The sequence below is a fragment of the Microbacterium sp. SCN 71-21 genome (genome assembly GCF_001725695.1).
Taxonomy (GTDB): domain Bacteria; phylum Actinomycetota; class Actinomycetes; order Actinomycetales; family Microbacteriaceae; genus Microbacterium; species Microbacterium ginsengisoli.
The window spans coordinates 1-57,671 of sequence record NZ_MEGA01000020.1 but is presented as its reverse complement, the minus strand read 5'-3'; the positions used below and the strand labels follow the sequence as shown (position 1 = coordinate 57,671).

Here is a 57,671-nt window from a genome sequence, read left to right as displayed (position 1 = left end):
TCGGTGCTCACGGTCGCCGACATCGTCGCGACCATCAAGTACCTCGTCGCACTGCACCGCGGCGACAAGACCTTCGAGGGTGTGCGCGCCGGTAAGCCGGCCGACATCCGCATCGACGTCGACGACATCGACAACTTCGGCAACCGTCGCATCCGCGCGGTCGGCGAGCTGATCCAGAACCAGGTCCGCACGGGTCTGTCCCGCATGGAGCGTGTCGTCCGCGAGCGCATGACCACGCAGGACATCGAGGCCATCACCCCGCAGACCCTGATCAACGTGCGCCCCGTCGTCGCCGCGATCAAGGAGTTCTTCGGGACGTCGCAGCTGTCGCAGTTCATGGATCAGAACAACCCGCTCGCGGGTCTGACCCACAAGCGCACGCTGTCGGCGCTCGGCCCCGGCGGTCTGTCGCGTGAGCGCGCAGGCGTCGAGGTGCGCGACGTGCACCCCTCGCACTACGGCCGCATGTGCCCGATCGAGACGCCGGAAGGCCCGAACATCGGTCTGATCGGCCGTATGGCGACCTTCGGCCGCATCAACGCGTTCGGCTTCATCGAGACCCCGTACCGCAAGGTCGTCGCGGGTCGCGTCACCGAGCAGATCGACTACCTCACCGCCAGCGAGGAGAACGAGTTCCGTGTCGCCCCGGCCAGCACCCCGCTGAACGCCGACGGCACGTTCTCGCAGGACCGCGTCCTCGCCCGTCGTGGCGACGGCGGCGAGGTCGACCTGTTCCCGGCCGACGAGATCGGTTACATGGATGTCTCGCCCCGCCAGATGGTGTCGGTCGCGACCTCGCTCATCCCGTTCCTCGAGCACGACGACGCCAACCGCGCCCTCATGGGTGCGAACATGCAGCGCCAGGCCGTGCCGCTCGTGCGCAGCGAGTCGCCCGTGGTCGGCACCGGCATGGAGGGCTTCGCGGCCATCGACGCCGGTGACGTGGTCACCGCGCAGAAGTCGGGTGTCGTGCTCGAGGTGTCGGCCGACGTCGTCACCATCCAGCTCGACGAGGGCGGCACGCAGGACTACTTCCTGCGCAAGTTCGACCGCTCGAACCAGGGCACGTCGTACAACCAGCGCGTGGTCGTCTCGGCCGGCGAGCGCATCGAGGCCGGCGAGGTCATCGCCGACGGCCCCGCCACCGAGAACGGCGAGCTCGCTCTCGGCAAGAACCTGCTGGTCGCGTTCATGACGTGGGAGGGCCACAACTTCGAGGACGCCATCATCCTCAGCCAGGACCTTGTGAAGGACGACACCCTCTCCTCGATCCACATCGAGGAGTACGAGGTCGACGCCCGCGACACGAAGCTCGGCAAGGAGGAGATCACCCGTGACCTCCCCAACGTCAGCCCCGACCTGCTGAAGGACCTCGACGAGCGCGGCATCATCCGCATCGGCGCCGAGGTGCGTCCCGGCGACATCCTCGTCGGCAAGGTCACGCCGAAGGGCGAGACCGAGCTGAGCGCCGAGGAGCGCCTGCTGCGCGCCATCTTCAACGAGAAGAGCCGCGAGGTGCGCGACACCTCGCTCAAGGTTCCTCACGGTGAGCAGGGCACGATCATCGCGGTCAAGGAGTTCAACGCCGAGGAGGGCGACGACGAGCTCGGCTCGGGCGTCAACCGCCGCGTCGTCGTCTACATCGCCCAGAAGCGCAAGATCACCGAGGGCGACAAGCTCGCGGGCCGCCACGGCAACAAGGGCGTCATCGCGAAGATCCTCCCGGTCGAGGACATGCCGTTCCTCCGCGACGGCACCCCGGTCGACGTGATCCTGAACCCGCTCGGCATCCCCGGCCGCATGAACTTCGGCCAGGTGCTCGAGACCCACCTCGGGTGGATCGCGAAGCAGGGCTGGAAGGTCGAGGGCACCCCGGAGTGGGCCGCCCAGCTGCCGAAGGCCGCGTTCGAGGCCGCGCCGAACACGAAGGTCGCGACCCCCGTGTTCGACGGTGCGTTCGAGGAGGAGATCGCGGGTCTGCTCGACTCGACGAACCCGACGCGCGACGGCGACCGCCTCATCGACCGCTCGGGCAAGACCACGCTGTTCGACGGCCGCTCCGGCGAGCCGTTCCCGGCGCCCATCTCGGTCGGCTACATGTACATCCTGAAGCTGCACCACCTGGTCGACGACAAGATCCACGCCCGCTCGACCGGCCCCTACTCGATGATCACGCAGCAGCCGCTGGGTGGTAAGGCGCAGTTCGGTGGCCAGCGCTTCGGTGAGATGGAGGTGTGGGCCCTCGAGGCCTACGGCGCCGCGTACGCGCTGCAGGAGCTCCTGACCATCAAGTCCGACGACATCCTCGGCCGCGTGAAGGTCTACGAGGCGATCGTCAAGGGCGAGAACATCCAGGAGCCCGGCATCCCGGAGTCGTTCAAGGTGCTCATGAAGGAGATGCAGTCGCTCTGCCTGAACGTCGAGGTGCTCTCGGCGGACGGCACGGCGGTGAACCTCCGCGACACGGATGACGACGCCTTCCGCGCGGCGGAGGAGCTCGGCATCAACATCTCCACCCGGTTCGAGACCTCGTCGATCGACGAGATCTGAACCCGGCCAGGCAAGAACTGAATTTCGACACAGGAGAATTCGTGCTCGACGCAACAACTTTCGATGAGCTTCGCATCGGCCTGGCCACCGCCGACGACATCCGTCGTTGGTCCTTCGGTGAGGTCAAGAAGCCCGAGACCATCAACTACCGCACGCTGAAGCCCGAGAAGGACGGGCTCTTCGGCGAGCAGATCTTCGGCCCCTCCCGCGACTGGGAGTGCGCCTGCGGCAAGTACAAGCGCGTGCGCTTCAAGGGCATCGTCTGCGAGCGCTGCGGCGTGGAGGTCACCAAGAGCTCCGTGCGCCGTGAGCGCATGGGCCACATCGAGCTGGCCGCCCCGGTCACGCACATCTGGTACTTCAAGGGCGTTCCCTCGCGTCTCGGGCACCTGCTCGACATGGCGCCGAAGGACCTCGAGAAGGTCATCTACTTCGCCGCGTACATGGTCATCTCGGTCGACGAAGACGCTCGTCACCGTGACCTGCCCACGCACGAGGGCCACATCCGCAACGAGCTGAGGACGATCGCCGATCGTCGTGACTCCCGCATCGCGACCCGTCTCGCGAAGCTGGAGGAGGAGCTCGCCGCGCTCGAGGCCGAGGGTGCGAAGGCCGACCAGAAGAAGAAGGTCAAGGACGCCGCCGAGAAGGACATGGCGACGATCCGCAAGAACGCGGACGAGCAGATCGCCAAGCTCGAGCGCGTGTGGGAGGAGTTCCGCACGCTCGCCGTCGGCCAGCTCAAGAGCGAGGACGAGGTCTTCAACGAGCTCTACGACCGCTTCGGCCAGTACTTCGAGGCGCACATGGGCGCCGAGGCGATCAAGCGTCGCCTCGAGGAGTTCGACCTGCAGACCGAGGCCGACAACCTGCACCTGCAGATCGCCGAGGGCAAGGGCCAGCGCAAGATCCGCGCGATCAAGCGCCTGAAGGTCGTCAACTCGTTCCTGTCGACGGGCATGAGCCCGGCCGCCATGGTGCTCGACGTCGTTCCGGTGATCCCGCCGGAGCTGCGTCCGATGGTGCAGCTCGACGGTGGCCGCTTCGCGACATCCGATCTCAACGACCTCTACCGTCGCGTGATCAACCGCAACAACCGTCTCCGTCGCCTGATCGACCTGGGTGCGCCCACGATCATCGTGAACAACGAGAAGCGGATGCTGCAGGAGGCCGTCGACGCGCTGTTCGACAACGGTCGTCGTGGTCGTCCTGTCACGGGCACGGGCAACCGTGCGCTGAAGTCGCTGTCCGACATGCTCAAGGGCAAGCAGGGCCGCTTCCGTCAGAACCTGCTCGGCAAGCGCGTGGACTACTCGGGCCGTTCGGTCATCATCGTGGGCCCGCAGCTCAAGCTCCACCAGTGCGGTCTGCCCAAGCAGATGGCGCTCGAGCTGTTCAAGCCGTTCGTGATCAAGCGCCTCATCGAGCTGCAGCACTCGCAGAACATCAAGGCCGCCAAGCGCGCCGTCGAGCGCACGCGTCCCGAGGTCTGGGACGTGCTCGAGGAGATCATCCGCGAGCGCCCGGTGCTGCTGAACCGTGCCCCCACGCTCCACCGTCTGGGCATCCAGGCGTTCGAGCCGCAGCTCGTCGAGGGCAAGGCCATCCAGCTCCACCCGCTCGTGTGCGCCGCCTTCAACGCGGACTTCGACGGTGACCAGATGGCCGTGCACCTGCCGCTGTCGGTCGAGGCCCAGGCCGAGGCCCGCATCCTGATGCTCGCCTCGAACAACATCCTCAAGCCGTCGGACGGCCGCCCGGTGACCCTGCCCTCGCAGGACATGATCATCGGCCTGCACCACCTGACCACGGTCAAGGAGGGCGCCGCCGGTGAGGGTCGCGTGTTCGGCTCGGTCGGCGAGGCGATCCTCGCGAAGGACGAGGGCACGCTCGACATCCAGGCGAAGGTGCGCATCCGCGTTCCGGGGCTGACGTTCCTCGAGGGCCAGGCGCCCGAGGGCTACGAGCGCCACGGTCTGCTGGATGCCTCGCTCGGCCAGGCGATCTTCAACGACACCCTCCCCAAGGGCTTCCCGTTCGTTCGCGAGCAGGCCGACAAGGGCAAGCTGTCGCAGATCGTCAACAAGCTGGCCGAGGAGTACCCGCGCGTCGAGGTGGCCGCTTCGCTCGACCGCATCAAGGACGCCGGCTTCTACTGGGCGACCCGTTCGGGCGTCACGGTGGCGCTGAGCGACGTTCTCACCCCGCCGAACAAGGCCGAGATCATCGCCGGCTACGAGAAGCAGGCCGCGAAGGGGCAGGGTCAGTACGACAAGGGTCTGACGACCGACGCGGAGCGCCGCGCCGAGCTCATCAAGATCTGGACCGAGGCCACCGACGAGGTGCAGAAGGCGATGCGCGCCAACTTCCCCGACGAGAACACCATCAACCGCATGGTGTCCTCGGGTGCTCGTGGTAACTGGCTGCAGATCCGCAACATCGCGGGTATGCGTGGTCTGGTGAACAACCCGAAGGGTGAGATCATCGCCCGTCCGATCATCTCCTCGTACCGCGAGGGTCTGTCGGTGGCGGAGTACTTCATCGCGACGCACGGTGCCCGTAAGGGTCTGGCCGACACCGCTCTGCGTACCGCCGACTCGGGTTACCTGACCCGTCGTCTGGTGGATGTCTCGCAGGACGTCATCATCCGCGAGGAGGACTGCGGCACGACCAAGGGTCTCGAGCTGCCGATCGCCTCGGTCGGCGCCGACGGCGTCCTCATCAAGGACCCGAACGTCGAGAACTCGGTGTTCGCCCGCACTCTGGCCGCCGACGCGGTCTCGGAGTCGGGTGAGGTGCTGGCCCCGGCCGGCTCCGACGTGGGCGACGTGCTCATCAACAGCCTGGTCGAGGCGGGCGTCACCGCCATCAAGGTGCGCTCGGTGCTCACCTGCGACTCGGCCGTCGGTGTCTGCGCGAAGTGCTACGGCCGTTCGCTCGCGACCGGCAAGGTCGTCGACATCGGCGAGGCGGTCGGCATCATCGCGGCCCAGTCGATCGGTGAGCCCGGCACGCAGCTGACGATGCGTACGTTCCACACCGGTGGTTCGGCATCGGCCGAGGACATCACGCAGGGTCTGCCGCGTGTCCAGGAGCTGTTCGAGGCGCGTACCCCCAAGGGCGCGTCGCCGATCGCCGAGTCCGACGGTCGCATCACGATCGAGGAGACCGAGAAGCAGAAGAAGGTCATCCTGACGCCCGACAGCGGCGACGAGCCGCATGTCTACCCGGTGCTCAAGCGCGCGACGCTCCTGGTCGAGGACGGCCAGCACGTGACCGTCGGTCAGCCGCTGCAGGTCGGCACGCTCGACCCGAAGGAGATCATGCGCGTGCAGGGCGCCCGCGAGGTGCAGAAGTACCTCGTCGGCGGTGTGCAGGGCGTGTACCGCTCGCAGGGTGTGCCGATCCACGACAAGCACATCGAGGTCATCGTGCGTCAGATGCTCCGCAAGGTCACCGTGGTCGACCACGGCGACACCGGACTCCTGCCGGGTGAGCTCGTCGACTCGCGTCGCTTCATCGACATCAACCGCGAGTCGGTGTCGGAGGGCAAGCGTCCCGCGTCGGGCCGTCCTGAGCTGATGGGTATCACGAAGGCGTCGCTCGCGACGGAGTCGTGGCTGTCGGCCGCGTCGTTCCAGGAGACGACCCGCGTGCTCACGCAGGCCGCCATGGAGGGCAAGCGCGACCCGCTGGTCGGTCTCAAGGAGAACGTCATCATCGGAAAGCTCATCCCCGCGGGAACCGGTCTGTCGAAGTACCGGAACGTCACGGTGGAGGCCACGGAGGAGGCGAAGAGCGAGCGGTACCCCAATCGCATCTTCGCGTCGGACGGCGCGTACAGCGACGCCGACTTCACCTACGTCGACTACGACAGCTTCTCGACGGACGACATCGCTCCCGGTACCTACAACTGAGAGTGAGCGGATGCCGCGGCATCCGTCTCGACCGAAGCGCCCCGGCTCGTGCCGGGGCGCTTCGGCGTTTCCGGGTGCATCCGCCGCGCGCCGTTTCCGGCGTGTCGGCCGCGGGGTCCGTACCGTGGGGGCGGGAGGTGCGGATGGCGCGGGTGGGTGGACGCAACGAGGTCATCGCGTGGATCATCGGGCTGCTGTCGGTGGCCGTGGTGCTCGCGCTGCTCGTGCTGGCGCTGCCGGCGTTGCCGTTCGGCGCGGGGTTCGTGTCGCAGCTGCTCGGCCAGTCGCGTCCGACGACGTCGCCGACGGTCGATGCGACCGAGGCTGCCCTGCCGACGACGGGATGCGGGCCGTATCTGGGCGATGCGCTGTGGCAGTCGGTGGCGCTGCGTCGGGGCGTGCAGCTGGTGGAGGCCAAAGATGCACCGACGAGCGCGGCGAAGGACCTCGTGGGCGCACTCTCGCCGCAGGTGCAGCTCTCGTGCGCGTTCACGGGCCCGGGTGGGACCGAGAAGATCGTGACGTCGATCTCGACGGTGACCGTGGGTGCCGAGCAGGTGGCGACCGCGGCACTGGGGAGCACCGGATTCCAGTGCGTGCCGTTCGGTCAGGGCACCCGCTGCACCCGCACGATCGGGGCGGTCACCGAGGACGACGTCATCGAGGGGCAGACGTGGCTGTCGACGACCTTCACGAACTGGCGGCCGCTCGGCTACACCGAGGCATTCGCGGCGAAGATCTGGCCGAAGTGAGCGGATGCCGCGGCATCCCCGCCGGCGGGTGGGAGGGGGCGGTCAGCCCCAGAGGTGCGCGACGATCGCGGCGGTATACCCGGTGGGGGCGAGGTTCGACCAGAGGGTGTCGAGCAGCACGCCGTCCTTCCAGAACACCGTGCGCCCGTCCATGACGGGGTAGGTGGCGTCCTTCCAGGTCTTGCCGCAGCGTGAGCCGCCGTTCTCGGGGTAGCAGTCGAACTTCTGGTCGACCTGCAGCGTGGCGAACAGGGTGGCCGCGTCGCTCTGCGAGAGCTTCGAGATGCGGGTGCTGATGCCGGTGGTGTCCGATTTCGGGTCCCGCCAGTTGCACACGAGCGATCCGTCGGCCTGCACTCCGCCGCCGACGGCCGGGTCGTTGAGGGGAGTCTTGCCGAGCTGGGTCAGCACGTCGGCGGTGAGCAGAGACCGGCAGTCGGTGGGGATCGCGATGGGGGTGGCGGACGGCTCGGGACTCGGGGTGACCAGAGCGGATGCCGCCGGCGTCGGCGTCGCGCCGGCGGTCGGTGTCGCGCTCGAGCCCTCGGGTGACGGCGTGACGGCACGCGGCGGTGCGGTGTAGCTGCCGCAGCCCGCCAGGGCGAGTCCGGCCGCGAGCAGGAGGGCGACGGCGGGCAGACGGCGGGTGGGCATGCTGGGAGGGTAACCCGCGGCATCCGCCTCTCGGCCCGTCACACCCGGACCGTCGCCGGATCGTGTCGCGGTGTGGCGTGGGAGGTGTGTGGTTCCGGCGCGTCGCGCGGGTGCGGCGGTACCCTCGCTTTGCGGACGCACGTCCGCGTGAGGAGCAAGGTCTGATGAGCGACGCCACCCCGAAGGACACCGACGCCGCACCGGAGCGGCCGGTCTCCGACGCCTCCGTGGAGACGGCGCCCGAGGCCGCGCCGGTCGTCGAGGCCGCCCCGGCGTCGGCCGCCGACACCCCTGCGACAGCCGAGCCGGTCGTGGTCGAGCCGGTCGTCGCCGAGCCGGTCGCCGCTGAGCCCGTCGTGGTCGAACCCGCCGCCGAGCCCGTCTTCATCGAACCCGCGCCGGTCGCCGAGACCGCGGCATCGGACTCGACCCCGTGGTACGAGCGTCCCGAGGTCGTCGCCGCCGCAGCCGCGGCGCCCGAACCCGCCTATGTTCCGGCAGCCGCGTACTCCGCCGAGACCACGACACTCGCTGAGCAGCCGCCGACCGTCGCCTACGCGCCGAGCCCGATCTTCGTGCAGGCGCCCGAAGCGCCGCTTCCGCGCGGCAACCGCGCCGCCGCCGGTGGCATCGGTCTGATCGCGGCTGTCGCGTTCGGCGTGGTGCTGGCCGTCGCCACGCTCATCAGCGGTTTCGTCGACCGCACCGTCGACTTCGGCAATGTCGGCACCGCCGCCTTGGCGCTGCTGCCGAGCTGGTCGTTCTGGCTGCCGATCGCCGCGTTCTTCGTCGCATTCTGGTTCCTCGGGGCGATCCTCAACCGCGCCCGCTGGGGACTGTGGGTGATCTTCGGCATCCTCGTCGGCGTGGCCGCGTGGGCCGGCGTCGTGCTGGGTGCGCTCATCGATGCGCCGTTCTGGCAGCTGACGGCACGCCAGACCCTCACGCTCGCCGAGGCCAACGTGCTCACGCCCCTCTCGGTCGTCGCATTCATCGCCGGTCGTGAGCTGACCATCTGGTTCGCGGCGTGGGTCGCGGCCCGCGGACGTCGCATCACCGCGCTGAACGAGGAGGCGCAGGCCGAGTACGAGCGCACGCTCGAGGCGGGTCCCCAGCTCGTGCACCAGGCCTGATCGCCGCCGGAGCGATCGGATGCCGCGGCGCCTCGTGGTCGCGATGGCCACGGTGCTGTTCGTGGCGCTGGTGGTCTGCGGGTTCGGCTTCGGCACGCTGCTGACCGATGTCGACGTGGTGTCGGCAGGCGGCGTCGGACCGGTGCCGGGAGCGTTGGCGGTCGTGGCGGCAGCGGGCGCCCTGGCGCTCGTGATCCTTCCGCCCGGGCGAGCGGTCGTGGCGGTGCCGGCCGCCGTCGCGGCGGCCTTCCTCTCCTACGTGGTGGTTCTCGGTGCGGGGGTGCTCGTCGCCTCGAGCGATCCGGCGGTGGCGTTGTCGGCCGTCGGGCGGGCCGCGGCATCCTGGCCCGGAATCGTCGTGGCGGGCGCGGCGGCGCTCGCCGCGCTGTCGGTACGGGTGTTCACTCCCCGTCGCGGCTGACCAGATCGGATGCCGCACCGCGCGCCCCGTGACCGTGGGCGTCGGGCGCACTACCGTGTTCTCCTGTGGAGCGTTCGCTCGAGACACAGGTCAGCCAGGCGGTGGACGCCTGGCTGCGCTGGCTGCCGCGGTGGGAGCCGGCGACGCATCGGGGTCGGTCCGCACCGTGCCGACGCTGCTTCGGATCGCCGGTGCTGTCGGCCGCGGGTCTCGGCTCGGACGTGCCGCACGGCGTGCAGCACGGGCTGTCGACCCGGGTCAAGGCGATCGTCGATCACGCGGTCGCCGACTACACGGCCAAGAACCTGCCGCTGCTGAACGCCGAACTCGACCAGCAGGCCGCCCGCAACCGGGAGCGCACCTACCGCCCGACCGAGGGGCTCGAGCCCGAGTTCGAGGGCATGCCGCTGGACCCCGACCCCGTTCCGGGGATGCCGTTCCTGTTCACGATCGCGGGGCTTGCCGCCGAGGCCGACGGGGATGTCCCGAGCCTGCCGCCTCTCTCGGACGAGGCCAAGGCCGCGCTTCGACAGGAGGTCGGCCTCGCCGACGACTACGCGAACATGGTCGGCCGCGAGGTGTGCAGCATCCTTCTGCACCATCGCATCCGCATCCAGGCCGCGGTCGCCGAGTACGTCGAGCCGCAGATCGCGCTGATGCTCGAGGAGCTCACCCGCACCCTCGACGCCCCGTTCTGGGCCGATCCCGATTCGGATGCCGGGGGCACCACCCCGCTCGTCTGAGCCATCCACAACGCCGTGTCAAGCGTCCGGGGGCGACCTATCGCTTTGTTAGCATGAGCGGGCTCCGGGGCGCACCACACCACCCACACCGCTTCGCGTGACCGGAGGACGGTTCCGGGGGTTCGATGATGGCGCAGCGCATGCCTTCCGCGCCGCCCGTCCTGCCCGGGCTGACCTACGTGAGACCTCTCGGATCCGGCGGATTCGCCGACGTCTTCCTCTATGCGCAGGACATGCCGCGCCGACAGGTCGCCGTGAAGGTGCTGCCGAGCGATGTCGGCGACCCCGACCTGCTTCGCATGTTCAACGCCGAGGCCGACGTGCTCGCGCACCTGTCGGCGCACCCCTCGATCGTCACCGTCTACCAGGCCGGCATCTCGGCCGACGGACGCCCGTACATCGTGATGGAGTACTGCCCCGGGTCGCTCGCTCAGCGGTACCGCCTCGAGCGGCTGCCGGTCGACGATGTGCTCGCCACGGGTGTGCGCATGGCGAGCGCCCTCGAGTCGGCGCACCGTGCCGGCCTCATCCACCGCGACGTCAAGCCCAGCAACATCCTCGTGACGACCTTCGGCTCACCGGTGCTCGCCGACTTCGGCATCGCGTCGGCGCTCGCCCGCTCCTCGAGCGAGGAGGTGCTCGCGATGTCGATCCCGTGGAGCGCGCCCGAGGTCGTCGAGGAGCAGAGCAGCGGCACGATCTCGAGCGAGGTGTGGAGTCTCGGCGCCACCGTCTATTCGCTTCTCGCCGGCCACAGCCCGTTCGAACGACGTGAACGCGGGCAGAACTCGAAGGACCAGCTGCGCCGACGCATCGCCCGGGCGAGCTACACCGAGATCGCCCGCACCGACGTGCCCGCCGAGCTGCAGCAGGTGCTGCAGCGGGCGATGAGCCGGGATCCACGGAAGCGGTATCCGACGGCGTTGGCCTTCGCCGAGGCGCTGCGCGAGGTGCAGCGCGACCTCGGCCTGGCTCTGACCCCCCTCGAGGTGGCGCAGGGTGAGTGGGAGCCCGGGGTCGCCGCGGTCGATCTGACGGATGCCACGCTCCGCGGCAGCGTGCGCTCGCACGTCGTCCACGACTCACGCCGCAAGAAGCGGGAGCAGTCCGGTGTGCGCGGGCTCGCGCGCGATGAGGACTCCGACATCTCCGCGCCGACGCGCGGCGGTGCGCGGGTGCCCTGGGTGCTGGCCGGTGTCGCGGCCGCGGCGGTGGCCGCTCTGGTCGTGATGGTCGTGCTCGTCGTGGTCGGAGTGATCTGAGTGCGGCGCGTCGGGATCATCGCCACCGTCTCCGCGGTGGTGGTCGCCGGTCTCGTCGTCGCGCTCGCGGTGGTGTGGCCAGGTCTCGATGCGCAGGAGACGCCGAAGTACGACACCTCGGTGTGGGCGCTGCAGACCGGCGACGGCCGGCGGTACGCGCGGGTGAACACCAGCATCGGAGAGCTCGACACCGTGCGCTCGATCAGCAACCCGAGCGAGGTGGCGCAGGGACCTGACGGGGCGTACCTCTACTCGGACAGCTTCACGAAGCTCACGAAGATCGACCCCGCGCAGCCGGTGAACCTCGACGAGGAGACCCTGCGCGCATCCGACTCGACACCGTCGGGAACGAAGGATGTCGCCACCTCCGGCGACTTCGCGGCCTACCTGACCGACGCGGGCGCCGTGTTCGCGGGCCGGCTGTCCACAGGATCGTCGAGCCTCGTCGACCCGGACGCCGCCACCGACAACGCGCCCCAGTATGCGGCGGATGCGATCGCGGTCGATGCCCGCGGCCGGCTGTACGCCTATTCGAAGCGCGACAAGCAGGTGCTCGTCTACGACATCGTCACGGGGAAGCAGCTGCGCCGGGACGACGCGAGCGCGATCGATCCGGCGACGCCGCTGATCTCGGCCGCGGGGGACACGTGGGTGCTGGTGGGCGCCGACACCGGCGACGTCCTCGTGCAGGGGCGCGCCGCCGAGAAGATCCCGGTCACCGGCACGGCCGTGGTCGGGGCACCCTCCACCTCCGTGGGTGCGGTCTACGTCGCGTCGGCCTCGGCACTCGTGAGCGTGCCGGTCGACGGGTCGTCCCCGCGGGTCGAGGAGGGGTCCGAAGGAGGCGCGAGCCTCGGTGTTCCGGCGACCCCCGTCGTGCACGACGGCGAGGTCTTCGCGGCGTGGGTCGGCACGGGCGCCGACGGCGGGGTGCTGTGGAGCTCGAAGACCGGTCGCAAGACGCTCGACTACGGCGGATTGAGCCTCCCCAACGACGTGCGCCCGGCGTTCGTGCAGAGCGCGAACGCGGTCATCCTCAACGAGACGCGCTCCGGATGGGTGTGGCTCGTGCCCGACGGCACCCTCGTGACATCCAGCCAGGACTGGTCGCTGGATGATCGCACCGATCCGACGCAGGCGCAGAGCGATCAGCAGCAGCAGGTGGTCATCGACCCGAAGCCGCCGATCGCGGAGCCCGACACGTTCGGGGTGAGAGCGGGCGCTCTCGTGTCGCTGCCGGTCCTCCTGAACGACCACGACCCCAACCAGGACGTGCTGAGCATCGATCCGGCCTCCGTCACCGGACTCGATCCCGGCTTCGGCACCCTCAGCATCACCGACAACCGTCAGCAGTTCGCCGTGCAGGTCGCGCCGGGTGCGAGCGGCACGGCCACGTTCCAGTACGCGGTGAGCGACGGCACGACCTCCGACGGCCTTCTCTCGAAGCCGACGACCGTGACGCTGACCGTCGTGCCGCCGTCCCAGGACGGTGCGCCGGTGTGGTGCGGCGTCGAGAAGTGCCTGCAGCCGTGGCCGACCCCGGAGGTCGCGCGAGGGGGCACAGTGACGGTGCCGGTGCTGCCCGGCTGGGTCGACCCCGAGGGCGACCCGGTGTTCCTGCTGAGCGTGCAGAACCCGTCGGGCGTCGGCACCGTCGCGGCATCCCCGTCGGGGGAGGTCGTCTATCAGCACGCCGACGACGGGTCGGGTGGCGAGCAGCAGATCGACCTCATCGTCACCGTGTCGGATACGACCGGCAAGACCGCCGAGCGCACGCTGACGATCAGGGTGACGCCCCAGCCGAAGCTCACCGTGCAGTCGTTCGCGTCGGTCGACGTCGTCGGCGCGGGTGCCGAGATCGACGTGGCCCCGCACGTGACGGGTACGGCGGGTTCACTGCACCTCACCTCGGTGCGGGTGCTCGATCAGGCCGCCGCGAGCGCGACGATCGTGGACGGCTCGACCCGTTTCGACTTCTCGGCGCAGGCGGCGGGCACCTATCGCGTCGACTTCACGGTCTCCGATGGGCAATCGGATGCCACGGGCACCGCCAAGATCACCCTGCTCCCCGCCGACGCGCCCGCGCAGCTGGCGACGGCCCCGGTCGTCGCGTTCGTGCATCCGCAGCAGGACGCCACCCTCGACGTGCTGAAAGCCGTCTCGAACCCGACCGGCCGGGTGCTTCTGATCAACGACATCGTCGGCACCGCGGCGTCGGGGGCGAGCCTGTCCGTGGACGGTGTGGGTCAGAGCTACATCCGCGTCTCGGGTACGACGGCGACGGGCGCGTCGGGACTGCTCGGCACCGTGACCTATGCGGTCAGTGACGGCACCGATGACGCGGGCTCCCGCGTCACCGGCACCGCGACGGTCTACCTGCTTCCCGAGGCGCCCGAACTCGCCCCCATCGCCGTCGACGACACCGTCACCGTGCGCGAGGGCACTCAGATCGACATCCCCGTGCTCGACAACGACATCTCGCCGGCCGGAGGGGTGCCGGTGCTCGATCCCTCCTCGGTGCGCTCCTCGACGCCGGATGCGCTCGCCTTCGCCTCGGGAAGCACGCTGCGCTACCTCGCCCCGGCCACCCCCGGCGACTACACCGTGGAGTACTCCGACTACACATCGGGCTCGCCGAGGCTGCAGTCCACCGCGACCGTGCACGTGCACGTGCTGTCGAACGACACGAACCGTGCCCCGACCCCGCGCACGCTCGAGGGTCGCGTGCTCGCCGGTCAGTCGGTGCTGATCCCGTTCGACGGGTACGGCATGGACCCCGACGGCGACACCGTCACCCTCACCGGCATCGACGGGCAGCCGCAGAGCGGTGTCGCCACGATCTCGCCCGACGGCGCCTCGATCCTCTACACGTCGGTGTCGGGCTACCGCGGTCAGGTGTCTTTCACCTACGAGGTGACGGACGAGTTCGGCGCGGTCGGCAAGGGCACGGTGCGGGTCGGGGTGCTCGACGACCAGTCGAACCCGAGCCCGGTCACCTTCACCGACTACGTGCAGGTGCAGGCGAGCGAGACCAACAGTGTGCGGGTGAGTCCCCTCGCCAACGACATCGATCCGACGATGCAGGGTCTGACGCTCACCGACGTGCGCCCCGACCTCCCGGCGACTCTCGACGACGGATCTCCCAACCCGCAGTACGAGGCCGAGAAGGCGCGGGTGACCTCGACGACCGACGGCATCGTGGTCATCACGGCCGGCACCGATCCGGGAACCACGTCGTTCCTCTACGACGTGAAGTCGGGGTCCGGCAACACCGGTCGTGGACTCATCGTGGTGCAGGTCATCCGCGATCCCGTGCCGGATTACCCGATCGTCGCCGACACCGTGCTCACTCCCGAGAATCGCGACGACATCGTCGGCGGTGTCGACGTGCTCACGGGCAGGTCGAGCTGGTCGGCGGGCGATGTGTCGTCGCTGACGGTGTCGCTGTGGCATCCCGTCGCGGGCTTCACCGCCGACGGACGCACGATCTCCGGCGCGGTGCCCGAGGCGACCGAGCTGATCCCGTTCGTCGTCACGGGGAAGATCGGCGACACGCAGGTCTCGACGTACGCGTTCCTGCGTGTACCGGGGCGCAACGACATGTCGGTGTCGCTGCAGCCGAGCATCCGGCCGGTGCAGGTCACCGAGCTGGAGTCGGCGGAGTTCGACATGACCGACCTCGTCAGCGCACCGCGCGGGACGACGATCGAGGTCGGCTCGGATGTCTCGGCCTCCGGGGCGCGGCAGGGTGCCCTGTGCTCCGTGGTCTCGGGCACCGTGCTGCGTTACGACGCGAACGCGAACGCCCCCTGGGTCGACGCATGCCGCGTGCCGGTCCGCGTCGTCGGCCAGCAGCAGTGGACCTACCTGTCGGTGCCCATCACCGTCATCCCGCGCGACCCGCAGCCGCAACTGTCCCCGGCCTCGATCACCGTCGGCCCGGGGGAGACCCAGACGTACGAACTCAAGACGATGACGACGTGGCAGCTGCGCCCCGACTGGGAGAACATCCGCTACGCGGTGCAGTACTCCGGGTCGCTGTTCCAGGTCTCGCTCGCGGGCTCGGTGCTCACTGTCACCGGAAACGACCGGGCGCTCCCGGGTGCCCAGGACGCCGTGGTGGTCACCGTCACGAACTACACCTCGGTGCAGCCGGCGCGTCTGATCCTGAGGGTGGGCGCGGCGCCGTCGACGCTGCCCGCGGGCGGCACCGTGGCGCGGCAGTGCTCCCAGGCGAACGGCTCCTCGTGCACGTTCGCGGTCATCGGCGCGAGCGGCGAGGTCAATCCGCTGCCGCGCACGCCGCTGATCGTCGTGGCGGCGCGTCCGGTCGGCGCGTGCGTCGGGGTGAGCTTCCAGGTCGCGTCGCCCACGAGCGTCACCGCCTCGTGGACATCGGATGCCCCGGGCGCGACGTGCACGGCTGCGTTCTCCGTGCAAGATGCGCAGGGCCGCATCACGACCGCCGAGCGCGACGGCACGATCCTGCTCGATCTGCAGGGATACCCCAAGGCTCCCGCGAGCGTGCGGCAGACCGACTACGCCGACGGCACCTTGACGCTCCGGGTCGACCCCGGTGCCGCCGCGCTGGCGTACCCGGCGCTCACCGGGTTCGTCGTGCGCTGGCAGGGACAGGTCGTCGCCCAGTGCGCCCCGAACGGTGTCTGCCCCGACATCTCTGCGCCCAACGGCGAGCAACGCACCTACGAAGTCTGGGCGGTCAACGCCGTCGGCGAGTCGCGATCGAGCGTGCGCACCCTGGGCTGGGCGTACGACGCGCCGGCCACGCCGGGTCAGGTCACCGCGACCCCCCTCGTCACCGCCGACGGGTCGGGCAAAGTCGTCGACCTGCAGGTGAGCGGGATCGACGCGGCCCAGACGGGCTCGCTGCGCATCCAGAGCGCCGTCGGCGAGACGCGCACCGTGACCATCGCGCCGAACCAGACGAGCGTCTCGGTGTCACGGTTCGTGGTCGGATCGAACACCCAGACCCCGGTGACGGTGACACCTGTCTCGCGCTACTCGCTCCCGCCCGGGCTCGCGGGGTCGACAGCCGGGTCGGCGGCGACGGTGAACACGAACGGCGTGGGTGCGCCGGTGAACGCCGCCCTGGCGCTGCAGGCCACCTCGAATGGGAACGGCACGTCGACGATCCTCGCCACCGGCACGGCCCAGCCCGGCGGCGATGGGTCGCAGCTGCGCTTCGGCGTCGTGCAGGGCACCGGCGGGTGCACGGCATCACAACCTCCCACGAGCGGGTCCGGCACGTATCAGGTCGAGTCGACGGTGCCCGACGGGATCGTGTACACCTTCACGCTCTGCGTGCGGTCGATGATCGGCGGCACGTCCTTCGGGGACGCGGGCGACACCGAGCAGGTGCGCGCCGTGCAGAGCCAGGCCGCCCCGCAGGGCTACACCTTCACGGTCGCCCCCGCACCGCAGGTCTCCGCCAGCACGCCGAACCAGGTGTTCTGGACGATCCAGAGCGCGCCGACCTCGACCGAGCAGCCGCCGACGAACAACCACGCGGAGTTCTCCGGATACCCGACGAACGTCGTCGGCTCCGACCCGGGGATCCGGGTGCGGTACGTGCACAACGACTGGGGCACGACCAGCAACTGGGCCGATGTGACGCCCGCCGCCGGGTCCGCGCCGTACCAGCTGCAGGCGCGGTGGAGCGCCGTCTGCACGACCGGCTCCGATCTGCAGCGCACAGGGGCCTCGTCGAACAGCCGGGCCGCCCTCACGTTCTCCGACGTGCATTACTACCGCAACGGACTGCTCGGACCGGTCGAGCTCACCCCGGACGCGAACGATCCCTGGCTGGTTCCGGCGGGCGCCGACTACGCGACCCTGTCGGTCGCCGTCGACTGGTCGGCGACCGGGTGGAACGTGAACGGCTACTCCACCAGCTTCCGCGTCGACTGCAACCCGCCCAGCGCGGGCGGCTGAGCCGCGGCATCCCTCTGTTCCCCGTCCCCTCACGCAAAGGATTCCCGATGACCCTCACGCAGGAGCAGGCCACCTGGTTCGCGCAGACGTTCGGTCAGATCGCCGACAACGTCGAACGGGCGATCCTCGGCAAGCGGCACATCGTGGAACTGGTGCTCACCTCGATGCTGAGCGACGGGCACGTGCTGCTCGAGGACGTCCCCGGCACCGGCAAGACGTCCCTCGCGCGGGCGCTCGCGCAGTCCGTGCAGGGCACGAACACGCGCATCCAGTTCACCCCCGACCTGCTGCCCGGCGACATCACCGGCATCACCGTGTACGACCAGAAGTCGGGGTCGTTCGAGTTCCACTCCGGGCCGATCTTCGCGAACATCGTGCTCGCGGACGAGATCAACAGGGCGAGCCCCAAGACCCAGTCGGCGCTGCTCGAGGTGATGGAGGAGGGCAAGGTCACCGTCGACGGCGTGTCCCGCGCGGTCGGCGATCCGTTCCTCGTGCTCGCGACCCAGAACCCGGTGGAGCAGGCGGGCACCTACCGGCTGCCGGAGGCGCAGCTGGACCGGTTCCTGATGCGCACCTCGCTCGGGTATCCCGACCACGCGGCGACGGTGCGCATCCTCGACGGCGCCGCGGTCGCCACGGCCGATCTCCCTCCGATCGTCACTCCGCAGGCGCTCGCCGGCATGGCCGACCTCGCGTCGCACACCTATGTCGATGCCCTCGTCCTCGACTACATCGCGCGCATCGTCGACGCGACCCGCTCGGCCGACGAGGTGCGCCTCGGGGTGTCGATCCGCGGGGCGCTCGCGCTCACTCGCGCCACCCGCACGCGCGCCGCCTCGCAGGGGCGCACCTACGCCACCCCCGACGACGTGAAGTCCCTCGCGGTCGCGGTGCTCGCCCACCGGCTGATCCTGCACCCGGAGGCCGAGTTCGACGGCGTCACCCAGGAGGCCGTCGTCGGCGAGGTGCTGCTCGACGTCGCGCCTCCCACTCAGCGCGAGACCGCATGACGCTGAACGACTCGCGCGTCGCGCGCACGCAGACCTCGGGGCACACGACCACCGCCCGCACGCAGGTGACCACGGTCGGTGGCCGCCGCATCGTGGGCGCCGTCGTGTGGCTGACCGAGGTGGGTGCGGCCACCGCGGAGTGGCTGCGCGACACGGTGCGTCCGGCGGGTGCGGTGCTGGCGGTCGCCGGCACGGCAGGCCTCGTGCTCGGGCTCGTGTTCGGGTGGGTGGAGGCGATCGTCGCCGGATGCCTCGGACTGCTGCTGCTGGCGATGGCGGTGCCGTTCCTGTTCGGCGGCCGGTCGTACGACGTCGACCTCACGATGACGCATCAGCGCGTGGTGGCGGGGGACGCGGTGGACGGTCGCATCGTGGTGCGAAACGTCGGTCGACGCACCGCCCTTCCGGGGCGTCTCGACGTGCCGGTCGGGCGTGGGCTCATCGAGATCGGGGTACCGCTGCTGCGTCCCGCCCAGCAGGTGGTTCAGCCGGTGGAGATCCCGTCGCTGCGTCGCGGCATTGTGACGGTGGGCCCGGTGACGACCGTACGGGGCGATCCGATCGGGATGCTGCGCCGCGAGCGTGCGTTCGAGGACGTCCACGAGCTGTTCGTGCACCCGCGTACGGCCACGCTCCCGTCGACGAGTGCGGGCCTCATCCGCGACCTCGAGGGTGCCGCGACCCGCCGGCTCGTCGATGCGGACATGTCGTTCCACGCCATCCGCGAGTACACACCGGGCGACTCTCGCCGACAGGTGCATTGGAAGTCGACCGCGAAGACGGGGCGGCTGATGGTGCGCCAGTACGAGGAGTCGCGTCGCTCGCGCATGGCTGTCGTGCTCGCGGTCGCGGCGACAGAGTACGCCGACGCCGACGAGTTCGAACTCGCCGTCTCCTGCGCGGCGTCGCTCGGGCTCCGTGCCGTTCGCGACGCGCGCGAGCTCGACATCCTGGCCGGGTCCGCGATCCCCCGGGTGGTGCGAGGTCGGCTGCGCGCGGTGCAGCACCTGCCGACGATCGCGGCGCGGCCGCTCCTCGACGGTTTCAGCGGCGTCGAAAGGCTGGAGAACACGGTTCCGGTCGACCAGGTGTGCCGGGCCGCCGTCGAGGCGAACGAGCGGCTCTCGGTCGCGTTCCTCGTGCTGGGGTCCACGCTGACCCTCAGCCGGGTGCGGCAGATCGCGCTCGCGTTCCCGGCGGACACCGCGGTGTTCGCCGTCATCTGCGATGAGCGCGCGCATCCGCGCCTGCAGGTGCTCGGCTCTCTCACGGTGCTCACCGTCGGCACCGTCGACGACCTCGCAGGTCTGCTGCTGCGGGGGGCGACGTCGTGAGCGCGGCACGCGGTCGCACCGCGTCGCCCTGGCCGCGGGTGGTGGCCGGGGCATCGTATGTGCTGACGATGGTCGTGCTCGGAACGGTCGCGACCTGGCCGATCTACCGCACCGCGTGGCTGCTCGTCGTCGTCGCGGTCGCGGCGGTCGTGGGTGCGGTGATCGCCGCTGCGGTGACGCGGCGACGACTGCCGTGGTGGGTGGTGGTGCTCGCGCTTCTCGGTGCCGTCGCCGTGCTGGGCGTGCCCGTGACGATGCCGGGGCGCCTGAGCGCGCTCGATCAGCTCGGCGGCGGGTTCGTCGAGCTCGCGCGCGGAGTCGCGCTCGCGTGGAAGGACCTGCTCACGGTCGACCTTCCCGTCGGCGACTACCGCAACCTGCTCGTCCCCGTGTTCGTGACCTTCCTGGTCGCGACGACCCTGGCGCTGCTGGCGGCCTGGCGGGCCGACCGCCGTGCGGTGCTCGCGGTGCCGGCGGCCGTCGCGATGCCCGTGTTCGGTCTGCTCTTCGGCCGCTCCGTGACGAGCGATCCGCTCGTGCTCGGCCCGGTGTCCGTCCCCGCCCCGATCGAGACCTTCGTGGGGGTGGCGACCGTGGTCGCCGCCCTTCTCTGGCTCGCATGGCGGGAGCGGGATCAGCGGCTGCGCCTGCTCGAGGCCGCGGCCGGGGCCAGCGGCATCCGCGCCCGGCGACTGCGCACGGGGTTCTCGGGTGGCCGGCTCGCCCTCGCCGCCGGAATGGTGGTCGTGGCTGTCGTGGTCACGGCGGCGGTCGTACCGTTCGCCGCCCGCGGCCTCGACCGCGAGGTGCTCCGCAGCGCGGTCGGGCCGACGATCGACCTCGCGGCCGAACCGAGCCCGCTCTCCACCTATCGGTCGCTGTTCAGCGACACCCAGGCCGACCTGGTGCTCTTCCAGGTGACGACGACGGGCACCGCGCCCGCTCGAGTGCGGCTTGCGACCCTCGACGTGTACGACGGCGAGATCTACCGTGCCGGTTCCTCCGGTGACGGGCGCTTCGTGCGCGTGCCGTCGAGCCTCGATGCGGGTGCGGGCACCGCGATCGACGCAACCGTGACGATCGGCGGCCTCAGCGGCATCTGGCTGCCGACCCTCGGCCAGGTCTCGTCGGTCGACTTTCAGGGGTCGCGTGCCGCGGCCCTCAGCGACGGCTTCTACTACAACGCCGATGCGCAGGCGGGCGTCGACACCGTGCCGAACGGCCTCGGCGCGGGTGACGTCTATCGCGTGACAGGGGTCGACCCGATCACCCCCGATCTCGCGACCGTGCGGGCTCCGGGAGGCGCGGCCACCTCGGTGACCCTGCCCGACAACCTCACGAAGTGGGTCGAGGTCCACCAGACCGGCACGGGGGGCGAGGCGCTGTCGGGGCTGGTCGCCCTGCTGAGGGCGCGCGGCTATCTCAGCCATGCCCTGTCGGTGTCGACCGGGGAGACCCCGGTGTGGATGGCGGGGCTCGCGGACTACACCTTCCAGCCCAGTGCGGCCGGTCACTCGCTCGCGCGCGTCGACCAGCTCTTCGCGAAGCTGCTCCAACGCGAGGCCGACCCGCAGGCGGCGGCGACCGACAACTACGTCGCAGCCGTCGGCGACGACGAGCAGTTCGCCGTCGCGGTCGCCCTCATCGCGAACAAGCTCGGCTTCCCGGCCCGCGTGGTTCTCGGCGCCCGTCTCAGCTCGGCGGACGCGACGGTGCCCGTGTGCGTGGACGGAGCTTGCCGTGCCGACGACCTGAGCGCCTGGACGGAGGTGCGCGACGACCAGGGGCAGTGGATCGCGGTGGATGCCACCCCGCAGCACGCCCAGTCGCCGAGCCTCGAGGTGACGCGACAGCGCGACCCCGAGAACGTCACCGAGGTGCGTCCCGACTCGGTCGACGAGGTCGCACCGCCGAACCCGGTGCAGCAGGACTCCGATCGGCAGGCTTCGTCGGCGGGTGACTCCGGCTGGGACCTCGCCTGGCTGTGGGCGACGCTGAAGATCGGCGGCCTCGTGCTGCTCGTGCTGCTTGTGCTCGGGGGGCCGTTCCTCCTCGTGGCCGGGGCGAGGTTCTTCCGGCGGCGCTCGCGCCGGCTGCAGGCGGATCCGGCGCAGAAGGTGGCGGGGGGCTGGGATGAGTACGTGGATGCCGCGATCGACGCGGGTCGTGCGCGGCCGGCGAGCCGCACGCGGCGCGAGCTCGCCGCGCTCTACGGCACACCGAGCGGGACGGTGCTCGCCGACGGCGCCGATGAGGCGGTGTTCTCGCCCCGTCCGCCCAGCGCCGAGGAGGCGGACGCGTTCTGGCGCATCGTCGACGTGGAGCGCCGCGGCTTCGCCGGTGGCCAGGGGTTCTGGCGAAAACTCGCCACGGCTCTATCGTTGAGATCATTCGTGCGGTTCGCCGCGCCGAGGTTCACGCGCTCGTCCACCCGATCGGGCGCCCGTGCAGGATCGACCGGAAGGGGGACGCGCCGGACTCGCCGTCCCGCGCGCTAGGACATGTCGAACTCGTCCACTCTGGCCATCGTGCTGGTGCTGTACCTCGTGATCGTTGCGGCCCTGTACGTCTGGGTCGCGTTGTCGCTGTCCGCCGTGTTCCGCAAGGCGGGCGTCGAGAGCTGGCGCGCGTGGGTGCCGGTGTTCAACATCGCGAGCCTCCTGCAGCTCGGCGGGCTCTCGCCGTGGCTGGTGCTGCTGGGGCTCGTGCCGGTGTTCGGCTGGCTCTTCCTCTGGGTCGTCGTGGTCGTCGCGGCGCACCGCGTCAACCAGGGTTTCGGGCTCGGCAGCGGGTTGACCGTGCTCGCGGCGCTGCTCTTTCCGGTGTGGGCGACCGTCGTCGGATTCGGCTCCGCTCGATGGATAGCGGGTCCGGTCGCCGGTCCCGTCCGCTCATCGCTGCGGGCGCCTGCACGCGTGTCGTCGCCGATGGATGCCGCGGCGCCCCCGTCGTCCGCCGCGCCACTGCCGTCTCCGGCAGACCTCGCGGTCGCCGATGATGCCGTCCGTCCCGCATCGACCGGTGCGGCGCCTGCCGCGCCGCTTCCCCCCGCGGCCGCGACTGCCGCTTCCGCGCCGACGCCGGCCGCCGCCGCGGCGGCCCCTGCCGCGTGGACTCCGCCGACGACGCCGCCTGCGGCGCCCGCGTCCTCCGCCCCTGCGGTCGCCGAGACCCCGTGGCAGGCGCCCGCCACGCCGTCCCCCGCGCCGGGCTCGTCGATCTTCGCGGACCTGTGGCCGGAGGAGGACAGCGAGCGGTTCGACCGACCCACCCCGGAGTCCCCGGCCCCCGCGTCAGCGGCACCGACACCGCCGGTTGAGGTGCCGGTGGATGCGAACGGTTTCCCTGCCCGCCCCGTCTTCGGGGACGGCCGTGACGAGATCGACGAGCTGAGCGCGGGCATCTCGTTCCGCTCGGTGCCCTCGGCTCCGGTGTCGTCGGTCCTGCCCGCCGATCGTGGCGACGCACTGGTCCCGCCGATGCGTTCCGACGAGCCCGTCGCCGACAACGAGACGGTCGATCTCTCCGATGCGGCCTCGGGTGCGCGCCGGGCCTCCGCCGCCGTCGACGATCCCGCGAGTCCCGTGCCGTGGCGCGCCCCCGATGCGACCGGCGGCCTCTCCGACACGACGGATGCCCCGTCTCTCACCCGTTCGCCGGCGCGGGGGGCGTGGCAGCCCCCGATCGTCGACCCGGTGTTCCCCGAGATCACCGGCGAGGTCTCGGCGGTGGCCGGAGCGCCCGTCGCCGGAGTGCCGCGTTCGGCGGCCGGCGCGGTCTCGGCGCAGTGGCATGCCGAGGACGACCTCGAGGACGGGGCCGACGCGACGGTGATCGCCCGGCGGAGGAAGGTGCGCTGGTCGCTTGCCACCGCCCGGAACGCGAGCGTGGAACTGACCGCCGACGTCGTCATCGTGGGGCGCCGCCCCGCCGCCGATCCCGCGCATCCCGGTGCGCAGCTCGTGCCGCTCAGCGATGACACCCGGACGGTGTCCAAGACCCATGCGCTTCTGCGCCTGCAGGGCGACCGGTGGTACATCACCGATCTGCACTCGACGAACGGCGTGCTGTTCTCCACCGTCATGGGCACCGACGTCGAGATCGAGCCGGGGGTCGAGGCGGAGGCAGGTGACCGGTTCTTCCTCGGCGACGTCGAGGTGCGGCTGAACCGGGTCGAGGGGTGAGCGATCCGCTCGACGATCGCACCGAGCTCAGCGCTCGGCGGGTCGATCCGGCCGACGATCGCACCCAGGTGAGTGCTCGGCGGGCCGACCCTGTCGACGATCGCACCGAGCTCAGCGCTCGACGGGCCGACCCTGCCGGCGACCGCACCGAGGCGAGTGCTAGGCGGGCCGCGGCATCCGTCGCCGGAGTCCAGCCGCCGGTCGCGCACGCATCCGAGGAGGCGACCGCGGTCTCGGCCCGTCGGCTGCCCGACGATGCCACGGCACCTCGGGTCTCGCGGCGAGCCGCCCCGCCCGTGCCCGGCGCTCCCGACGCGCTGTTCCCCGCACGTGAGGGTCGCGCGCCGGCCGCGGATCCGCCGATCTATCGCCCGCGTCCGCCCGCCGCGGTGTTCGCCGAGCGGGCCCCCGCGCCGGTGCGCCCCGCGCAGCATCGGGTGGACGGGGCATCCGTCATCGCGGCTCGTCGTCGTGCCGCACGCAGGCGCCTCGCCGTGCTGATCATCGCCGCCGCGGGCCTCGCGGTGCTCGGGGTGACGGTGGCCGTGCTGCTGCTCGTGTTCCGGTGATCCCGCGCGTTTGACCGACCCCGAAAATCCCGCGTATCATTGATCGGGTGTGCGCCCATGCGCGCCCTGTGCTGTGCCCCGGTGCAACGCAGGCGTTCATCGCCCACACATCTCAGGGAAGGGCCTGCGAACAGGTCACCCCCACGGCATATCCATCACAGAACGCGGTCCAGTCATTCTGCGCCGCCGATGGATCCACGTGAGCCCGGAGCGACACGGAACGCAAAGAACCGTGACGAGCCGGGGGAGACACGAACGCTGTCACCGTGCAGCACAAACAAGGAGAGAACGTGCCAACCATTCAGCAGTTGGTTCGCAAGGGCCGGTCGCCGAAGGTCTCCAAGACCAAGGCTCCCGCACTGAAGTCGAACCCGCAGCAGGCGGGCGTCTGCACCCGCGTGTACACGACGACCCCGAAGAAGCCGAACTCGGCGATGCGCAAGGTCGCCCGTGTGAAGCTCCGCAACGGCGTCGAGGTCACCGCCTACATCCCCGGTGAGGGCCACAACCTGCAGGAGCACTCGCTCGTGCTCGTGCGCGGCGGCCGTGTGAAGGACCTTCCCGGTGTCCGCTACAAGATCGTCCGCGGCGCGCTCGACACGCAGGCCGTGAAGAACCGCAAGCAGGCCCGTAGCCGCTACGGCGCGAAGAAGGGTTGAGTTAGATGCCTCGTAAGGGTCCCGCCCCTCGCCGCCCCGTCGTCAACGACCCGGTCTACGGCGCTCCGATCGTCACCCAGCTCGTCAACAAGATCCTTGTCGACGGCAAGAAGTCCCTCGCCGAGTCGATCGTCTACGGCGCCCTCGCCGGCGTCGAGTCGAAGAACGGCCAGGACGCGGTCACCACGCTCAAGAAGGCGCTCGACAACGTGCGCCCCACCCTCGAGGTCAAGAGCCGCCGCGTCGGCGGCTCGACCTACCAGGTTCCCGTCGAGGTCAAGGCGCACCGCGCCAACACCCTCGCGCTGCGCTGGCTCGTGAGCTACGCGAAGGGCCGTCGTGAGAAGACGATGACCGAGCGTCTGCAGAACGAGATCCTCGACGCGTCGAACGGCCTCGGTGCCGCGGTCAAGCGCCGCGAGGACACCCACAAGATGGCCGAGTCGAACCGCGCCTTCGCGCACTACCGCTGGTAACAGCCCCCTGCCGGCTCCGGAGCCTCGCGCCCCGGAGCCGGCACCCCCGCGACATCCCTCCCTCTACGTAAGGAAGAACCCGTGGCACAAGAAGTGCTCACCGACCTCACGAAGGTCCGCAACTTCGGCATCATGGCGCACATCGATGCCGGAAAGACGACGACGACCGAGCGCATCCTCTTCTACACGGGCATCACCCACAAGATCGGCGAAGTGCACGACGGTGCGGCGACGATGGACTGGATGGCCCAGGAGCAGGAGCGCGGCATCACGATCACGTCGGCCGCGACCACGTGCTTCTGGAACGGCATCCAGCTCAACATCATCGACACCCCCGGTCACGTGGACTTCACGGTCGAGGTCGAGCGCAACCTTCGCGTGCTCGACGGCGCCGTCGCCGTCTTCGACGGCAAGGAGGGCGTGGAGCCCCAGTCCGAGACCGTGTGGCGCCAGGCCGACAAGTACGACGTCCCCCGCATCTGCTTCGTCAACAAGATGGACAAGCTCGGCGCGGACTTCTACTTCACCGTCGAGACCATCGTGAAGCGCCTGGGCGCGAAGCCGCTCGTGCTGCAGCTCCCGATCGGTGCCGAGTCCGACTTCCTCGGTGTCATCGACCTCGTCGAGATGCGCGCCCTGGTGTGGCCCGGCGACGCCAAGGGTGACGTGACCATGGGCGCCAAGTACGAGGTGCAGGAGATCCCCGCCGACCTCGCCGACAAGGCCGCCGAGTACCGCGAGAAGCTGCTCGAGACCGTCGCCGAGAGCGACGAGGCCCTCCTCGAGAAGTACTTCGGCGGTGAGGAGCTCACGGTCGACGAGATCAAGGGCGCCATCCGCAAGCTCACGATCGCCAGCGAGCTCTACCCGGTGCTCTGCGGCTCGGCGTTCAAGAACCGCGGCGTGCAGCCGATGCTCGACGCGGTCGTGGACTACCTCCCGTCGCCGCTCGACATGCCGGCCGTCGAGGCTCACGACCCGAAGGACGAGGAGAAGGTGATCCTGCGTCACGCCGACGCCACGGAGCCCTTCGCCGCTCTTGCGTTCAAGATCATGACGCACCCCTTCTTCGGTCGACTCACCTACATCCGCGTCTACTCGGGCGGACTCGACTCCGGCGCCCAGGTCATCAACTCGACCAAGGGCAAGAAGGAGCGCATCGGGAAGATCTTCCAGATGCACGCCAACAAGGAGAACCCGGTCGACTCGGTCACCGCCGGTCACATCTACGCGGTCATCGGCCTCAAGGACACCACCACCGGTGACACCCTGAGCGACCCGAGCCAGCAGGTCGTGCTCGAGTCGATGACCTTCCCCGACCCGGTGCTCGAGGTGGCCATCGAGCCGAAGACCAAGGCCGACCAGGAGAAGCTGGGTCTCGCGATCCAGAAGCTCGCCGCAGAGGACCCGACGTTCCGCGTCGAGCAGAACTCGGAGACCGGCCAGACCGTCATCAAGGGCATGGGCGAGCTGCACCTCGACATCCTGGTCGACCGCATGAAGCGCGAGTTCAAGGTCGAGGCCAACGTCGGCAAGCCGCAGGTCGCCTACCGCGAGACCATCCGCAAGGAGGTTGAGCGTCACGACTACACCCACAAGAAGCAGACGGGTGGCTCGGGCCAGTTCGCGAAGATCCAGTTCAAGCTGGAGCCTCTCGAGGTCACGGCCGAGCAGACGTACGAGTTCGTCAACGCCGTCACCGGTGGACGCATCCCGCGCGAGTACATCCCGTCGGTCGACGCCGGTTTCCAGGACGCCATGAACGTCGGCGTGCTCGCCGGCTACCCGATGGTCGGTGTCAAGGCGACCCTCACCGACGGTGCGGCGCACGACGTCGACTCGTCGGAGATGGCGTTCAAGATCGCCGGCTCGATGGGCTTCAAGGAGGCCGCCCGCAAGGCCAACCCGGTTCTTCTCGAGCCGGTCATGGCCGTCGAGGTGCGTACCCCCGAGGAGTACATGGGTGACGTCATCGGCGACCTGAACTCCCGCCGCGGACAGATCCAGTCGATGGAGGATGCCTCGGGCGTCAAGGTCGTGCGTGCCCAGGTGCCGCTGTCCGAGATGTTCGGCTACATCGGCGACCTGCGCTCGAAGACCTCGGGTCGCGCCGTCTACTCGATGGTGTTCGACAGCTACGCCGAGGTCCCGCGCGCCGTCGCGGACGAGATCATCCAGAAGAACAAGGGCGAGTGATCGCCCGGATGTCGCGGGCGCTGCGGTGCCCGCGGCATCCCTTCCGGATCCCACAACTTCACATGAACCAACCAAAAACCTCTCTACTACACTGAGAACCATCCCCGTAGCGAACCGGTCGCAATCCAGCGACCGGGGCATCTACACGACCGTCCTGAGGAGGACCCAGTGGCTAAGGCCAAGTTCGAGCGGACCAAGCCGCACGTGAACATCGGAACGATCGGTCACGTCGACCACGGCAAGACCACGCTCACCGCCGCAATCTCGAAGGTGCTCGCCGACAAGTACCCGTCGGCCACCAACGTGCAGCGCGACTTCGCGTCGATCGACTCGGCTCCCGAGGAGCGTCAGCGCGGTATCACGATCAACATCTCGCACGTCGAGTACGAGACCCCGAAGCGTCACTACGCTCACGTCGACGCCCCCGGTCACGCCGACTACATCAAGAACATGATCACCGGTGCCGCCCAGATGGACGGCGCGATCCTCGTGGTCGCCGCCACCGACGGCCCGATGGCTCAGACCCGTGAGCACGTGCTGCTCGCCAAGCAGGTCGGCGTGCCCTACCTGCTGGTCGCGCTCAACAAGAGCGACATGGTCGACGACGAGGAGATCCTGGAGCTCGTCGAGCTCGAGGTCCGCGAGCTGCTGTCGTCGCAGGACTTCGACGGTGACAACGCTCCGGTCGTCCGCGTCTCGGGCCTGAAGGCTCTCGAGGGCGACGCCGAGTGGACCGAGAAGATCATCGAGCTCATGGACGCTGTCGACGAGTCGATCCCGGACCCGGTGCGCGACAAGGACAAGCCGTTCCTCATGCCGATCGAGGACGTGTTCACGATCACCGGTCGTGGCACCGTCGTCACCGGCCGTGCCGAGCGTGGCACGCTCGCGATCAACTCCGAGGTCGAGATCGTGGGTCTGCGCCCGACGCAGAAGACGATCGTCACGGGTATCGAGATGTTCCACAAGCAGCTCGACGAGGCCTGGGCCGGCGAGAACTGTGGTCTGCTCCTGCGCGGCACCAAGCGTGACGACGTCGAGCGCGGCCAGGTCGTCGTGAAGCCCGGTTCGGTCACCCCGCACACGAACTTCGAGGGCACCGCGTACATCCTGTCCAAGGACGAGGGTGGCCGCCACAACCCGTTCTTCACGAACTACCGCCCGCAGTTCTACTTCCGCACCACCGACGTGACCGGCGTCATCACGCTGCCCGAGGGCACCGAGATGGTCATGCCCGGTGACACCACCGACATGACGGTCGAGCTGATCCAGCCCATCGCCATGGAAGAGGGCCTCGGCTACGCGATCCGTGAGGGTGGCCGCACCGTCGGCGCCGGCACGGTGACGAAGATCATCAAGTAATCACTGCGCTTCCTGCGACGGGGTCGGGCCTTCGGGTCCGGCCCCGTCGTCGTTGTAGCGGGCGGATGCCGCGGAACGACGCGGATGCCGCGACACGCCCGGGTTTGCGACACGCCCGGGCTGCACGTACACTAGTGAGGTTCCACATTCCGGGGCTGTTGTCGCGCGCGAGCGCGGTTCCCCCGGATCACTGCCAGGGCAGTGCATAGGCAGCGCGAGAGCGCCGGTCTAGGCCGCGGGCAGCAGAACATCCCACCAAACTCCACGATCCGGAAACGGTCGGCGCACGCGTGCGTGCGGAGAGCGGTGGCCGGGTGGACACATCCGGTATGACACCAGAACAGCGGTGCAGGATCCGCGAGAGCGGAAGAAGTGCCATGGCGCGCGAGCGCCACCGTGCGTCCGATGCGTTCACGACGTAAGACGCGAGAAAGAGAGTGAGCAGACAAATGGCGGGACAGAAGATCCGCATTCGCCTGAAGTCGTACGATCACGCGGGCCTCGACAGCTCCGCGCGCAAGATCGTCGACACCGTGACCCGTGCCGGCGCGACCGTGGTGGGCCCCGCGCCTCATCGACATCATCGACCCGACGCCCAAGGCCGTCGACTCGCTGATGCGTCTCGACCTCCCGGCCGATGTCAACATCGAGATCAAGCTCTGAGGCCCACGATGACTGACATCAACTCCAAGGTTTCGAAGGGTCTGCTGGGAACCAAGCTCGGCATGACCCAGGTCTGGAACGAGAACGGCAAGCTCGTTCCCGTCACCGTCATCCAGGTGACGCCCAACGTCGTGACGCAGATCCGCACCGTCGAGAAGGACGGCTACAACGCCGTTCAGATCGCCGCGGGCCAGATCGACCCCCGCAAGGTCACCAAGCCCCTCGAGGGCCACTTCGAGGCAGCCGGCGTCACGCCGCGCCGCCACGTGACCGAGATCCGCACCGCCGACGCCTCCGACTACTCACTCGGTCAGGAACTGACGGCTGAGGGCGTGTTCGAGTCGGGCCAGCTGGTCGACGTCGTCGGCACCAGCAAGGGCAAGGGCACCGCCGGTGTCATGAAGCGCCACAACTTCAAGGGTGTCTCCGCGTCGCACGGTGCGCACCGCAACCACCGCAAGCCCGGTTCGATCGGCGCCTCGTCGACCCCGAGCCGCGTCTTCAAGGGCATGCGCATGGCCGGCCGTATGGGTGGCGAGCGCGTGACCGTCCTCAACCTCACGGTGCACGCCGTCGACGCCGAGAAGGGTCTGCTGCTCGTCAAGGGCGCCGTCCCCGGTGCCCGCGGCCGCCTCGTGTACGTCCGCAACGCAGTGAAGGGGGCCTGAGTCCATGTCTGACACGACTCTCGCGCTCGACGTCCACAGCGCCGCCGGCAAGAAGGCCGGCTCGGTGGAGCTTCCCGCCGCGCTCTTCGACGTCAAGACCAACGTCCCGCTCATCCACCAGGTCGTCGTGGCGCAGCTCGCCGCGGCTCGCCAGGGCACTCACTCGACCAAGCGTCGCGGTGAGGTCTCCGGTGCCGGCCGCAAGCCCTTCAAGCAGAAGGGCACGGGTAACGCCCGTCAGGGTTCGATCCGCGCGCCGCACATGACCGGTGGTGGCATCGTCCACGGCCCGAAGCCGCGCGACTACTCGCAGCGCACCCCCAAGAAGATGATCGCCGCCGCGCTCCTCGGTGCGCTGAGCGACCGCGCTCGCGGCGAGCGTCTTCACATCGTCGACTCGTTCGCGATCGACGGTGCACCTTCGACGAAGGCTGCGGCTGCGGTTCTCACCGCTCTCGCGCCGACGAAGAACGTGCTCGTCGTCGTCGAGCGCGATGACGAGCTCACGCTCAAGAGCGTGCGCAACATCTCGTACGTGCACGTGCTCTCGTTCGACCAGCTGAACGCCTACGACGTTCTGGTCTCCGACGACATCGTGTTCACCAAGGCCGCCTACGACGCGTTCGTCGCGGCGAAGACGGCCACTGAGGAGGTCTCCGCATGAGCACCGTCGGCAAGGACCCGCGCGACATCATCCTGAAGCCGGTCGTCTCCGAGAAGAGCTACGGGCTCATCGACGAGGGCAAGTACACGTTCCTCGTGGACCCGCGCTCGAACAAGACCGAGATCAAGCTCGCGATCGAGAAGATCTTCGGCGTCCAGGTGGCGTCGGTCAACACGATCAACCGCACGGGCAAGGCCCGTCGCACCCGCTTCGGCGTGGGCAAGCGCAAGGACACCAAGCGCGCCATCGTCACGCTCAAGTCGGGCACCATCGACATCTTCACGAGCGTCGGCTGACGTCGGGATAGAGGACTAGAGAAATGGCTATTCGCAAGTACAAGCCCACGACCCCCGGTCGTCGCGGCTCGTCGGTCGCCGACTTCGCCGAGATCACGCGTTCGACGCCGGAGAAGTCGCTGCTGCGCCCGCTCGCCAAGACCGGTGGCCGCAACAACCAGGGCCGCATCACCACCCGTCACATCGGTGGTGGCCACAAGCGTCAGTACCGCGTCATCGACTTCCGTCGCAACGACAAGGACGGCATCAACGCGAAGGTCGCTCACATCGAGTACGACCCCAACCGCACCGCGCGCATCGCGCTCCTGCACTACGTCGACGGCGAGAAGCGTTACATCCTCGCCCCGAACAAGCTGCAGCAGGGCGACGTGATCGAGTCCGGTCCCGCGGCCGACATCAAGCCCGGCAACAACCTGCCGCTGCGCAACATCCCCACCGGTACCGTCGTGCACGCCATCGAGCTGCGCCCGGGCGGCGGCGCGAAGCTCGCCCGCTCGGCCGGCGCCGGTGTGCGTCTCGTCGCGAAGGACGGCCCCTACGCCCAGCTGCGTCTCCCCTCGGGTGAGATCCGCAACGTCGACGCGCGCTGCCGCGCCACGATCGGCGAGGTCGGCAACGCCGAGCAGTCGAACATCAACTGGGGCAAGGCGGGCCGCAAGCGCTGGCTCGGCGTGCGTCCCACCGTCCGTGGTGTCGCGATGAACCCGGTCGACCACCCGCACGGTGGTGGTGAGGGCAAGACGTCCGGTGGTCGTCACCCCGTCACGCCGTGGGGTCAGGCGGAGGGTCGTACCCGTCACGCCAACAAGGAAAGCGACAAGTACATCGTCCGCCGTCGCACCGCCGGCAAGAAGCGCAAGTAGGAGTCAAGAAGATGCCACGCAGTCTGAAGAAGGGCCCCTTCGTCGACGAGCACCTGCTTCGCAAGGTTGTCTCGCAGAACGAGGCGGGTTCGAAGAACGTCATCAAGACCTGGTCGCGTCGCTCGATGATCATCCCGGCCATGCTCGGGCACACGATCGCCGTGCACGACGGTCGCAAGCACATCCCCGTGTTCGTGACCGAGACCATGGTCGGCCACAAGCTGGGCGAGTTCGCGCCCACCCGCACCTTCCGCGGCCACGAGAAGGACGACAAGAAGGGTCGCCGCCGCTGACGCGGGGGCGCTCCTGGAGAGAGAAAGAGGAGGAGAGAACATGGTGGAATCCATCGCACGCGTGAAGCACATCCGCGTGACCCCTCAGAAGGCTCGTCGTGTCGTCGCGCTTATCAAGGGCAAGCAGGCCGGTGAGGCCCTCGCCATCCTGAAGTTCGCGCCGCAGAGTGCGTCCGAGCCGATCTACAAGCTCGTCGCCTCGGCTGTCGCGAACGCTCGCGTGAAGGCCGACCAGCTCAACGAGTACCTGGACGAGCAGGACCTGTACGTGAAGAACGCGTACGTCGACGAGGGCACGACGCTCAAGCGTTTCCAGGCCCGCGCGCAGGGCCGTGCCTTCCAGATCAAGAAGCGCACGAGCCACATCACGGTCGTGCTCTCGACCCCCGAGGTCGCCGAGACCTCGGCCGCTGCGAAGAAGGCGAGCAAGTAATGGGACAGAAGGTCAACCCGTACGGCTTCCGCCTCGGCATCACCACCGACCACGTGTCGCGGTGGTTCTCCGACTCGACGAAGCCGGGTCAGCGTTACGCCGACTACGTGGCCGAGGACATCAAGATCCGCAAGCTGCTCCTCACGAGCCTCGACCGTGCCGGTGTGAGCAACATCGAGATCGAGCGCACCCGTGACCGCGTGCGCGTCGACATCCACACCGCCCGCCCGGGCATCGTGATCGGTCGCCGCGGCGCCGAGGCCGAGCGCATCCGTGCCGACCTCGAGAAGCTCACCGGCAAGCAGATCCAGCTCAACATCCTCGAGGTCAAGAACCCCGAGGCCGACGCCCAGCTCGTCGCTCAGGGCATCGCCGAGCAGCTCTCGGCTCGTGTGGCGTTCCGTCGCGCGATGCGCAAGGGTCTGCAGGGCGCCCAGCGCGCCGGCGCCAAGGGCATCCGGATCCAGGTCTCGGGCCGCCTCGGCGGCGCGGAGATGAGCCGGTCGGAGTTCTACCGCGAGGGTCGGGTGCCGCTGCACACGCTGCGCGCGAACATCGACTACGGCTTCTACGAGGCCAAGACCACGTTCGGCCGCATCGGTGTGAAGGTCTGGATCTACAAGGGCGATCTCACCAACAAGGAACTCGCTCGCGAGCAGGCGAACGCGCCGAAGTCCCCCCGTGGTCGCGATGACCGCGGCGGCGACCGTCGTCGCGGTCCCCGCAACGAGGCCCCCGTGGCAGAAGGAGCGTCGGCATAATGCTCATCCCCCGCAAGGTCAAGTACCGCAAGCAGCACCACCCGGGGCGCGATGGCCAGGCGACCGGCGGCACGAAGGTGTCGTTCGGTGAGTTCGGCATCCAGGCTCTGACCCCCGCCTACGTGACCAACCGTCAGATCGAGTCCGCTCGTATCGCGATGACCCGTCACATCAAGCGTGGCGGCAAGGTGTGGATCAACATCTACCCCGACCGTCCGCTCACCAAGAAGCCGGCCGAAACCCGCATGGGTTCCGGTAAGGGTTCGCCGGAGTGGTGGGTCGCCAACGTCAAGCCGGGCCGTGTCCTCTTCGAGGTCGCCGGCGTCAACGAGCAGCTCGCTCGCGAGGCCCTCCAGCGGGCCATCCACAAGCTGCCTCTCAAGGCACGAATCATCAAGCGCGAGGAGGGCGACGCGTAATGGCTGTCGGCACCAAGCAGCTCGCCCCGAGCGAGCTCGACACGTTCGAGAACGAGCGCCTCGTTGAGGAGCTCCGCAAGGCCAAGGAGGAGCTGTTCAACTTGCGCTTCCAGTCGGCCACCGGCCAGCTCGAGAGCCACGGCCGCATCCGCGCCGTGAAGCGCGACATCGCCCGCATCTACACCGTGATCCGCGAGCGCGAGCTCGGTATCCGTGCCACCCCGGTGGCCGCGGCTCCGGCGAAGAAGGCCAGCAAGAGCAAGGCGAAGAAGACCGAGGATGCCCCGGCTCCCGCCGAAGGAGAGGCTGAGTGATGGCCACCACGAAGAAGACCGCTGAGGCGACCGAGGTCGTCGAGCACGGCGCCCACGATGTCCGCGAGGAGGGCGCGCGCGGTTACCGCAAGGCCCGCCGCGGTTACGTCGTCAGCGACAAGATGGACAAGACGATCGTCGTCGAGGTCGAGGACCGCGTGAAGCCCCCGCTCTACGACAAGGTCATCCGCCGCACCTCGAAGGTCAAGGCGCACGACGAGGCGAACTCCGCCGGCATCGGCGACCTGGTCCTCATCAACGAGACCCGTCCGCTCAGCGCCACCAAGCGCTGGCGCCTGGTCGAGATCCTCGAGAAGGCCAAGTAAGCCCTCGCGGCTGCTTGGAACCCAAGGAGTAAGAAGTGATTCAGAACGAGTCCCGCCTCAAGGTCGCCGACAACACCGGCGCCAAGGAGCTGCTGACGATTCGTGTGCTGGGCGGCTCCAACCGGCGTTACGCGGGCCTGGGCGACGTGATCGTCGCCACGGTCAAGGACGCGATCCCCGGTGGAAACGTCAAGAAGGGCGACGTGGTCAAGGCCGTCGTCGTCCGCACCGTCAAGCAGACCCGTCGTCCCGACGGTTCGTACATCAAGTTCGACGAGAACGCCGCCGTGATCCTGAAGAACGACGGGGAGCCCCGCGGCACCCGCATCTTCGGCCCGGTCGGTCGTGAGCTTCGTGACAAGAAGTTCATGAAGATCGTCTCGCTCGCCCCGGAGGTCATCTGATCATGGCGAACATCAAGAAGGGTGACCTGGTTCAGGTCATCTCGGGCGCCAAGCCCGAGCGCGGCGGAGACCGCGGCAAGCAGGGCAAGGTCCTCGAGGTCCTCGTCGAGCAGAACCGCGTCATCGTCGAAGGCGTGAACTACGTCACCAAGCACACCCGCGTCGGCCAGACCGACCGCGGCACCAAGACGGGTGGCATCGAGACCGTCGAAGCCCCCATCCACATCTCCAACGTCGCGCTGGTCGACCCCTCGACCAAGAAGCCGACCCGCGTGGGCCACCGCGTGGAGGAGAAGGTCAAGGACGGCGTGAAGCGCACCGTGCGCGTCCGCTACGCGAAGAAGTCAGGTAAGGACCTCTGATGAGCACCGCTACTGCCGCGGCGGCTGGCAAGATCCAGCCCCGCCTGAAGCAGATCTACAAGAACGAGATCCAGAAGAAGCTGCAGGAAGAGTTCCAGTACGCGAACGTCATGCAGATTCCCGGCCTCGTGAAGGTCGTCGTCAACACCGGTGTCGGTGAGGCGGCTCGTGACAGCAAGGTGATCGATGGTGCGGTCGACGACCTCACCAAGATCACCGGTCAGAAGCCGATCGTCACCAAGGCCCGCAAGTCCATCGCGCAGTTCAAGCTGCGCGAGGGCCAGGCCATCGGTGCCCACGTCACCCTCCGCGGCGACCGCGCGTGGGAGTTCATCGACCGCCTGGTGAACCTCGCCCTGCCCCGCATCCGCGACTTCCGCGGCCTCTCGGACAAGCAGTTCGACGGTCACGGCAACTACACGTTCGGTCTGCAGGAGCAGTCGGTCTTCCACGAGATCAACCAGGACCGCATCGACCGCGTGCGTGGTTTCGACATCACGATCGTCACCACCGCATCCACCGACGACGAGGGCCGTGCGCTCCTGCGTCACCTCGGCTTCCCGTTCCGCGGAGCGGACGCCCAGGCGTAACACCCATCCACCACAGGTCGAGTGCCGTGTACGGCTCCTCGAAACCTGGTGAACAAAGGAAACAACACTCATGACGATGACAGACCCGGTCGCAGACCTGCTGACCCGTCTGCGCAACGCGAACTCGGCTCACCACGACGCCGTCTCGCTGCCGAGCTCGAAGCTCAAGACGCACATCGCCGAGATCCTCAAGCAGGAGGGCTACATCTCGGACTGGGGCGTCGCTGAGGCTCGCGTGGGCCAGACCCTCACCCTCACGCTGAAGTACGGCCCGAACCGCGAGCGGTCGATCGCCGGCATCAAGCGCGTGTCGAAGCCCGGCCTGCGCGTGTACGCCAAGTCGACCGAGCTTCCCAAGGTGCTCGGCGGACTCGGCGTCGCCATCCTGTCCACCTCCTCGGGCCTCCTCACGGACCGCCAGGCTGAGCAGAAGGGCGTGGGTGGGGAAGTCCTCGCCTACGTGTGGTGACCTGACATGTCTCGTATCGGACGTCTTCCCATCGACATCCCCGCCGGCGTCACTGTGACCGTCGAGGGCCAGGATGTCGCGGTCAAGGGCCCCAAGGGCGAGCTCACGCTCGCCGTGGCCCGCCCCATCGAGGTCAAGGTCGAGGAGAACCAGGTTCTCGTCACCCGCCCCGATGACGAGCGCGAGTCGCGGTCGCTCCACGGCCTGACCCGCACGCTCATCAACAACAACATCGTCGGCGTGACCCAGGGCTACTCCAAGGGCCTCGAGGTCGTCGGCACCGGTTACCGCGTGGCCCAGAAGGGCTCCTCGGTCGAGTTCGCCCTCGGCTTCTCGCACCCGGTCCTCGTCGACCCGCCGGCCGGCATCACGTTCACCGTCGAGGGCAACAACAAGCTCACGGTCAGTGGCATCGACAAGCAGGCCGTCGGCGAGGTGGCCGCCAACATCCGCAAGATCCGCAAGCCCGAGCCCTACAAGGGCAAGGGTGTGCGCTACGCCGGCGAGGTCGTTCGGCGCAAGGCCGGAAAGGCTGGTAAGTAACCATGGCTACGACTTCCAAGTCCGCCTCGCGCTCGCGCCGTCACGCGCGTCTGCGCAAGAAGGTCGTGGGCACCGAGGCGCGTCCGCGCCTGGTCGTCACCCGGTCTGCGCGCCACGTGTTCGTGCAGCTCGTCGACGACAGCAAGGGCCACACCGTGGCATCCGCCTCGACGCTCGAGGTCGACCTGCGCTCGTTCGAGGGTGACAAGACCGCCAAGGCGCGCAAGGTCGGCGAGCTCGTCGCCGAGCGCGCCAAGGCCGCCGGTGTCGCCGACGCCGTGTTCGACCGCGGTGGCAACCGCTACGCGGGTCGCGTCGCGGCGATCGCCGACGGCGCCCGTGAAGGGGGGCTGAACCTGTGAGTGACAACAAGGAGACCGAAGTGACCGACGCCACCGCGCAGGCCGCCCCCGAGCAGGCCGACGCCGCGCGCGAGCGTGAGCCCCGCCGCGGCGGTCGCGAGCGCAACCCCAACCGCGACCGCAACTCGCGCGACCGTTCGGAGAGCCAGTTCCTCGAGCGCGTCGTGACGATCAACCGCGTGTCGAAGGTCGTCAAGGGCGGACGCCGCTTCAGCTTCACCGCGCTCGTCGTCGTCGGTGACGGCAACGGCGTCGTGGGTGTGGGCTACGGCAAGGCCCGCGAGGTCCCGCTCGCCATCTCGAAGGGTGTCGAAGAGGCCAAGCGCAACTTCTTCCGCGTGCCCCGCGTCGGCTCGACCATCCCGCACCCGGTGCAGGGTGAGGCGGCCGCCGGTGTGGTGCTGCTGCGTCCCGCCGCCGCCGGTACCGGTGTTATCGCCGGTGGTCCGGTGCGTGCGGTGCTCGAGTGCGCCGGCATCCACGACGTGCTGTCGAAGTCGCTCGGCTCGTCGAACACGATCAACATCGTGCACGCGACCGTCGAGGCGCTGAAGCAGCTCGAGGAGCCGCGTCACGTCGCCGCCCGTCGTGGTCTCGACTTCGACCAGGTCGCCCCCGCGCGTCTGGTGCGTGCCGAGGCCGAGGCTGCGGCCGCACAGAAGGTAGGTGCCTGATGTCCGCACGTCTGAAGGTCACCCAGATCAAGTCCAAGGTGAGCGAGAAGCAGAACCAGCGTGACACGCTGCGCAGCCTCGGTCTCAAGCGCATCGGCGACTCCGTTGTTCGCCCCGATGACGCTCAGACCCGCGGCTACGTGCGTGCCGTCGCTCACCTCGTGAAGGTTGAGGAGCTCGACTGATGGCTGAGAACGCCAACGAGAAGGCCGAGGAGAAGGCGCCCAAGGCGCCGGCTCGCAAGCCCGCCGCGAAGGCTGCGGACAAGCCCGCCGCCGAGAAGGCCGCCGCGAAGCCGGCTGCCGAGAAGGCCCCCGCCAAGAAGCCGGCCGCCAAGGCCGCGCCGAAGGCCGCCGAGAAGAAGGATGTCGCGACCTCGCGTCCCGGCGTCCTGAAGGTGCACCACCTGCGTCCGGTCCCCGGCGCCAACACCGCGAAGACCCGTGTCGGTCGCGGTGAGGGCTCGAAGGGTAAGACCGCGGGCCGTGGCACCAAGGGCACGAAGGCCCGCTACCAGGTCCGTCAGGGCTTCGAGGGCGGCCAGATGCCTCTGCACATGCGTACGCCGAAGCTGCGCGGGTTCAAGAACCCGTTCCGCGTCGAGTACCAGGTCGTGAACCTCTCCAAGCTCGCCGAGCTCTACCCGTCGGGTGGTGATGTCACCATCAGCGACCTCGTCGCCAAGGGTGCCGTGCGCAAGAACGAGAAGGTCAAGGTCCTGGGCGATGGTGACCTCGAGGTGGCGCTGAACGTCACCGTCGACAAGGTCTCCGGCTCGGCCGAGCAGAAGATCGTCGCCGCGGGCGGCAGCGTCAAGTAAGTCGCAGACAGGGGTCGGAGCATGCTCCGGCCCCTGTTCGCATTCCCTCGCAACCTCCGCCGTCTGCTCTGCGGCGGCTGTGGGATAACCTGGGACTCTGTGCGCGCGGCGCGCGCCGGCATCCCGTTCTGGAGGACATCCACGTGTTCAGCGCTATCGCGCGCGTTCTGCGCACGCCCGACCTGCGTCGCAAGATCGCGTTCACCCTGGGGATCATCGTCGTCTACCGCCTGGGTGCGCACATCCCCTCGCCGTTCGTCGACTTCTCGAACGTGCAGTCGTGTCTCGCGGATGCCTCGGGCACCCAGGGTCTGCTCTCGCTCGTCAACCTGTTCTCGGGTGGCGCGCTGCTGCAGCTGTCGATCTTCGCGCTGGGTGTCATGCCGTACATCACGGCCACGATCATCGTGCAGCTGCTGCGCGTGGTCATCCCGCACTTCGAGACCCTCTACAAGGAGGGCCAGTCGGGCCAGGCGCGTCTGACGCAGTACACGCGCTACCTGACGATCGCGCTCGCGCTGCTGCAGTCCACGACGCTCGTCACCGTCGCCCGCTCGGGCCAGCTGTTCGGAACGACCGGCGTCGCGGCGTGCAACCAGCTGCTCACGAACGACGCCTGGTGGGCGCAGGCGCTCATGATCCTCACGATGACCGCCGGCACGGGTCTCATCATGTGGTTCGCCGAGCTCGTCACCGAGAAAGGCATCGGCAACGGCATGTCCCTGCTGATCTTCACCTCGATCGCGGCGACCTTCCCCGCGGCGATGTGGTCGATCTGGCAGACCCGCGGCTTCGAGGTGTTCCTGCTGGTGCTGCTCGTGGGCATCATCATCATCGGGTTGGTGGTGTTCGTCGAACAGTCGCAGCGTCGCATCCCGGTGCAGTACGCCAAGCGCATGGTCGGTCGCCGCACGTACGGCGGCACGAACACCTACATCCCGATCAAGGTCAACATGGCCGGCGTCGTGCCGGTGATCTTCGCCTCGTCGCTGCTGTACATCCCCGCGCTCATCGCCCAGTTCAACCAGGGCGCGGCGGGCACGACGCCGCCCGACTGGGTGCTGTGGATCCAGAACTATCTGACGAAGGGCGACCACCCGCTCTACTGGGCGCTCTACTTCCTGCTCATCGTCGGGTTCACGTACTTCTACGTCGCGATCACCTTCAACCCGGAGGACGTCGCCGACAACATGAAGCAGTACGGCGGCTTCATCCCCGGCATCCGTGCCGGGCGTCCGACGGCCGAGTACCTCGACTACGTGCTCACGCGCATCACGCTGCCCGGCTCGATCTATCTGGGTCTCGTCGCGCTCATCCCCCTCATAGCCCTGGCGACGGTCAGCGCGAATCAGAACTTCCCGTTCGGCGGCACCTCGATCCTGATCATGGTCGGCGTGGGGCTGGAGACGGTGAAGCAGATCGACGCCCAGCTGCAGCAGCGTCACTACGAAGGGCTCCTGCGATGACCGCACGCCTCCTGATCGTCGGCCCGCAGGGGTCGGGCAAGGGCACGCAGGGCGTGCGCATCGCGGAGGCGTTCGGCGTGCCGGCGATCTCCACGGGCGACACGTTCCGCGCCGCCATCCGCGACCAGACGCCGCTCGGTGTCGAGGTCAAGGCGATCATCGAGGCGGGGAACCTGGTTCCCGACGAGGTCACGAGCGCGGTCGTGCGTGAGCGTCTCGCGCAGGATGACGCGGCGCCCGGGTTCCTCCTCGACGGCTACCCGCGCAATCTCGGTCAGGTGAACGACCTCGATGCGTTCCTCGAGTCGCGCGACGAGCAGCTCGACGCCGTCATCGAGCTGAGCGTTCCCCGCCAGGAGAGCATCGATCGGCTCATCACGCGCGCCGCCGAGCAGGGTCGCACCGACGACACCGCCGAGGTCATCGCGCATCGGCTCTCGATCTACGAGAACGAGACGGCGCCGATCCTCGACGTCTACGGCGAGCGGGGCCTCGTGGTCTCGATCGACGGCGTGGGAACGCTCGACGAGATCACCGAGCGCATCGTCACCGCGCTGGTGGCCCGCGGGCTCACCCCGCAGGGCTGAGCGTGCTGCGCCGCTCGATCTACAAGACCCCCGCCCAGCTGCGGTCGATGGTCGAACCCGGCCTCATCACGGCGGCGGCGCTGCAGGCGGCGCGGGAGCTCGTGCGTCCGGGGGTGACGACGGCAGAACTGGATGCCGCGGCATCCGCTGTCATCACAGGCAGTGGCGCGCGCTCGAATTTCCAGCTCGTGCGGGGCTACCGCCACACGACCTGCATATCTGTGAACGACCAGGTCGTGCACGGCATCCCGGGGGAGCGCGTGCTCGAGCCGGGCGACATCGTCTCGATCGACGCGGGCGCGGAGTTCCGGGGCTGGAACGGCGACTCGGCGATCACGATCGTCGTGCCCGATGAGGCCCGCCCCGACCTCGTGGCATCGCGCACCGAGCTGTCACGGGTGACCGAGGGCTCCATGTGGGCGGGCATCGCGGCACTCGCGTCCGCGCGGACGCTCCGCGATGTGAGCGGCGCGATCGAAGATCACATCGTCGGGGCAGGTCACGGCTACGGCATCCTGCGCGAGTACGTCGGCCACGGGATCGGACGCAAGATGCACGAGTCGCCGAGCCTGTTCAACTACCGCACGCCCGATGCCGGCCCGGCTGTCGAACCGGGTCTCGTGCTCGCCATCGAGCCGATGGTGGTCGCCGGGGGAGAGGCCACCTACGTCGAGGACGACGACTGGACGGTCACCACGATCGACGGATCAGACGGCTCACACTGGGAACACAGCGTGGCCGTCCATGATTATGGTCTGTGGGTGCTCACCGCACCCGACGGCGGCGCCGCCGGGCTTGCCCCTTTCGGAGTCACCCCGGTCCCGATTCCCTGACGGACGCGTCGCCGCACCAGAGAAGTCCTCTGCGACCACAAGAGAACGGATACGACTGACGTGATGGCCGCTATTGCTCGAAAAACGAACTGGTTCGCGATCTGGGTGACGGTGGCTGTCGTCGTCGTGATCGGCGCCGTGGCCGGTGCTGTGGTGTGGATGAACGCCGACAAGAGCAGCCCCGGAACCCTGCCCACCGCCGCCCACATCAACACCGACACGGGCGCGATCTCCGTCGGCACCGGCTCGAAGACCCTCGACACGTGGATCGACCTGCAGTGCCCGATCTGCCAGTCCTTCGAGTCGACGTACGGCTCGGAGATCCAGTCGCTCGTGACCGCGAACACGATCACCCTCAACATCCACCCGATCTCGATCCTCGACCGGGTGACGGCCAGCGCCGCCGCATCCAACCAGCAGTACTCGACCCGCGCCGCCAGCGCGATGTACTGCGTCGCGATCAACGACTACGACAAGCTCTACACGTTCATGCAGACGATGTACCAGAACCAGCCGTCCGAGTCGTCGGGCGCGGGCTTGAGCAACGATGAGATCGCCGCCTACGCACAGCAGGCGGGGGCGACGAACTCCGCCTCGTGCATCGCCGGCAACACCTACACGCAGTACGTGGGCTACATCACGAAGAAGACGCCGACGCAGCCCGGGTCGACCGGCATCGGCACCCCGACGATCGCCATCAACGGCTCGGTCATCTCGAACAACTCGATCCCGTCGAGCCCGAGCGACTTCGCCGCGCTGATCACCAAGTGACGTCCGGGGCGGATGCCCCGACCCACCCACGGAGCCCCGCTCGCCTGTCGGCGAGCGGGGCTCCGTCGTTCCCGGTATCCCCTCGGATGAGACCGAGTGTCATACGCAAACGCGCAAATCTAGCGGCACCTTCAGGCTTCCGCAAGGCCTTGGGAAAAGTCCGTTCCCGCGCAGAACATGTGTGTGGGGGATCCGCATCCGCGGATCGATCTCCTATCCGCCAATGACGGTTGATGAGGGGAGTTTGGGCATCAACCGTGCGCGGTACATGCGTCAAACGAATTGGGGAATGAGAAATGCACGCAACACTGAACCACTACGTCGCCGCGGCGAAGCGGCGGCGCACCGGAGAGCAGGGCGAAGACGAGGGGTTCTCCCTCATCGAGCTGATCGTGGTCGTCGCGATCCTCGGCATCCTGGTCGCGATCGCGATTCCGGTGTTCCTGAATATCCAGGACACGGCGAAGGTCAACTCGCTCAAGACTGTCGCCGCCAACGGCGCGACGACCGTGGCGACGGCGATCGCCAACGGAAGCGACCCGGCCGCGGCGCTCGCGCAGATGAACCCCGACGGCGCGACCCTCGCTCTCGTGCCGGCGACGGGTGCGAGCCTCACCGTCTACTGTGTGACCGCGACGGCGACATCGGGTGGACCGTTGTCCGGCGCTGCTGCGCAAAAGTCCGGACCGACCTGCTGAGGTCGCCATGACCCGCAGCCAGGACGACGGCGGCTTCAGCCTCGTCGAGGTGGTCGTCGCCGTCGTCCTGCTCGGGCTCGTCGCGATCGCGATCCTGCCGGCCCTCGTGATGGGCTTGCAGGCGACCGCCACCCAGTCGTCGGTGGCGACCTCCACCCGTGAGGTCAGCCAGATGATCGACTCCGCCCGTCAGCAGACCACCTGTGCGGGCCTCGCCCAGGCGCTGCAGGCGCAGACGTTCTCGGACGGTCGAGGACGCTCGCTGACCGTCACGGGAACGATCGACAACCTGACAGGAGCAACGTGTCCGACTCTCGCGCACGTCTCGGTCACCGCGACCAGCGGTACGTCGACGCTCACGAGCTCCACGGCGCTCGTCTACGTCACCGGCTGATGCGCGTCGGGGCGGCGCGTGGCGACGAGGGGATGACCCTCGTCGAACTCATCCTGTACTCCGCCCTCACACTGCTCGTGGTCGGGGGCCTCGCCGGTGTTCTGGTGAACACCTGGACCGCCCAGGCGAACGCCACCACGGTCGGCCAGGCCACCACCCGCGGAACCGTGTTCACCGAAGGGATCGAGAAGGCCATGCGCAACGCCTATGCGTTCCGGGTCACCGGCAGCGGTTCCACGCTCTCGGTGTGGACCGGTCTCGGCGGCGCGGCGGTGTGCCAGGGGTACACCGTCGACGGCTCCGGTGCGCTGCGCATGACCGCGACGGCGGGCTCGGCGGTGCTGCCCGCGGCATCCACCTGGCCGGTGTGGCAGACCGGCGCGGCGCAGATCGGCTCCACCGCGTACTTCACGGCCACCTCGACGGCCGTCAGCTACAGCTTCCGCGTCACGACCGCGGGTGCGCCCGTGGCCTTCACCGGCACCGAAACCGTGCGCACCTCGACCGTGCCCGCCTCCGCGGGGGTGAACACGTGCTGGTGATCCCTCGTTCTGCCCGCGCCCCGCGCGCCCGCCTCGGAGACGACGGCGCCTCGCTCGTCGCCGTCGTCGTGGTGATGCTGGTCGGTTTCGTCGTCGCCGTCACGATCGCCGGAGTCAGCATCTTCGCGATCACGCAGAATCAGCGCAGCGCCTCGAGCCTGCAGGCCTTCACGGCGGCCGAGTCGGGCCGCGACGCGGCGGTCGCGATGCTGGCCGCGGCATCCGCCGGCACGGCCGGCTGCAGCACGACCGGCACCGGCACCTACTCGGGCACCGCGGGCACCTACACGTACTCGTACTCGGTGTTCTCGACCACGAGCACCGTGCAGCCCTCCCGCAGCACCGCGCTCGGCGCGGCCGCCTGCCCCACGATCACCAGCACCTTCGTCCTCGTGCACGCCGTCGGCACCTCGCCGTCGGGCGCCACCACGGCCGTCGATGCTGTCTACCCGTGGGCGGGCAGCACAGTGAAGACCGACTCCCTCGGCTACATCAACAACGGGTTCTCCCCGCTGCTGAGCAACTTCACCGGCGGTGACCTGGTGGTGCGCTCCGGCGACTTCGCGTGCAACGCGACCACGATCTCCGGCAACGTCTACGTCCTGGCCGGCAACGTCACCATCGGGGCGGGCTGCATCATCCAGGGCAGCGTCTACGCGAGCGGCACCGTCACCGCGAGTCTGTCGGTCGTGAACAGCACGGTCACGGTCGGCTCGGTGAGCGCGGTCTCGATCATCACGGGAGACGTCACCGCCCTCGGCAACGTGAGTCTCGTGCCGTTGACGACCCTCTCCCTCCCGGGTCTGCCGCTCGGGCTGTCGGTGGGCGGCGGCATCCACTCCGGCGGCAACGTCACCCTCGACACCGCCATCAACCTGTCCCTGCTCGGCACGTACGCCGGCACCGTGGGCGGCGACGTCACCGCACGCGGCACGATCTCGATCAAGGCGTGGAAGGTGGGCGGGAAGGCGCAGGCCACCGGCACCATCACGGTGAACACGTCCCTCGGGGTGCTCTGCCTGATCATTCCGTGCGGCACCCTCGGCCCCACCTCACAGGTGCCGAACTCGTCCTCGACGCCGCAGCCCGCGTTCTCGCCCAGCCAGGCGCAGCTGCTGGCGCAGTCGGCCTGGGTCGACCTCAACGCCTCGACCAACTGGAGCAGGTACACCGGCAGCGCGTGGATGGCGTACGCGACCTTCACCGGGGACTCCTGCTCGGCGTCGTCGATCAACTCGGCCATCTCGGCGGCGACCGCGCCCATCGTCATCAACGCGACGGCGTGCACGTTCTCGCCCTCGTTCCTGCTGTCGATCACGAACGTGCCGCAGGACACCGTGCTGCTGGTGACCAACACCATCAACACGTTGGCGATCCAGGGATCCACGACGGCGACCGCCGCGAACCCGCGCCAGCTCTTCCTGGTGCAGGTCGACAACATCGCGAACGGCGTGCCCGACTGCGCCGGGCGGGGCGCCGTGACGAACCTGCTCAGCGCCGTCCCCACGTCGACGAACTTCCGGCTGATGGTCTACAGCCCGTGCGCGGCGAGCCTGCTCGGGCTCGGCAACGCCGCGAGCACGATCACGGGCCAGTTCATCGTGCCCACGACCAACTGGACGATCGTCGGCAACACCCTCAAGCAGGTCATCTGCGCCCCCATGACCGTGAACCCGAACATCCAGTTCGGGTGCAAGGCGACGGATGCCGCGACCGGCACGCCGATCGGATCGTTCACGACCGCGAAGGCGATCGCCCAGGTGGAGGTGTCGCCATGAGTGTCGCCGCACAGGTGTTCGTGATCGTCGTCGCCGGCGCGCTCGGTCTCGTCGTGGGATCGTTCCTGAACGTCGTCGTCTACCGCGTGCCCGCCGGTGTCTCACTGCTGCGGGCGAGCGCGTGCCCGACGTGCGACGTGCCGATCCGGTGGCAGCAGAACGTCCCCGTGCTCTCGTGGGTGGCGCTTCGCGGACGCTGCGCGCACTGCGGCTCGGCGATCTCGCCGCGCTACCCGCTCGTCGAGGCTGCGACCGCCCTGGGATTCGCGCTGGTCGCGTCGGTGGCCGTCGTCGTCCCGCAGGCGGGCGATGCCTCGTGGTGGCTCGCGCTCGCGGCGTTCCTCTATCTCGCCGCGATCACTGTCGCCCTCGCGCTCATCGATGTCGACGTGCGTCGACTGCCCGACGGGATCGTGCTGCCCTCGTACGGCGTCGCGATCGTGCTGCTCGCGCTGTCGACCCTCGTCGGCCACGACCTGTGGCCCATCGTGCGGGCGACGATCGGCATGGCCGCGCTGTACACCTTCTATCTGCTGCTGCGGCTGATCCGGCCCGACGGCATGGGAGGCGGCGACGTGAAGCTCGCGGGCCTGCTCGGCTGGTACCTGGCCTGGCTCGGCTGGGGGCCGCTCGTCGTCGGCGCGTTCACGGGCTTCCTCTGGGGCGGGATCTTCGGCGTCGCGCTGCTGCTCAGCCGGCGGGGTTCGCGGGCCAGTCGCATCCCGTTCGGGCCGTGGATGCTCCTCGGCGCATGGACGGGGATCGTGGTCGGCGCGCAGCTGACCCGGATGTATCTGGGGGTCTACACGTCATGAATCACAGGGGTGGACGTGCGCGCATGTCGGTGCGCGCCGGAACGGGGGAGGACGAATGACCGCACAGACAGTGGTCGGGCTCGAGATCGCTCAGTCGCACGTGCGCGCGGTCGAGGTGGCGCCGGGGGCGACGCCGCGCGTCGTGGCCTGGGGGGAGGTGCCGCTGCCCGAAGGGGTGGCGGAGGACTCCGAGGTGATCGATGCCGCAGCGCTCACGCTCGCCCTCGACCAGCTCTGGGTGCGCAGCCGCATCTCGCACAAGAAGGTGGTGCTGGGTCTCGCGAGTCGGCGCATCCTGGTGCGCGAGTATGCGACGCCGCTCACCTCGCGCACCGCGATCATGCAGTCGCTCCCGTTCGAGGTGCAGGATGTGCTGCCGGTGCCCGTGGACCAGGCCGTGCTGGACTTCTACGCGATCGATCACGTCGACTCACTCGTGCGCGGGTTGGTCGTCGCGGCGATCGCCGAACCGATCGATGAGCTGCTGCGGGTGCTGGAGCGCTCGCGGATCGTCGCGGCATCCGTCGATCTCACGGCGTTCGCCCTCGCCCGGATCGCCCCGGCGGTCGCGGCGCCCGGGGAGACGGTCGCGCTGTTGCACATCGGCGAGCACACGACGACGGTGACCATCGTGCAGGACGGGGTGCCGCGGTTCGTGCGCACCCTCCCGGCGGAGATCCCGGCGTCGGCCCCGGTGGTGATCGAGAACGAGTGGATCGGCGCCGCCGTCGGCGACGGAGCCACCCGCGCGGAGTTGCGCGCGGGACGCACCGCCGTGCTGGCGCCCGCCGACGAGACGCCCGACCTCGTGCAGCGGGTGCGCAGCACGCTGCAGTTCTACGCGGCGCGCAGCGGTGCGGCGCCGGTCGAGCGCGTCCTCGTGAGCGGTGCCGGGTCGCTGCACCCGGGGGTGCTCCCCGCGCTCGCCGCCGCCCTCGACCAGAGCATCGACCGGGTGCCGATCGATCGCCTCGCGGTCTTCCCCGGTGAACCGCCCGAGCCCCGCCGGGCCGCGGATTTCGTCTCGACCATCGGACTCACGATCGGAGGCGAGCGATGAGCGCGGCCGTCGACACCCTCGTGCTCGGCGGTGCCGCCCGGGTCAACCTGCTGCCGCCCGCGGAGGTCGAGCGCCGGGCCCGCGTGCGGCTCGGGCGACGCTGGATCGGTGCGCTGGTGGGCACCGCGGTCGTCGTCGTGCTGATCATCGCCGCCGCCGTGGCCTACAGCGTGGTGGGCTCGGCGAGGCTCGCGTCGGAGCAGGCCCGCACGCAGCAGCTCGTCGCCGAGACGCAGAGCTACCAGTCGGTCGCGACCGCCGTGGCGACCCGCACCGAGCTGACCCAGTTCCGCGCCGATGCCCTCGGCTACGACATCCGCTGGGGCGCCGTGTTCGACACGATCTCCGCACACCTGACGCCCGGGGCATCCGTCACCGGATTCAGTCTCACGGCCGGCGCCCAACCGCAGGCGGGCACCACCGCGCAGCGCGGACTGGGCGGCTCGCTCACGGTCAGCGTCGCGAACCCCGCGGATGCCGCGTCCCTCGCCCGCGCGCTGCGGGGCGTGTCCGGCGTGCTCGCAGCGGACGCGGGCGACGTCACGTCGTCGACGACGGCGGGGACGCAGGCAGCGCCCACGTACGACGTGACGATCGACGTCGTCTTCGACCAGTCGGTGTACTCCGGCCAGTTCTCGCAGGAGGGGAAATGAGGAACATGTCGAGGGGGCTCATCTCCGCGCTCGGCGCGCTGATCGCGGTGGTCCTCGTGGCCGCGGGCGTCTTCCTCGTCGCGCTGCCGATCTATCTCGGCGCGACGGGAGTGCACGGCCAGGCCGATGCCGCGGCCGCCACGAACGACCAGCTGCAGGTACGGGTCGACGCGCTCGCCGCTCAGGCGAAGGACACCACACAGCTCACCCAGGCCGTCGCGCAGCTGCGTGCGCAGATCCCGTCGGCGGCGGGGGTCGACCAGCTGGTGGACCTCGTCACCACGGCCGCATCGGCAGCGGGCGTCACGATCACGTCGATCACGCCGTCGCCCGCGGTGGCCTTCGCTCCCCGCACGAGCGAGGTCGCGGCCGCCGATGCGGCGAACACGGCTACGGCGGGCAGTGCCGGCTCATCCGCCACGACACCGGCGACGGGCGCCACCGCGGCTCCGGTCGGTCGACTGCAGGTGCCGATGGCGATCACGGTGACCGCGAAGGATGCCGCCCAGGCGGCGTCGTTCCTCGACGCGCTGCGCGCCGGCCCGCGTCTGCTGGCGATCGTCGGCACGAGTGCCACCGAGACGGGCACGGGCTCGTCGACGGGCGGCGCGCTCACGGTCACAGTCAGCGCGCTCGCGTTCGCCGAGACGGAACAGTGAGGACCCGCAGATGACCACCACGATCACGCTTCCCACGCTCGATGCGATCCTCGCGAGCGCCGCCGATGCCGGGGCATCCGATGTTCACCTGACGGGGGGTCTGCCGGCGGTCTGCCGCATCGACGGTGACCTCACCGAGGTGCAGGGGTTCGGACAGGAGCTTCCCGGCGATTGGGTGGAGGGTGCGCTCGCCGGCATCATGACGGCCGAGCAGCGAAAGCAGTTCGCCGTCGCCGGTGAGGTCGACCTCGCCTACTCCGCTGCGGGGATCGGTCGGTTCCGTGTGAATGTCTTCCGCCAGATGGGGGATGTCGCGGCCGCGCTGCGACTCATCCCCGACGAGGTGCGGTCGCTGAAGGCGCTCGGCGTGCCGGAGATCGCGCGCGACCTGGCGCTCAAGCCGCGGGGACTCGTGCTGGTCACGGGGCCGACCGGCTCGGGCAAGTCGGCGACCCTCACGGCGATGGTCGACATCATCAACCGGGAGCGCGCCGCGCACATCATCACGATCGAGGACCCGATCGAGTTCGTGCACTCCAGCCGGCACTCGCTCGTCCACCAGCGCGAGGTCGGGTCCGACACCGCGTCGTTCGGCGAGGCGCTGCGGCGCGTGCTGCGGCAGGACCCCGATGTGATCCTGCTGGGCGAGCTGCGCGACGCGGAGTCGATCGCCGTTGCGCTGTCCGCCGCCGAGACCGGGCACCTCGTGCTGGCGACCCTTCACACCCAGGGGGCCGCGAAGAGCATCAACCGCATCGTCGACGTGTTCCCTGCCGAACGCCGCGATCAGGTGCGCGCGCAGCTCGGGGACACCCTTCAGGGGGTGCTCAGCCAGACGCTCCTGCCGGGGCTGCGCGGTGGGCGTGTGCTCGCCACCGAGGTGATGGTGCAGACCCCGGCGGTCGCGAACCTCATCCGGGAAGGGCAGATCCAGCAGCTCTACTCCGCCTTGCAGTCGGGGTCGGAGTTCGGGATGCACACGCTCGACCAGAGCCTGCGCGAGCTTGTGAAGGACGGCCGCATCGAGAAGTCGCTGGCGCAGCAGTTCGCGGTCGATCAGCGTTCGCTCGAAAAGACGCGGGCTGTGCCCGCCGACCTCGACGACGAGGTGTGGGCGACGCGCGGCGGAGTCGCGCGACCCGCGAACTGGGGGGTGTGAGCCATGCCGGTGCTGGAGCGGTTCTCCTACCGGGCGGTCGCGCCCGGCGACGAGGCGGTCGTCAAGGGCACGATGGATGCCGCGAACGAGGCCGCCGCGGTCGGCAAGATCCACGCGCAGGGCCTCATCCCGCTCGAGGTGCGCTCCCTGGCGCGCACCGGGCTCCGGCGGGAGGTCTCGCTCACGGGGTCGGGTCGCGTGAAGGTCAAGGCGCTGGCGCTCATGACCCGTCAGATGGCGGCGCTCACGGAGGCGGGGCTGCCGCTGCTGCGCACTCTCGAGATCCTCACCGAACAGACCGACGACAAGGCGCTGCGCGCGGCGCTCGTGGGCGTCGTCGCGGACGTGGAGTCCGGGGCATCCCTCTCTCTCGCCTTCAGCCGGCAGCCGAAGGTGTTCGCGCCGCTGATGGTGAGTCTCGTGCGGGTGGGGGAGGCGGGCGGATTCCTCGCCGAGTCGCTCACGTCCATCGCGCGTTTCTACAAGTCCGAGGCCGAGCTGCGCGACAAGGTGAGGGCGGCGACGACCTACCCGACCGTCGTGCTGGTGGTGGCCTTGCTCGCGGTGCTGGGCATGGTGACGTTCATCGTTCCGGTCTTCGAGAAGATGTTCGCGAACCTCGGCGGGGAGCTTCCCGTGCCCACGCAGATCCTCGTCACGATCTCGCACAACATGGTGTGGATCCTTCCGCTGCTCGCCGTCGTCGTCATCGGCGGTGCGGTGTGGTGGACGCGGTCCCGCAACACCCCGAGGGTGCGTGCCGTCGTCGATCCGTGGAAGCTGCGCCTGCCGATCTTCGGCTCCCTGAACACGAAGATCGCGGTGGCCCGCTTCGCCCGGAACCTGTCGATGATGCTTCAGGCGGGGGTGCCGTTGATGCAGGCCCTCGACACCGTCGGCGAGGCGGCCAACAACGTGAAGATCGTCGCGGCACTCGAGAAGGTCAAGGAGTCGGTGCGGCAGGGCAAGTCGCTGGCGGCGCCGCTCGCGGCGGCGGGCGTCTTCCCTCCGATGGTGTCGCAGATGGTGTCCGTCGGCGAGGAGTCGGGCACGCTCACCGAGATGCTCGACAGCATCGCGACGTTCTACGAGGCCGAGGTCGCGTCGGCCACCGAGCAGTTGACCGCGGTGATCGAGCCCGTGCTGATCGTGATCCTCGGTGTCGTCATCGGCGGCATGGTGATCTCGCTCTACCTGCCCGTCTTCAACCTCTACGCGCAGCTGAACCACTCCGCCGGCGCGTGAGCGGTCGCGAGCCCTGATCGCATGCCGCGGCCTCACGCGGTGACGCGCAGCACCTCGTCGATCGTCGTGATCCCGGCGACGACCTTCGCCCAGCCGTCGTCGCGCAGCGGCACCATGCCCTGGGCGAGGGCGATGTCTCGCAGCTCCCGACCGCGGCTGCGTCCGACGACCTGCTGCTCGAGGTCCTCGGAGAGGGTCATCACCTCGTGCAGCGCCACCCGGCCGCGGTATCCGGTGTACGAGCAGGCGCGGCATCCGACCGGACGGTAGAACGCGTCGACGCCGTGCTCGGGGCGCTCGAACCCCGCGGACTGCAGCGTCTCGTCGTCGAGGTCGGCCCGCTCGCGGCACTCGACGCACAGGCGGCGCGCGAGACGCTGGGCGACGACGGCGGTGAGGGCGGTGCCGACGAGGTAGGGCTCCGCGCCGATCTCGACGAGCCGGGTCAGTGCGCTCGGCGCGTCGTTGGTGTGCATCGTCGAGAGCACGAGGTGGCCGGTGAGCGCCGCTTCGATCGAGGTGATGGCGGTCTCCCGGTCGCGGATCTCGCCGACCAGCAGCACGTCGGGGTCTGCGCGCAGGATCGACCGCAGCGCGGTCGAGAACCCGAGACCGGCGCGGGGGTTCACCTGCATCTGGCTGATGCCCGGGAGCCGGTACTCGACCGGGTCCTCGATCGTGACGACGTTGACCTCGGGCGACGCGATCTCGCTGAGCGCCGTATAGAGGGTCGTGGATTTGCCCGACCCGGTCGGTCCGGTGACGAGCACCATGCCGTGCGGCCGGCGGATCGCCTCGCGGAACCGGGCGTCGTTGCCGGGAGACATCAGCAGTTCGGCCATCGAGACGCGGCGCTCGCTGGTGTCGAGGATGCGCATCACGACCTTCTCGCCCCACACCGTCGGCAGGGTCGCGAGGCGCAGGTCGACGGTGCGGCCCTCGAGCGTGACCGAGATGCGTCCGTCCTGCGGGCGGCGCTTCTCGGCGATGTCGATCTGCGCCATGATCTTCAACCGGGAGAGCACGCCGTCCTGGATGGTGCGGTCGGCGCGTTGCACCTCGTGCAGCACCCCGTCGATCCGGAAGCGCACGGTGAGGTCGGCCTCCCCCGGCTCGATGTGGATGTCGCTCGCGCGGTCGGTGATCGCCTGCGCGATCAGCAGGTTCACGAAGCGCACGACCGGGGTCGCGTCATCCCCTTCGTCGAGGGAGAGGGTGAACGACGTGCGCGCCGCCGTGCTCGCACCTTCGATGACGGTGGAGAGCTCGGTGAGCTCCTCGTCGGAGCGCAGGAACCGGCCGAACACTGTCTGCAGCGCATCGCGCGCCACGACGACCGGGTCGACGACGAGGCCGGTGGCGGTCGAGACGTCGTCGAGGGCGACGAGGTCGGTCGGATCGACGATCCCGACGGTGAGGCGGTGTGCGCTGCGTTCGATCGGCAGCAGCTGGAACCGACGGCACAGCGAGCTCGGCACGAGCGCGAGCACGGCCGGGTCGATCGTCACCGCGGCGAGGTCGAGGAAACGGGTGCCCGTGCTCGCGGCGACGCTCTCGGCGAGGGTGCGTTCGCTGACGACGCCGCGCGAGATCAGTTCACGCCCGAGCGCCGTGCCGTCCCCGAACCTGTCGACGTCCGCCGCGATCTCCTGCGCGTCGACGGCTCCGGCCGCGACGAGCGCCTGCGCCAGACCAATCACCATCGGATCCCCCTTCGGCCTCCGTGCCCCCATCCGTAGTGTACGAGCGCCGGGATGCCGCGGCACGGGGGTTGTGCGCGAGCGATCGGCGTGCTGCAGGGCGACGGGCCGCGGCATCCGTTCGCCCGCTGTTCACCGACCGTTGCCCCGTGGCTGTGAAGATGCCCAGCGCGACCGATGAGCCGGCCGCATCCGCCCGATTGGAGCTCCGTCCGATGCGACGTCTCGCGGCGCTGTGCGCTGCCACCCTCACCTTCGCCGGTCTCGCCGCCGTGCCCGCCGCCGCGGTCGCCGTCGAGCCCCTGCCGACTCTCGTCATCAACGAGGTCGAATCCAATGGCGGAATCCCCGGCGACTGGATCGAGCTCTACAACACGGGCGATGCGCCGGTGGATGCCGCGGGGCTCGTGCTGAAGGACAACGACGACACCCATCGGTTCGAGATCCCGGCGGGCACCACGATCGCCGCGCACAGCGCTGCGGCGTTCGACGTCGAGACCGCGTACGGGCTCGGCAAGGCCGACTCGGCGCGGCTGTACCTCGGCGACGGCTCGACGCTGATCGACTCCTACTCCTGGACGGCGCATGCCGACGAGACGTACGGGCGCTGCCCCGACGGCATCGGCGCCTTCGTCGACACCGATGCCGCGACAAAGGGGGCGCCCAACCAGTGCCCGCCGCCGGCGGGGGCCGCAGACATCCGCATCAACGAGGTCGAGTCCAACGGGGGCACACCGGGCGACTGGGTCGAGCTCTACAACACCGGTTCGGCGGCGGTCGACCTGACCGGGTGGATCTTCCGTGACAACGACGACAGCCACACGCTGCTCGTGCCTGCGCAGACGCTGCAGCCGGGCGCCTACACGTGGTTCCAGACCGACGTCGCGAACGGGTTCGGGCTCGGCTCGGCCGACTCGGCGCGGCTGTTCCTGCCGGACGGCACCACGGTCATCGACTCCTACACCTGGTCGGCGCACGCCGCGACGACCTACGGCCGCTGCCCCGATGGCACCGGCGCGTTCGTCACCACGCTCTCGTCGACGCAGGGTTCCGCGAACGACTGCCAGCCGCTGCGCCTGAGCGAGATCGAGTCGAGCGGCGGCACGCCCGGCGACTGGATCGAGCTGGTCAACCTGTCGAACACGGATGTCGACGCCTCCGGCTATGTGCTGAAGGACAACGACGACAGCCATGTCTTCACGATCCCGGTCGGCACCACGATCCCCGCGCTCGGCTACGCGGCGTTCGACGTCGAGTCGGCGTTCGGGCTCGGGTCCGCGGACAGCGCGCGGCTCTTCTCGCCTGCGGGGGACCTCGTCGACACGTACTCGTGGACGGCGCACGCCGCGACGACCTACGCCCGCTGCCCCGATCCGCGAGGAGCCTTCGCCGTGTCGGCCGCCCCCACGAAGGGCGAGGCGAACTCCTGCATCGGCGAGGTGACGGTGAGCCCGTGGCCCGGCAGCGGCGACGTGCGCATCGTCGACACGTCCGCGACGGTGTTCGCCCCCGACGGCAAGGATCTCAGCGGTCTCGTGTACGAGGCATCCGGCACCGGAGAGCGCGGAACCCTGTGGGCCGTGAACAACGGCGGCGGCACGCTCTTCCGGCTGCAGTGGACCGGCACCGACTGGGCTCCGGCGCCGGGCTCGGCGTCCTCGGGCACGGTGCTGCACTACGCGGACGGCACCGGTGCGATCGACTCCGAGGGCGTCACGATCGCGGGCGGCTCGTCCGCGGGTGGTGTCTATGTGGCATCCGAGCGCGACAACTCGAACAAGAACGTCAGCCGTCCGTCGGTGCTGCGCTACGACGTGACCGGCGCCGGTGCGAGCCTCAACGCGACCGACGAGTGGAACCTGAGCGCCTTCCTCCCGGTCGGCCTCGGTGCCAACTCGGGTCTCGAGGGGATCGCCTGGATCCCGGATGCGGCGCTCGTCGCGGGCGGCCTGATCGACGAGAGCACGCTCGCCGCCTACAGTCCGGCGTCGTATGCGGGGCACGGCGATGGCCTGTTCTTCGTCGGCGTCGAGGGCACCGCGAAGGTCTACGCCGTGGCGCTTCTGCCCGGCGGCGTCTCGAAGCTCGTGGCGACGATCGATCCCGGACTCGGGGTCGTCGCCGAGGTCGCCTACGACGCCGCGTCGGATCAGCTGTGGGCGCTGTGCGACGACGCGTGCAACGGCGAGGCGGCGATGCTGCAGATCGCGGACTCGGGCCCGCACGCGGGTTCGTTCCAGGTCGCGGAGCGCTACGCGAACCCGGCCGGGATGCTCGACTCGATCGCGAACGAGGGCTTCGCGTTCGCGACCGCCGACCTGTGCGTCGACGGTACGAAGCCGGTCTTCTACGCCGACGACAACGGCACCGACGATCACGCGCTGCGCGAGGGGTCGATCGACTGCACTGCGGTGCCCGGAGGCACGGACCCCGGCGACGGATCGGGCGGCGGGACGCCGGGCGACGGCTCGGGTGGTGGGTCGGGCGGCGGGACCCCCGGTGACGGCTCGGGTGGTGCCGGCGGCCTCGCGCCGAGCGGACCGGATGCCTCGGTGCCCGCGGCCCCGGGTGAGGGTGATCTGATCGACGCGAACCGTGGCGGCGCCACCGCCCCCGGATCTGCCGTCGCCGGCTCGGTCGTGACGATTGCGGTCGATCCGGCGCACGCGGGCAAGATCGTGCACGGCTGGATCTTCTCGACCCCCACCTACCTCGGCGTGGGTGTGGTCGCGCTGGACGGCTCGGTGTCGTTCACCATCCCGGCGGGCTTGCCGGCCGGCGATCACCGCATCGCGGTGGTCGACGCGAGCGGCGCCGTGCTCGGCTGGAGCCCGCTGACGGTCGAGCTCGCGCAGACCGGCGCGGCGGCCTCGGGCTGGCTGCCCGCAGGCGCGCTGCTCCTCGGCGTCGGCGTGGTGTTGGTCGCCGCGGCGCGGCGTCCCCGCCGCGCGTGAGGTGGGGGCGCTTCGCGCCCCCACCCCCCACCCCCCACCCGCCGAATCCATCTCTCGGCGCCGATTCCAGCCGTCAGCGGTGCTGCGAGGGGGTGGAGTCGGCGGGGCGGGGTGGATTCGATGAGGCGCCGCCGGGAGTGCGCGAGCGCTCGCCGTCGCGCCGCCGCATCCTCCCCGGCTGGCGGGGGAGCGGGCGGGCTCCACAGATGCCGCGGGAGGCCTCGCCGACGGATCGGGGCGGCGCAGAGTGAGGCGATGGATGTCCCCGCCGCCCGCCGCGCGATTCGCACCCGCGCCGCGCTGCTCCGATTCGGCATGGCCGAACGCGAGCTGAGCCGCCGCGTCGAGTCGGGGTCGCTGCGTCGTCTGGGGCGCGGACTCTATGCCGATGCCGCTTCGATCGACGCGCTGCGGCCGGAGGACCGCCATCTTGTGCACATCGCCGCGGTCGATCGCCGTGAATCGGGTGCCGCGCACGTGTTCTCCCATCTGTCGGCAGCGGTCCTGCATGGGCTTCCGGTCTACGGAACCCGCACGCACCCGGTGCACGTGTCGTCGACGGCCGTCGACGGGCGAGTGTCGGCTCATCCACGCATCGCCCGACATCGCCGCGACCTCGACCCAGTGCATGTCACGAGCGTCGGTGGCGTCAGATGCACGGATCTCGCGCTGACAGTCGCGGATGTCCTCGCCACCGAGTCGCCGGAGATCGCTGTGTCGGTCATCGATGCCGCGCTTCGGGGCGTGGCGTGGGTCGATTCCTCGCACACCTACGACGATGTCGCTCACGACGGGTTCTGCCGTGAGGTGGCAGCGCATCTGCCGCCGGGGCGTCGCGGGGTGCGACGCGCGCGGCGCATCCTCGAGATGGCCGACGGTCGCGCTCAGCTCCCCGCGGAGAGCGTTAGTCGACTTCGCCTCCTCGATGCGGGCTTCGCGCGCCCGCGTCTCCAGGTGCCGGTCGGCGGTCCCCGCGGCGAGACGTTCTATGTCGACATGTCGCTGGACGACGTCGACGCGTGGGCCGAGGTGGATGGCCGCGCGAAGTACGCCGATCCCGCGCTGCGCGGCCCGGACGTCTCAATGGAGCAGGTGCTGTGGCGCGAGAAGGAGCGTGAGGATTGGATTCGGGGTGTCACAGGTCGCCGGGTCATCCGCTGGGGGTCCGCCGACATCGCGACTCCCGATCGATTCCTCGCGCGTCTCGCCGCGTTCGGCGTGCGCCCGCCTCACTAGCTCGCCCCGCTCGCCCCGCC

The 57,671-nt window shown here is 69.4% G+C and carries 54 protein-coding genes and 1 pseudogene (1 of these 55 running past the window's edge); 53 read left to right on the top strand and 2 right to left on the bottom strand.

What is annotated here, in order from left to right; all coding sequences use genetic code 11:
• From rpoB to ABT08_RS04625, 3 genes are all read left to right on the top strand, one after another.
• Window positions 1–2,550 carry the 3' portion of a DNA-directed RNA polymerase subunit beta gene (gene rpoB / locus ABT08_RS04635; RefSeq protein WP_045246825.1) on the top strand. The gene continues 948 nt to the left of window position 1, outside the view, so 2,550 of the gene's 3,498 nt are visible here — the last part of the coding sequence; its start codon lies beyond the left edge, outside the window; its stop codon occupies window positions 2,548–2,550.
• Between the two features lie 41 nt (window positions 2,551–2,591).
• Window positions 2,592–6,467, top strand: coding sequence for a DNA-directed RNA polymerase subunit beta' (gene rpoC, locus ABT08_RS04630; RefSeq protein ID WP_288114101.1), 3,876 nt, complete (start codon window positions 2,592–2,594; stop codon window positions 6,465–6,467).
• 152 nt (window positions 6,468–6,619) lie between these two features.
• Window positions 6,620–7,219, top strand: coding sequence for a hypothetical protein (locus ABT08_RS04625; protein ID WP_288114100.1), 600 nt, complete (start codon window positions 6,620–6,622; stop codon window positions 7,217–7,219).
• A 42-nt stretch (window positions 7,220–7,261) separates the two neighbouring features.
• Here ABT08_RS04625 and ABT08_RS04620 read toward each other — a convergent pair whose 3' ends face one another.
• The gene (locus ABT08_RS04620; protein WP_056519053.1) at window positions 7,262–7,873 is read right to left on the bottom strand and encodes a hypothetical protein; all 612 of its coding nucleotides are present in this window, start codon (window positions 7,871–7,873) and stop codon (window positions 7,262–7,264) included.
• A 164-nt stretch (window positions 7,874–8,037) separates the two neighbouring features.
• Here ABT08_RS04620 and ABT08_RS04615 point away from each other — a divergent pair, with 164 nt between their 5' ends.
• The 48 genes and pseudogenes from ABT08_RS04615 to ABT08_RS04380 all read left to right on the top strand — a co-directional run bounded on the left by ABT08_RS04615 (window position 8,038) and on the right by ABT08_RS04380 (window position 51,761).
• On the top strand, window positions 8,038–9,006 hold the full coding sequence (locus ABT08_RS04615) for a hypothetical protein (protein ID WP_056207479.1): 969 nt from the start codon (window positions 8,038–8,040) through the stop codon (window positions 9,004–9,006).
• Window positions 9,007–9,025: 19 nt separating this feature from the next.
• Window positions 9,026–9,427, top strand: coding sequence for a DUF6121 family protein (locus tag ABT08_RS04610; RefSeq protein ID WP_288114099.1), 402 nt, complete (start codon window positions 9,026–9,028; stop codon window positions 9,425–9,427).
• A gap of 65 nt (window positions 9,428–9,492) precedes the next feature.
• Window positions 9,493–10,170 (top strand): hypothetical protein, encoded by a 678-nt coding sequence (locus tag ABT08_RS04605; protein ID WP_045246821.1) that lies wholly within the window; start codon window positions 9,493–9,495, stop codon window positions 10,168–10,170.
• A gap of 128 nt (window positions 10,171–10,298) precedes the next feature.
• A complete protein-coding gene (locus tag ABT08_RS04600) occupies window positions 10,299–11,432 on the top strand; it encodes a serine/threonine-protein kinase (RefSeq protein WP_056519048.1) in 1,134 nt (377 codons plus the stop codon).
• The gene (locus tag ABT08_RS04595) at window positions 11,433–17,384 is read left to right on the top strand and encodes an Ig-like domain-containing protein (protein WP_288114098.1); all 5,952 of its coding nucleotides are present in this window, start codon (window positions 11,433–11,435) and stop codon (window positions 17,382–17,384) included.
• Window positions 17,385–17,431: 47 nt separating this feature from the next.
• Window positions 17,432–18,397 (top strand): AAA family ATPase, encoded by a 966-nt coding sequence (locus ABT08_RS04590; RefSeq protein WP_045246818.1) that lies wholly within the window; start codon window positions 17,432–17,434, stop codon window positions 18,395–18,397.
• The gene (locus ABT08_RS04585) at window positions 18,394–19,731 is read left to right on the top strand and encodes a DUF58 domain-containing protein (RefSeq protein ID WP_288114097.1); all 1,338 of its coding nucleotides are present in this window, start codon (window positions 18,394–18,396) and stop codon (window positions 19,729–19,731) included. Before ABT08_RS04590 ends, ABT08_RS04585 begins: the two co-directional genes overlap by 4 nt.
• Window positions 19,728–22,229: a transglutaminase domain-containing protein gene (locus ABT08_RS04580; protein WP_288114096.1), complete on the top strand. Its 2,502-nt coding sequence runs from the start codon at window positions 19,728–19,730 to the stop codon at window positions 22,227–22,229. The genes ABT08_RS04585 and ABT08_RS04580 overlap by 4 nt, the downstream gene beginning before the upstream one ends.
• Before the next feature lie 3 nt (window positions 22,230–22,232).
• Window positions 22,233–23,915, top strand: a complete 1,683-nt coding sequence (locus tag ABT08_RS04575; protein WP_288114095.1) for a DUF5684 domain-containing protein — start codon at window positions 22,233–22,235, stop codon at window positions 23,913–23,915.
• On the top strand, window positions 23,912–24,484 hold the full coding sequence (locus ABT08_RS04570) for a hypothetical protein (RefSeq protein WP_288114094.1): 573 nt from the start codon (window positions 23,912–23,914) through the stop codon (window positions 24,482–24,484). Before ABT08_RS04575 ends, ABT08_RS04570 begins: the two co-directional genes overlap by 4 nt.
• A 290-nt stretch (window positions 24,485–24,774) precedes the next feature.
• Window positions 24,775–25,143 (top strand): 30S ribosomal protein S12, encoded by a 369-nt coding sequence (gene rpsL / locus ABT08_RS04565; protein ID WP_045246814.1) that lies wholly within the window; start codon window positions 24,775–24,777, stop codon window positions 25,141–25,143.
• A 5-nt stretch (window positions 25,144–25,148) separates the two neighbouring features.
• Window positions 25,149–25,619 (top strand): 30S ribosomal protein S7, encoded by a 471-nt coding sequence (rpsG, locus tag ABT08_RS04560; RefSeq protein WP_045246813.1) that lies wholly within the window; start codon window positions 25,149–25,151, stop codon window positions 25,617–25,619.
• Between the two features lie 81 nt (window positions 25,620–25,700).
• On the top strand, window positions 25,701–27,815 hold the full coding sequence (fusA, locus tag ABT08_RS04555) for an elongation factor G (protein ID WP_288114093.1): 2,115 nt from the start codon (window positions 25,701–25,703) through the stop codon (window positions 27,813–27,815).
• A 168-nt stretch (window positions 27,816–27,983) separates the two neighbouring features.
• Window positions 27,984–29,177 (top strand): elongation factor Tu, encoded by a 1,194-nt coding sequence (gene tuf, locus ABT08_RS04550; RefSeq protein WP_045246811.1) that lies wholly within the window; start codon window positions 27,984–27,986, stop codon window positions 29,175–29,177.
• Window positions 29,178–29,698: 521 nt separating this feature from the next.
• Window positions 29,699–29,840 (top strand): annotated as a pseudogene (locus ABT08_RS04545) (uS10 family ribosomal protein).
• Window positions 29,841–29,848: 8 nt separating this feature from the next.
• Window positions 29,849–30,508 (top strand): 50S ribosomal protein L3, encoded by a 660-nt coding sequence (gene rplC / locus ABT08_RS04540; protein ID WP_056207462.1) that lies wholly within the window; start codon window positions 29,849–29,851, stop codon window positions 30,506–30,508.
• A gap of 4 nt (window positions 30,509–30,512) precedes the next feature.
• Window positions 30,513–31,172, top strand: coding sequence for a 50S ribosomal protein L4 (gene rplD / locus ABT08_RS04535; RefSeq protein ID WP_056207460.1), 660 nt, complete (start codon window positions 30,513–30,515; stop codon window positions 31,170–31,172).
• The gene (gene rplW, locus ABT08_RS04530; protein ID WP_045246807.1) at window positions 31,169–31,468 is read left to right on the top strand and encodes a 50S ribosomal protein L23; all 300 of its coding nucleotides are present in this window, start codon (window positions 31,169–31,171) and stop codon (window positions 31,466–31,468) included. The genes rplD and rplW overlap by 4 nt, the downstream gene beginning before the upstream one ends.
• Window positions 31,469–31,491: 23 nt before the next feature.
• Window positions 31,492–32,331, top strand: a complete 840-nt coding sequence (gene rplB, locus ABT08_RS04525; protein ID WP_045246806.1) for a 50S ribosomal protein L2 — start codon at window positions 31,492–31,494, stop codon at window positions 32,329–32,331.
• 11 nt (window positions 32,332–32,342) lie between these two features.
• On the top strand, window positions 32,343–32,624 hold the full coding sequence (rpsS, locus tag ABT08_RS04520; RefSeq protein ID WP_045246805.1) for a 30S ribosomal protein S19: 282 nt from the start codon (window positions 32,343–32,345) through the stop codon (window positions 32,622–32,624).
• Window positions 32,625–32,664: 40 nt separating this feature from the next.
• Entirely contained in the window at window positions 32,665–33,057 is a 393-nt protein-coding gene (gene rplV, locus ABT08_RS04515) for a 50S ribosomal protein L22 (protein ID WP_045246804.1), read from the top strand.
• Complete coding sequence (gene rpsC, locus ABT08_RS04510; RefSeq protein ID WP_045246803.1) at window positions 33,057–33,818, top strand: 30S ribosomal protein S3; 762 nt, start codon at window positions 33,057–33,059, stop codon at window positions 33,816–33,818. Before rplV ends, rpsC begins: the two co-directional genes overlap by 1 nt.
• Window positions 33,818–34,237, top strand: a complete 420-nt coding sequence (gene rplP, locus ABT08_RS04505; protein ID WP_045246802.1) for a 50S ribosomal protein L16 — start codon at window positions 33,818–33,820, stop codon at window positions 34,235–34,237. Before rpsC ends, rplP begins: the two co-directional genes overlap by 1 nt.
• Window positions 34,237–34,551, top strand: a complete 315-nt coding sequence (gene rpmC, locus ABT08_RS04500; RefSeq protein ID WP_045246801.1) for a 50S ribosomal protein L29 — start codon at window positions 34,237–34,239, stop codon at window positions 34,549–34,551. The genes rplP and rpmC overlap by 1 nt, the downstream gene beginning before the upstream one ends.
• Window positions 34,551–34,877, top strand: coding sequence for a 30S ribosomal protein S17 (gene rpsQ / locus ABT08_RS04495; RefSeq protein WP_288114090.1), 327 nt, complete (start codon window positions 34,551–34,553; stop codon window positions 34,875–34,877). The genes rpmC and rpsQ overlap by 1 nt, the downstream gene beginning before the upstream one ends.
• Before the next feature lie 35 nt (window positions 34,878–34,912).
• Complete coding sequence (gene rplN, locus ABT08_RS04490; RefSeq protein ID WP_045246799.1) at window positions 34,913–35,281, top strand: 50S ribosomal protein L14; 369 nt, start codon at window positions 34,913–34,915, stop codon at window positions 35,279–35,281.
• A gap of 2 nt (window positions 35,282–35,283) precedes the next feature.
• Window positions 35,284–35,643: a 50S ribosomal protein L24 gene (rplX, locus tag ABT08_RS04485; protein WP_045246798.1), complete on the top strand. Its 360-nt coding sequence runs from the start codon at window positions 35,284–35,286 to the stop codon at window positions 35,641–35,643.
• Window positions 35,643–36,233: a 50S ribosomal protein L5 gene (gene rplE / locus ABT08_RS04480; protein WP_045246797.1), complete on the top strand. Its 591-nt coding sequence runs from the start codon at window positions 35,643–35,645 to the stop codon at window positions 36,231–36,233. The genes rplX and rplE overlap by 1 nt, the downstream gene beginning before the upstream one ends.
• Window positions 36,234–36,303: 70 nt before the next feature.
• Window positions 36,304–36,702 carry a 30S ribosomal protein S8 gene (gene rpsH, locus ABT08_RS04475; RefSeq protein ID WP_045246796.1) on the top strand — a complete coding sequence of 133 codons (399 nt, stop codon included), beginning with the start codon at window positions 36,304–36,306 and terminating at the stop codon, window positions 36,700–36,702.
• A 6-nt stretch (window positions 36,703–36,708) separates the two neighbouring features.
• On the top strand, window positions 36,709–37,245 hold the full coding sequence (gene rplF / locus ABT08_RS04470) for a 50S ribosomal protein L6 (protein WP_056519041.1): 537 nt from the start codon (window positions 36,709–36,711) through the stop codon (window positions 37,243–37,245).
• Window positions 37,246–37,247: 2 nt separating this feature from the next.
• Window positions 37,248–37,607, top strand: a complete 360-nt coding sequence (gene rplR / locus ABT08_RS04465) for a 50S ribosomal protein L18 (protein WP_045246794.1) — start codon at window positions 37,248–37,250, stop codon at window positions 37,605–37,607.
• Between the two features lie 20 nt (window positions 37,608–37,627).
• Window positions 37,628–38,281: a 30S ribosomal protein S5 gene (gene rpsE / locus ABT08_RS04460; protein WP_052672000.1), complete on the top strand. Its 654-nt coding sequence runs from the start codon at window positions 37,628–37,630 to the stop codon at window positions 38,279–38,281.
• Window positions 38,281–38,466 carry a 50S ribosomal protein L30 gene (rpmD, locus tag ABT08_RS04455; RefSeq protein ID WP_045246792.1) on the top strand — a complete coding sequence of 62 codons (186 nt, stop codon included), beginning with the start codon at window positions 38,281–38,283 and terminating at the stop codon, window positions 38,464–38,466. Before rpsE ends, rpmD begins: the two co-directional genes overlap by 1 nt.
• The gene (gene rplO, locus ABT08_RS04450) at window positions 38,466–39,101 is read left to right on the top strand and encodes a 50S ribosomal protein L15 (RefSeq protein WP_048809280.1); all 636 of its coding nucleotides are present in this window, start codon (window positions 38,466–38,468) and stop codon (window positions 39,099–39,101) included. Before rpmD ends, rplO begins: the two co-directional genes overlap by 1 nt.
• A 143-nt stretch (window positions 39,102–39,244) precedes the next feature.
• Window positions 39,245–40,567: a preprotein translocase subunit SecY gene (gene secY, locus ABT08_RS04445; protein WP_045246791.1), complete on the top strand. Its 1,323-nt coding sequence runs from the start codon at window positions 39,245–39,247 to the stop codon at window positions 40,565–40,567.
• A complete protein-coding gene (locus ABT08_RS04440) occupies window positions 40,564–41,154 on the top strand; it encodes an adenylate kinase (protein WP_056519038.1) in 591 nt (196 codons plus the stop codon). The genes secY and ABT08_RS04440 overlap by 4 nt, the downstream gene beginning before the upstream one ends.
• Before the next feature lie 47 nt (window positions 41,155–41,201).
• Window positions 41,202–41,987 (top strand): type I methionyl aminopeptidase, encoded by a 786-nt coding sequence (map, locus tag ABT08_RS04435; protein WP_056207495.1) that lies wholly within the window; start codon window positions 41,202–41,204, stop codon window positions 41,985–41,987.
• A 63-nt stretch (window positions 41,988–42,050) separates the two neighbouring features.
• Window positions 42,051–42,758, top strand: coding sequence for a DsbA family protein (locus tag ABT08_RS04430; RefSeq protein WP_045246789.1), 708 nt, complete (start codon window positions 42,051–42,053; stop codon window positions 42,756–42,758).
• 296 nt (window positions 42,759–43,054) lie between these two features.
• On the top strand, window positions 43,055–43,456 hold the full coding sequence (locus ABT08_RS04425; protein ID WP_288114085.1) for a type IV pilin protein: 402 nt from the start codon (window positions 43,055–43,057) through the stop codon (window positions 43,454–43,456).
• Window positions 43,457–43,463: 7 nt separating this feature from the next.
• Entirely contained in the window at window positions 43,464–43,850 is a 387-nt protein-coding gene (locus ABT08_RS04420) for a prepilin-type N-terminal cleavage/methylation domain-containing protein (protein ID WP_045246788.1), read from the top strand.
• A gap of 32 nt (window positions 43,851–43,882) precedes the next feature.
• Window positions 43,883–44,392 (top strand): hypothetical protein, encoded by a 510-nt coding sequence (locus ABT08_RS04415; RefSeq protein ID WP_288114084.1) that lies wholly within the window; start codon window positions 43,883–43,885, stop codon window positions 44,390–44,392.
• Window positions 44,383–46,170, top strand: a complete 1,788-nt coding sequence (locus ABT08_RS04410; RefSeq protein ID WP_288114083.1) for a bactofilin family protein — start codon at window positions 44,383–44,385, stop codon at window positions 46,168–46,170. The genes ABT08_RS04415 and ABT08_RS04410 overlap by 10 nt, the downstream gene beginning before the upstream one ends.
• Window positions 46,167–46,985: a prepilin peptidase gene (locus ABT08_RS04405; RefSeq protein WP_056207448.1), complete on the top strand. Its 819-nt coding sequence runs from the start codon at window positions 46,167–46,169 to the stop codon at window positions 46,983–46,985. The genes ABT08_RS04410 and ABT08_RS04405 overlap by 4 nt, the downstream gene beginning before the upstream one ends.
• Window positions 46,986–47,040: 55 nt before the next feature.
• Entirely contained in the window at window positions 47,041–48,045 is a 1,005-nt protein-coding gene (gene pilM / locus ABT08_RS04400) for a type IV pilus biogenesis protein PilM (protein ID WP_056207447.1), read from the top strand.
• Window positions 48,042–48,698, top strand: a complete 657-nt coding sequence (locus ABT08_RS04395) for a PilN family protein (RefSeq protein WP_045246783.1) — start codon at window positions 48,042–48,044, stop codon at window positions 48,696–48,698. The genes pilM and ABT08_RS04395 overlap by 4 nt, the downstream gene beginning before the upstream one ends.
• Before the next feature lie 5 nt (window positions 48,699–48,703).
• Window positions 48,704–49,357, top strand: a complete 654-nt coding sequence (locus ABT08_RS04390; RefSeq protein ID WP_288114082.1) for a type 4a pilus biogenesis protein PilO — start codon at window positions 48,704–48,706, stop codon at window positions 49,355–49,357.
• Window positions 49,358–49,367: 10 nt separating this feature from the next.
• Window positions 49,368–50,516: a type IV pilus twitching motility protein PilT gene (locus tag ABT08_RS04385; RefSeq protein ID WP_048809275.1), complete on the top strand. Its 1,149-nt coding sequence runs from the start codon at window positions 49,368–49,370 to the stop codon at window positions 50,514–50,516.
• Between the two features lie 3 nt (window positions 50,517–50,519).
• Entirely contained in the window at window positions 50,520–51,761 is a 1,242-nt protein-coding gene (locus ABT08_RS04380; RefSeq protein WP_082483071.1) for a type II secretion system F family protein, read from the top strand.
• Between the two features lie 32 nt (window positions 51,762–51,793).
• Here ABT08_RS04380 and ABT08_RS04375 read toward each other — a convergent pair whose 3' ends face one another.
• Window positions 51,794–53,464, bottom strand: coding sequence for a GspE/PulE family protein (locus ABT08_RS04375; RefSeq protein WP_288114080.1), 1,671 nt, complete (start codon window positions 53,462–53,464; stop codon window positions 51,794–51,796).
• A gap of 146 nt (window positions 53,465–53,610) precedes the next feature.
• On the opposite strand from ABT08_RS04375, the gene ABT08_RS04370 reads away from it, so the two are divergent.
• Both ABT08_RS04370 and ABT08_RS04365 read left to right on the top strand, forming a co-directional pair.
• The gene (locus ABT08_RS04370) at window positions 53,611–56,415 is read left to right on the top strand and encodes a lamin tail domain-containing protein (RefSeq protein WP_288114079.1); all 2,805 of its coding nucleotides are present in this window, start codon (window positions 53,611–53,613) and stop codon (window positions 56,413–56,415) included.
• Window positions 56,416–56,670: 255 nt separating this feature from the next.
• Complete coding sequence (locus tag ABT08_RS04365) at window positions 56,671–57,651, top strand: hypothetical protein (protein WP_288114078.1); 981 nt, start codon at window positions 56,671–56,673, stop codon at window positions 57,649–57,651.
• Window positions 57,652–57,671 lie beyond the last annotated feature (20 nt).

Coding starts and splice junctions, on each gene's coding strand:
- ABT08_RS04385 (WP_048809275.1), top strand. CDS start 49,368: ATGACCACCACGATCACGCTTCCCACGCTCGATGCGATCCTCGCGAGC.
- rplC (WP_056207462.1), top strand. CDS start 29,849: ATGACTGACATCAACTCCAAGGTTTCGAAGGGTCTGCTGGGAACCAAG.
- ABT08_RS04380 (WP_082483071.1), top strand. CDS start 50,520: ATGCCGGTGCTGGAGCGGTTCTCCTACCGGGCGGTCGCGCCCGGCGAC.
- ABT08_RS04585 (WP_288114097.1), top strand. CDS start 18,394: ATGACGCTGAACGACTCGCGCGTCGCGCGCACGCAGACCTCGGGGCAC.
- ABT08_RS04600 (WP_056519048.1), top strand. CDS start 10,299: ATGGCGCAGCGCATGCCTTCCGCGCCGCCCGTCCTGCCCGGGCTGACC.
- rplF (WP_056519041.1), top strand. CDS start 36,709: ATGTCTCGTATCGGACGTCTTCCCATCGACATCCCCGCCGGCGTCACT.
- rplE (WP_045246797.1), top strand. CDS start 35,643: ATGAGCACCGCTACTGCCGCGGCGGCTGGCAAGATCCAGCCCCGCCTG.
- ABT08_RS04365 (WP_288114078.1), top strand. CDS start 56,671: ATGGATGTCCCCGCCGCCCGCCGCGCGATTCGCACCCGCGCCGCGCTG.
- rplR (WP_045246794.1), top strand. CDS start 37,248: ATGGCTACGACTTCCAAGTCCGCCTCGCGCTCGCGCCGTCACGCGCGT.
- ABT08_RS04405 (WP_056207448.1), top strand. CDS start 46,167: ATGAGTGTCGCCGCACAGGTGTTCGTGATCGTCGTCGCCGGCGCGCTC.
- rplD (WP_056207460.1), top strand. CDS start 30,513: ATGTCTGACACGACTCTCGCGCTCGACGTCCACAGCGCCGCCGGCAAG.
- map (WP_056207495.1), top strand. CDS start 41,202: ATGGTCGAACCCGGCCTCATCACGGCGGCGGCGCTGCAGGCGGCGCGG.
- ABT08_RS04375 (WP_288114080.1), bottom strand. CDS start 53,464: ATGGTGATTGGTCTGGCGCAGGCGCTCGTCGCGGCCGGAGCCGTCGAC.
- ABT08_RS04575 (WP_288114095.1), top strand. CDS start 22,233: ATGTCGAACTCGTCCACTCTGGCCATCGTGCTGGTGCTGTACCTCGTG.
- ABT08_RS04430 (WP_045246789.1), top strand. CDS start 42,051: ATGGCCGCTATTGCTCGAAAAACGAACTGGTTCGCGATCTGGGTGACG.
- ABT08_RS04610 (WP_288114099.1), top strand. CDS start 9,026: ATGCCGCGGCGCCTCGTGGTCGCGATGGCCACGGTGCTGTTCGTGGCG.
- rplV (WP_045246804.1), top strand. CDS start 32,665: ATGGTGGAATCCATCGCACGCGTGAAGCACATCCGCGTGACCCCTCAG.
- ABT08_RS04415 (WP_288114084.1), top strand. CDS start 43,883: ATGACCCTCGTCGAACTCATCCTGTACTCCGCCCTCACACTGCTCGTG.
- rpsG (WP_045246813.1), top strand. CDS start 25,149: ATGCCTCGTAAGGGTCCCGCCCCTCGCCGCCCCGTCGTCAACGACCCG.
- ABT08_RS04390 (WP_288114082.1), top strand. CDS start 48,704: ATGTCGAGGGGGCTCATCTCCGCGCTCGGCGCGCTGATCGCGGTGGTC.
- rplW (WP_045246807.1), top strand. CDS start 31,169: ATGAGCACCGTCGGCAAGGACCCGCGCGACATCATCCTGAAGCCGGTC.
- rpsH (WP_045246796.1), top strand. CDS start 36,304: ATGACGATGACAGACCCGGTCGCAGACCTGCTGACCCGTCTGCGCAAC.
- ABT08_RS04420 (WP_045246788.1), top strand. CDS start 43,464: ATGACCCGCAGCCAGGACGACGGCGGCTTCAGCCTCGTCGAGGTGGTC.
- rpmD (WP_045246792.1), top strand. CDS start 38,281: ATGTCCGCACGTCTGAAGGTCACCCAGATCAAGTCCAAGGTGAGCGAG.
- ABT08_RS04615 (WP_056207479.1), top strand. CDS start 8,038: ATGAGCGACGCCACCCCGAAGGACACCGACGCCGCACCGGAGCGGCCG.
- rplO (WP_048809280.1), top strand. CDS start 38,466: ATGGCTGAGAACGCCAACGAGAAGGCCGAGGAGAAGGCGCCCAAGGCG.
- rpsQ (WP_288114090.1), top strand. CDS start 34,551: ATGGCCACCACGAAGAAGACCGCTGAGGCGACCGAGGTCGTCGAGCAC.
- ABT08_RS04425 (WP_288114085.1), top strand. CDS start 43,055: ATGCACGCAACACTGAACCACTACGTCGCCGCGGCGAAGCGGCGGCGC.
- pilM (WP_056207447.1), top strand. CDS start 47,041: ATGACCGCACAGACAGTGGTCGGGCTCGAGATCGCTCAGTCGCACGTG.
- ABT08_RS04440 (WP_056519038.1), top strand. CDS start 40,564: ATGACCGCACGCCTCCTGATCGTCGGCCCGCAGGGGTCGGGCAAGGGC.
- ABT08_RS04620 (WP_056519053.1), bottom strand. CDS start 7,873: ATGCCCACCCGCCGTCTGCCCGCCGTCGCCCTCCTGCTCGCGGCCGGA.
- rplB (WP_045246806.1), top strand. CDS start 31,492: ATGGCTATTCGCAAGTACAAGCCCACGACCCCCGGTCGTCGCGGCTCG.
- rpsC (WP_045246803.1), top strand. CDS start 33,057: ATGGGACAGAAGGTCAACCCGTACGGCTTCCGCCTCGGCATCACCACC.
- rplP (WP_045246802.1), top strand. CDS start 33,818: ATGCTCATCCCCCGCAAGGTCAAGTACCGCAAGCAGCACCACCCGGGG.
- ABT08_RS04395 (WP_045246783.1), top strand. CDS start 48,042: ATGAGCGCGGCCGTCGACACCCTCGTGCTCGGCGGTGCCGCCCGGGTC.
- rpsS (WP_045246805.1), top strand. CDS start 32,343: ATGCCACGCAGTCTGAAGAAGGGCCCCTTCGTCGACGAGCACCTGCTT.
- ABT08_RS04590 (WP_045246818.1), top strand. CDS start 17,432: ATGACCCTCACGCAGGAGCAGGCCACCTGGTTCGCGCAGACGTTCGGT.
- rpmC (WP_045246801.1), top strand. CDS start 34,237: ATGGCTGTCGGCACCAAGCAGCTCGCCCCGAGCGAGCTCGACACGTTC.
- rplX (WP_045246798.1), top strand. CDS start 35,284: ATGGCGAACATCAAGAAGGGTGACCTGGTTCAGGTCATCTCGGGCGCC.